The sequence below is a fragment of the Nonomuraea typhae genome (genome assembly GCF_009760925.1).
Classification (GTDB): domain Bacteria; phylum Actinomycetota; class Actinomycetes; order Streptosporangiales; family Streptosporangiaceae; genus Nonomuraea; species Nonomuraea typhae.
In genome coordinates this window covers 898,913-956,583 of record NZ_VRLV01000001.1, presented here as the reverse complement: position 1 = coordinate 956,583, position 57,671 = coordinate 898,913, and the positions used below count along the sequence as shown (strand labels likewise).

The window sequence follows — 57,671 nt, the reverse complement described above, 5'->3', positions numbered from 1 at the left end:
CGAGGCCGGACAGGCCGCCCACGGTGGTGCCGCCGAACAGCATCCGGTGCGGCAGGCGTTGCTCGCCGAGGAAGCGGGTGATCCGGACACCTCCGGCGGACTCGTCCGCCGGAGCCGCGACCGACGGACCTGCATCCGTCGCCGCCAGCACGATCGCCGCCGCGAATGCGACGGCGATTCGGGTGATTTTCCGGGATTTATGCACGCGATTCTCCTCTTCCGGGGAATGGAAACAGGATCATGAGATCGCGAATTCACGAGAATGTCCACGCGGGCGGGTGACATGTACGGAGATCAGTGCTCTGTCCAGCAGAGATGTGTTTCGGGGAATATGAACTACCTGTATTCCCCAGAGAATTCCACACCCTTTTTAGGGGATCGGATCCGCACCTTCACCAGCGTGGCGGCGGACGCGCCCGTCAATGCCCCGGCCGCCCCCAGCAACAGCACTCCGGAAACCACCGTGAGATCCGCGGGCGCCAGCCCGCCGGCCGCCTGCAGCATGCTGACCAGCACCACGCCCCCGTACCCCGCCGCCGCCAGCCCCGCCAGCCGGACGCGGGCCGCCTCGCTCCACCCGGTCATGGTGAGCACCCACGCCAGCACCGGCAGCGCCTGCACCCCATGCAGGCTCACCGCATGCGGCACCTTGAGCTGCCCGGCCGCACCGAAGATCGACAGATCGGTCGCCTCGGGCGGCAGTCCGATGGCCCGGCCGTTGGCGATGAGCAGCCCGCCGGACACCAGCGTGAGCAGGAGCGAGGCCAGCCCCGCCCGTACGGCCAGCCGCATGCTGGGCGAGCCGTCGAAGCGCCGCCAGGCGAGCACGGCGAGCACGATGATCGGCGGGATCAGGCCCAGGATCGCGACGGCGGCCAGGCACGCGGAGACGATCGTGTCGAAAGGAGTGGCGAAGTTGAGGTGGGAGGGCACCCCGCGCCAGCGCTGCAGATCGATGAGCGCGGTCTCGGCGAGGCTGGCCACGGCCAGGGTGAGCACGAGCAGCCGGCCGGTCCGCGGGCGAAGGCGCGACCGCCCGGCGATCCAGACGAGGCTGAGCAGGGTCACCCCGAAGGAGAACCCGAACAGGATCGGCTTGCGCCACGACACCGGCCCCTCCCAGGCGCCGCCGTCCACGACGTACACCACTCCGTGGAACACGCTGCTGGCCAGCAGGAGCGCGGCCACGCCGTACCCGAAACGCTGATAACCCGACATGAGGCCAGCCTGCCCGGGGCGGCCCGGACAGGCATCCGCCCCGGAGAGGCGGCCCGGCTACAACCACCGTCGTAGCCGGGCCGGTTACCCGCGCGCTAGGAGTCGTGGCAGTGCCTGCTGCCGTCGGAGTAGAGCCCCACGACCTTGTAGGTGAAGCGCTCGTAGCGGACGCGCAGGCACTGGTTCTTGCCCGCGGCCTCCTTCGCCTTGAAGGCCAGGACGCCGGCCGCTGCGCCGAACGCCTTGCAGGCGATGTGGGGGCAGAGGCCGCTGAGCGACGCCGCGGCCTCGTAGGGGGTGGTCATGCGCTTGGTGAGGGAACGGCTGAAGTAGAGGCTGCAGGTGACCCACCCGCAGTCGACGTTGACCGGCCGCAGGGCGACGGCCGCGCCCGCCGTGGCGGCTGCGCTGGGCGTGGCGGCGGCCGCCGTCGCGCCCGCCAGGAGAACGGCGGCCAGGCCGGCCTTGACCAGGGTGCTCTTCATGCGTAGTCCTTTCGGTCGGCGAGCCCGAGTCGGCTCGCACCTCAGGAGTAACCGGCTGACTACGCAAGCAGCGCCATGACCGAGGAATGCCCAGGTCAGCGAATTGTTTCAGCAACAAAGCACGGTGCGGATCAGCGATGCGAGCCGCGGATGGGCAGCGACCACACGTAGGCGAAGCCCGCTCCGGCCTGATGGTCGAAGGTGTCGCCGGCCTCGTAGGTGGCCAGCGTGTCGCTGTAGCGGGAGTTCGGCGAGTGCCGGCTGACGACGGTGCAGCCGCCCTTGTACAGCTCCATGGTCACCTCGCCGGTCACCTGCGGCTGCAGCGTGGCGACGAACCCGTCCAGGGCGCGCCGCAGGTCGGAGAACCAGTATCCGTAGTAGGCCAGCTCGGCGTACCGCTGCGCGAGCCCCTGCTTGTGGTGCAGGGTCTCGCGGTCGAAGATGATCGCCTCCAGCTCCTCATGCGCGGCCATCAGCACGGTCGCCGCGGGCGCCTCGTAGATGCCGCGGGTCTTGAAGCCCACGATCCGGCTCTCGACGATGTCGATGCGCCCCACCCCGTGGCGGGCGGCGAGGCCGGTGAGCCGGGTCACGAGGGCGGCCAGGTCCAGCTTGTCGCCGTCCAGGGTGACGGGGACCCCGCCCTCGAACCCCACCGTGACCCGCTCGGGCCGGTCGGGGGCGGTCCTGGGGTCGGCGGTGAGCTGCCAGGCGTGCCCGGGCGGCGGCTGGTTGATGTCGTCGAGCTCGCCGCACTCGATGCTGGTGCCCCAGATGTTGGTGTCGATGCTGTACGGCTTGGCCTTGCTGACCGAGACCTCGATGCCGTGCTCGTCCGCATAGGCCAGCTCCGCCTCCCGGCTGGTCAGCTCCCAGTCGATGACCGGCGCCAGCACCTTCAGGCCGGGGTCGAGCGCGGTCGCGCTGGTGAAGAAGCGCACCTGGTCGTTGCCCTTGCCGGTGGCGCCGTGGGCGACCGCCTCGGCCCCTTCGGCGTGGGCGATCTCGACCATCCGCTGGGCGATCAGGGGCCGGGAGAGCGGCGCGGCCAGCAGGTACTTGTTCTCGTAGCGCGCGTGCGCCTGCAGGGCGGGCAGGGCGAAGTCCCTGAGGTACCGGTCGGTGAGCGGTTCCATGTACACCTTCGACGCGCCGGTCGCCAGGGCCCGCTCCCGCACGGTCTCCAAGGGCTCGAGCTGGCCGATGTCCGCGCAGAAGGCGATGATCTCGGCGTCGTAGCGCTGCTTGAGCCAGTGCAGGGCCACCGAGGTGTCGAGGCCGCCTGAGTACGCCAGAACTATCTTCATCACTGCTCTCCGTTGAGCGAGGGGGCGATGCGGTCGAGGGCCTTGGCGATCGCGGCTCCGGCGGCGACGTCGCGGGCCGCGGCGAAGGTGGCTTCCTGAGCGTCGCGGAGCCGCCGCCGGGCCGCGCCGAGCCAGGCGGCGTGGGACTCTGCGGCGGAACTCAGCTCGGCGCGCACCGCCGTGACGCTTCGCGGTGAGGTGCCGCCGGGGCTGGTGTAGCCGGCCACCGCGGCCGCGGGCGCGAAGATGCGGGCGAGCACGGGCTCGTCCACGGGGTGGCCCAGCTCGCCGAGGATCTCCGCGGCGGCGGCCGTGTCCCTGAGCGTGGCGCCGCGCTTCAGCAGGGCCGCGACGAGAGCGCCGCTGACGTGGTGCGCCTCGCGGAAGGGCAGGCCGTGCGCGGTGACGAGGTGGTTGGCCAGTTCGGTGGCCGTGGAGAAGTTGTCCCAGCACAGCTGCTCGCCGCGGGCGCCGTCGAAGCGCAGCCCTCTGGTCTGCCCGGTGACGATGCGCAGCGTGGAGAGGTAGGCGTCGATGGCGTGCCAGAGATAGGGCTTGTCCTCCTGCAGGTCGCAGCTGTAGCCGAGGGTGACGCCCTTGGCCATGGTGAGGAGCTGGACGAGCGTGCCCGCGGTCCGCCCGGCGCGGCCCCTGGCCAGCTCGGCGACCACCGGGTTCTTCTTCTGGGGCATGATCGAGCTGCCCGTGGCGTAGGCGTCGGCGACCTCGACCAGGCGGTACTCGTGGCCGCTCCACATGACGATCTCCTCCGCCATGCGGGACAGGTTGTTGCCGCCGACGGCGAAGGCGGCGGCGCTCTCGATGAGGTAGTCGCGGGCGCTGGTGGCGTCCAGCGCGTGGCTGAGCACGCCACCGAAGCCGAGCAGCCGGGCGGTGAGCTCGCGGTCGAGCGGGAAGGAGGTGCCGGCCAGCGCGCAGGCGCCCAGCGGGCATTCGTCGGTGCGCTCGAACGCGCCGCGCAACCGGCGCACGTCGCGCAGGAGCATGCTGGCGTGCGCGCTCTTCCAGAACGCGACGGAGATCGGCTGGGCGGCCTGGCTGTGGGTGTAGCCGGGCAGGATCGCCAGCAGGTCCGTCTCGGGGAAGGCGAGCAGTTCGCCGATCAGGTCCAGGTTCGCCGCGACGGCGTCGAGCTGGATCCGCCGCAGGTACATGCGGGTGTCGGTGGAGACCTGGTCGTTGCGCGAGCGGGCGGTCTGCAGGTGGCCGCCGCGTTCGCGGCCGAGCTCCTCGATGACCTGCTGCTCGAGGTTGAAGTGCACGTCCTCGAGCTCGGGGCGCAGCCGCAGCTCACCCCGCTCGGCGCGGTCCCAGAGCCGTAGCAGCGAGCCGAGCACGGCCTGCGCGACCTCGCCGGTGACGATTCCCCTTGCGCCGAGCATCAGCATGTGCGCGAGGTCCTGCCAGAGGTCGGCGAAGACGAGCCGTTCGTCGACGTCGACGGTCAGCGTGTAGTCGAGAACCTCCTGAGTGATGTCCTCGGCAAAGCGTCCGCCCCATAACTTGTCTGTCACGTGCCGTTCCTTAGATCACCATATAAATGACACCAGGCGAAAAATGGCAGCCTGCCGCCGGCACACAATCCCCCACCCGGACGACGCCGCCTGAATAGTGCACCAGCCGTTCCAGGCCGGTCAATGGTTAGTTGTCCGGATAAAACCGGCCGATAGGCTGCACCGATCGCCCCTCAACCAGCGCTTACCCCACAACCCAGAATCCGACAAGCCTCCATTTAGGGGTAATTATTGACAATAACGAAAAGGTCTCGCACTCTTGTTGGCCGACAACCCGCTGTGCTCTGCTGTGGCTCGGAAATGAGGGCAGGGGGTAAGTGCGTATCGGTCCTGGTCGTTATCTGGTTCGGTGAACGAACCGGCAAATCAGCCATGAGATCCCGTGTCGATGCCGGGGTTCTCCGTCGTATTTCGGCGAGCGGATGTCACGGAAATCCAGTAAAGGACATCCGAAGTTTCGGGCGGCGGTTCGCCTATGCCCGGTGAGGCGGTTCAACGCCGCGCACGGCTCCCGCCATGGGCCCTGCGTTCCCGTCTTTCACGAGCCAGGCGTTGCTTGAGCACGGTTTGACGACCAAGGAGGCTGTGTGGACACCAAACCGGCCGATGCCACCCTGTGCGCCGCGCTCGCCGAGTCGTTGCGCACCGGCGGCGAGCGCCTCGCGATCCGGACCGGCACCACGAACCTGACCTACCGCGACCTGCACGATCAGGCACTGCGCATCGCCGCCCGCACCGCCGGCGCAGCGGCATCCGCCGACACCCGCACGAACCGCCCGGCGGCATCCGCCGACACCCGCACGGACGGTCCGGCGGCATCCGCCGACCATCAGACCGTGGTCGCGGTCATGCTGCCCAGGGGCGCGGAGCTGGTGGCCGCGCTGACCGGCGTGCTGCTGTCCGGCGCCGCTTTCCTGCCGATCGACCCGCAGCTGCCACCCGGCCGCCGGCTGCGCATGCTCGCCGCCGCCGACCTGTGCGTCACCGACTCCGCAGGCACCGCCGTGGCCGCGCGGGCGGGCGTCCCGCTGCTCCCCGAGACCGTCTCCGCGCCGTCCGTGGGAACGTTCCCGCCAGGTGAAACACCCCACGCGCCGCATGGCGAACACCTGGCCTACGTGATGTTCACCTCGGGCACCACCGGCACGCAGAAGGCCGTCGAGATCCCCCACCGCGCGCTCGCCGCCCACGCGGCGGCCGTCCGGGCGGCCTACGCGCTGCGCCCCGGGGACCGGGTCCTGCAGTTCGCCGGCGTCGGCTTCGACGTGGCCCTGGAGGAGATCTTCCCGGCCCTGCTCGCGGGGGCCGCGCTCGTGCTCACCCCCGCGACGGCCCCGTCCACGCAGGAGCTCACCGCCCTGCTGGCCACCGAGCGGGTCACCGTCGCCAACCTGCCCACGCCCTACTGGGAGCAGTGGGTGCGCGACCTCGACCAGTACGGCGGCGCCGTACCGGACAGCCTGCGCCTGCTCGTCATCGGCAGCGACATGGGCCGGGCCGCGACGCTGGCGGCCTGGCGGCGGTTCAGCCAGGTCGAGACCGTCAACGCCTACGGCCTCACCGAGACCGCGGTGACCTCGGCGACCCACCCGCTGACCGGGGCGGACGCGGCCGACCCCGGAGCCACGCTGCCCGTCGGCACGGCCGTCGCGGGCACCGAGATCGTCCTGCTCGGCACGGACCACGACCAGACCGGCGAGGACCGGGGCAGCGAGGGCCGGACGGGCGAGGGCGAGGTGTACATCGGCGGCCTGGGGCTGGCCCGCGGCTATCGCGGCGACCCGCGGCTCACGGCCGACCGTTTCGTCCCCGACCCCCGCCCGGGCCGCCGGGGAGCACGGCTGTTCCGCACCGGCGACCGCGGCGCCCTGGCCCCCGGCGGCGTGCTGCGGATCCTCGGCCGGGCCGACGACCTGGTGAAGATCCGCGGCCAGCGCGTGCACCCCCAGGAGGTCGTCCGCCACCTGGCCGCCCACCCCGAGGTGGCCGCGGCCCACGTGCGCGCCGAGACCGGAGGCGAGGGCCAGACGCTGCTGGTCGCCTACCTCGTGCCCGTGGACTCCCGCAGCGTGCCCACCGCGGGTAGGCTGCGCGAGCACCTGGCCCGCTCCCTGCCCGCCGGCCATCTGCCCGCCCGCTACGTCGTGCTCGACGCGCTCCCGCTGCTGCCCAGCGGCAAGGTCGACGCCGCCGCGCTGCCCGGCTCCCAGCTGTGGCGGCGCGCCGAGGACGTCCCGTTCCGCGCGCCGGCGGGCGCCACCGAACTCGCGCTGGCCGAGATCTGGAGCCGGGCGCTGGGCGTGGACCGGATCGGCGCGGACGACTCGTTCTTCGACCTCGGCGGGCACTCCCTGGCCGCGGTGCAGATCGCCAACCGGATCCGGGCCCGCTGGCCGGCCGAGGTCACCGTCGCCGACCTGATGGCGCATCCCACGGTCGCCGACCTGGCCGCGCTCGTGGACCGGGGCGCCCGTGGCGACGCGGACGGCCTGCCCCCGATCGAGCGGGGCGGCGACGACGACCGGGTACCGCTGACCGCGCAACAGCAGCAGGTGTGGTTCCTCGACCGGCTCTCCCCCGGCAACATCGCCTACCACGCGCAGACGACCATGCGGGTGGCCGGGGACCTCGACCTCGGCGCCCTCCAGCGCGCGGCCGACACGATCACCGCCCGCCAGTCGATCTTCCGGACCACCTTCCACGACGCCGACGGCATCCCCTACCAGCGCGTCCACGCCACGGGCCCGATGCCGATCCGCCTCGTGGACCTGTCGCACGTGCCGGAGCACGAACGGCGGGCCAGGGTCGAGGAGCTGGTCGTGCGTGAGATGACCACGCCGTTCGACCTGGGCGAGCTGCCGCTGGTGCGCTGGACGGTGGTACGGCTGGGCCGTACCACCCACGAGATCATCCTGGTGGAGCACCACTTCGTGCACGACGGCTGGTCGTTCGGGCTGCTGATGAAGGAGCTGCGCGCCGCCTACACCGCCGAGGTCACCGGGGTGCCCGCGACGCTGCCCGAGCCCGCCGTCCAGTACGCCGACTACGCGCGCTGGCAGGAGCGCGCCCTGGCCGGGGAGGGCATGCGCCGCCGGCGTGAGCACTGGGCCGCGGTCCTGGCGGACAGCCCGCCCGCGGTGACGCTGCCCACGAGCAGGCCCAGGTCGCGCCCGCAGAGTTTCGCCGGCGGCATGGTCCGCGCCGAAGTGCCCGCCAGGACCGTCGCCGCGCTGCGCGAGCTGGCCAGGAACCGGCACACGACGTTGTTCAGCGCCATGCTGGCCGGCTTCTACGCCACGCTGTGGCGCTACACGCGCCAGGACGACCTCGCGATCGGCTCCGCCTTCGGCAACCGGCAGCTCGCCGAGACCGAGGACGTCATCGGCATGTTCGTCAACGCGGTCGTCCTGCTCTGCGACGCCGGGGGCGAGCCGTCCTTCGCCGAGTTGCTGCGGCGCAGCGGCCAGACCGTGCGCGCGGCCACGGCCAACCAGGAGCTGCCCTTCCTGGAGCTGGTGCGGGCGCTCAACCCCGACCGCGACCCGGCGGCCAACCCGTACTTCCAGATCATGTTCAGCGCCAACGACGCCAGAATGCCCGACCTGGAGCTGCCGGGCTGCTCGGCGACGGTGTACGAGCGGGACAACGGCTCGGCGAAGGTCGACCTGAACGTGGTCGTCATCCCCCGCGCGGAGGCGGAACCGGGCGCCGACGGCCGCTTCGACGGCCGCGTCACGCTCCTGTGGGAGTACAACAGCGACCTGTTCGACCGGGAGTTCATCGCCGAGGTGGCGGGCACCTACCTGAACCTGCTGGCCGTCATGGCCGAGCGGCCCGACGCCCGGATCGGCGAGGCGGACCTGGTCCGGCCGGGCGTCCGCGACCGCCTGCTGGCCCTGGGCACCGGCCGCCGGACCGCGCCCGCGACGCCCTTCGCCGAGCTGTTCGCCGCCGCGGCGGCACGCGCACCGCAGGCGCCCGCGATCAGCACGACCACGCGGACGCTCAGCTACGCGGAGGTCGCCGGGCGGGCCGGGGCGGTCGCCGCGCTGCTCGACGCCACCGACGCGGAAAGGACGCCGGCCGCGAAAGACGCGCCCGCCGCACGAGCGACCACGCCGGACGCAGAAGACGCGCCGGACGCACGAGCGACCACGCCGGACGCGCGGGCCACCGCTCCGGTCGGCGTGCTGCTGCGCCGTACCCCGGAAGCGCTGATCGCGCTGCTGGGCACGGTGCTGTCGGGCCGCGGCTACCTGCCGCTCGACCCCGCCCATCCGGCCGAGCGCATCGCCTACATGCTCGAGGACTCCGGCGCCCGCACGGTCCTCGTCGAGCCCGGTACGGCGGGCCTGCTGCCGCCCGGCGACTGGACGGCGATCGACGTCACCGGCCCGGCGCCCGCGGACGGCCGGCCGTTCCGGACCGCGCACCCGGCCGCGACCGCGTGGGTCATGTACACCTCGGGCAGCACCGGCCGGCCGAAGGGCTGCCGGGTGACGCACGCCAACCTCGCCCACTTCGTGCGCTGGACGCTCGAGCAGACCCCGGAGGAGCTGCTTGCCCGCACGCTGGCCGCCACCGCGCTGACCTTCGACGTCTCGGTGCACGAGCTCCTGCCGACGCTGGCGGCGGGCGGCACGATCGTGCTGGCCGACGACGTGTTCGCGCTGCCCTCGCTGCCGGAGCGCCTGGTTCCCGCGCAGGTCAACGTCGTGCCCAGCATGCTCGCCGAGCTGCTGCGCGAGGGCGCGATCCCGGCCGGCGTGCGCGCGGTGAACCTGGCCGGCGAGGCGGGCACCGCGCCGCTGGTGCGCCTGCTGGAGGAGGCGGGCGTGCCGCTGGTGCGCAACCTGTACGGCCCGACCGAGACGACCGTCTTCGTCACCGGCGGCCCGGTCACCTCCGAGCCCGGACGCCCCTGGCCGCTCGGCGTCCCCGGCCCCGGCGTCGAGGCGTACGTCGTGGACCCGGACGGCGGCCTGCTGCCCCGCGGCGTCGAGGGTGAGCTGGCCATCGGCGGCGACGGCGTCTGCGACGGCTATCTCGGCCGCCCCCGCCTGACCGCAGAGAGGTTCGTCCCCGACCCGTACGGCGGGCGGCGCGGCGGCAGGCTCTACCTCACCGGCGACCGGGCCCGCTGGTCGCCGGACGACCGGCTCGAGTACCTCGGCCGGAGGGACCACCAGGTCAAGATCCGTGGCCTGCGCATCGAACTGGGCGAGATCGAGCAGGTCCTGGCCACGCACCCGGCGGTGGCCGCCGCCTACGTGGTGGTCCGCGGCCAGGCGCCCGCGCAGACGCTGGTCGCCTACATCCGCCCTTCGGGGAGCGAGCCGCCGGCGGGAGAGCTCGACGCGCACGCCCGGCGCCTGCTGCCCTCGGGGCTGGTGCCGTCCGCGTACGTCACGCTCGACGAGATCCCGCTGACCACCTCCGGCAAGGTCGACCGCGCCCGGCTGCCGGAACCCCCCGAGCAGGTGCCCGGCGCGTCCCGCGACGAGGCTCCGCGGTCGGAGCTGGAGCGCACGCTGAGCGGCATCTGGGCGGAGGTCCTGGACGTGCCCGAGGTCAAGCGCAACGACAACCTGTTCCTCCTGGGCGGGCACTCGCTGGCGGTGCTGCGGATCCGCCACCGGATCAAGGAGTCCACCGGGGCCGACCTGGCGGTGGCCGACCTGTTCGCGCACCCGACCGTCGCCGAGCTGGCCGGTCGCGTGGCCGCCGCCGGGGTCCCGGCGTGACCGGCCGCCCGGTCAGCACGCCGCTGACCCCGGCGCAGCTCGGTCTCTGGTTCGGCGAGCAGTGGGAACGCGCCCTGCAGCCGGACGGCGGCGCGGCGCTCTACCACATGAACCTGTCCCTGCGGATCGACGGCCCTCTCGACGCCGGGGCGCTGCACCGCGCCCTGACCGCCCTGCTCGACCGGCACCCGGTCCTGCGCGGCCACGTCGTGCCCGGCGAGCGGCCCGCGCTGGCCGACGGCGGCCCGGTCACGCCGGCGATGCCGGTGGTGGACCTGTCCGCCTCGCCGCACACCGCGCCGGAGATGGCCCGGGCCAGGCTGGCCCACGAGGTCGCCCGGCCGTTCGACCTGGCCCGCGGCCCGCTGCTGCGCGCGGTCCTGCTGCGCCTGTCCGCCGCCGGGCACGTGCTCGTGCTGGTGGTGCACCACCTGGTCTGCGACGGCCTGTCGCTGCGGGTGCTCTACCGCGACCTCGGTCTGCTGTATCAGGCGTACGCCGGAGGGTCGCGGCCGGCGCTCGCGGCGGCGGCGTCCTGGTTCGAGCGCGACACCGGCGACCCGCCCGAGCACGAGGCGGCCCTGCGCTACTGGGAGAACCTGCTGCGCGAGGCCCCCGAGGTCCTCGACCTGCCGGCCGACCGGCCCCGTCCGGAGGGCGGCGGCAGCGCGGGCAGCGCCCTGCGCCGGGAGATCCCGCCGGACCTGTGGCAGCGGCTCCTGGCCGCCTGCGCGGTCCGGCGCGTCACGCCGTACATGATCGTGCTCGCGGCGTACGCGGTGCTGCTGGCGCGGCTGACCGGGCAGCGCGACCTGGTGATCGGCTCGCCGTCGTCGGGGCGGACGTCCATGGCCGACGCCGAGACCGTGGGCATGTTCGTCACCACGGTCCCGCTGCGGCTGCGGGTGGGCGCCGCCGACACCGTGGACTCGCTGCTCGGCCAGGTGCGCGGTCTCGTGCTGGAGACGATGAGCCACGGCGCCGTCGGCTTCGAGGAGCTGGTGGACCGGCTGCGGGTGCCGCGTTCGACGGCGTACGCGCCGATCGTGCAGGCGGTGTGCGGCCTCGACCAGCTCGACGCGGCCTGTCCCGCCTTCGGGGCGGATCTGGCGGCCGAGCGGATGGCCACGCCGTGCACGAACGCCAAGTTCGAGCTGGGGCTCAGTGTGGAGGTCACCGCCGCGGGCGTGGTCGCCGACTGGGAGTACCGCACGGACCTGTTCGACGAGAGCACGGTCGCCGCGCTGGCCGGCGCCTACCAGGCGCTGCTGGCCGCCTTCGCCGGCGACGACGGCGAGGGGCTGGTGCGCGACCTGGACGCGGGCGGGCGCGGCAGCCTGCTGTACGGGCCGGTCCGGGCCGAGGGGCCGGTGCTGCCGGCCCACGTGCCGGTGCCGCGGCAGATCGCCGAACGGGCCGCGCTCAGCCCGGGCGCCATGGCGGCCAGGACCTCCCGGGGCGTCGAGGTGACCTACGCCGAGCTGGACCGCAGAGCCAGGAAGCTGGCCGCGAGCCTGCTCGCGACCGGCGCGGGACCGGACGACACCGTGCTGCTCGCCCTCCCGCGCGGGGTGGGCTGGGCGGTCGCGGTCCTCGGCACCTGGTACGCCGGGGCCGCCGTCGTCCCGCTCGACCTGACCCTGCCCGACCAGCGGCTGCGCGCGATGGTGGCCGCCGCCGACCTGCGCGTCGGGGTGGCCGAGTCGGTGCAGGCGGCCAAGGAGATCGCCGGACGGCTGGACCTGGAGGCCGGGCTCACCTGGCTGGACCTGGAGAGCGCCGACGCCGGCGGCACCGAGATGAGGGGCCTGCCGCAGGTGCCGCTCAACGCGCTGGCCTACGTGCTGTTCACCTCGGGATCGACCGGGCTGCCCAAGCCGGTGGCCGTCGGGCACGACGCGCTCGCCTTCTACGCCGGCATCTTCGCCGAACGGCTCGCCATCACCGACCGCGACGTGTTCCTGCAGTTCGCCGCGCTCACCTTCGACGTCTGCTTCGAGGAGACGGTCCCGGTGTGGTGCCTGGGCGGCGGGGTGCTGCTCCTGGAGGACAACAAGATCGCCCCGGTGGACCTCGAACAGGTCCTCGCCGCCGGCGGCGGCACGCTGGCCGACTTCACCAGCTCCTACTGGGCCGAGTGGGCCCGCGACCTCGAACGCCGCCCGCGACCGCTGCCCCCGTCGCTGCGCCTGGTGGTGATCGGCGCCGAAGCCGGCTACGTCGCCGACCTCGAACGCTGGACCGGCCCCACCGGCGTTCCGGTGGTCAACGCCTACGGCCTCACCGAGACCCTGATCACGTCCATCACCCACACCGCGGCGGTGAGCGACGGCCGGCTCGGCCCCGTCATCCCGATCGGGCTGCCGATGCGCGGCGTGCGCGCCTACGTGCTCGACGCGGACATGTGGCCGGTCGCGCCCGGCCTGGCCGGCGAGCTGTACGTCGCGGGCCCGATCCTGGCCAGGGACTACCTCGGCCTGCCCGCCGCGACCGCCCAGCGGTTCTTCCCCGACCCGTTCGGCGACGAGCCGGGCGCGCGCATGTACCGCACCGGCGACCGGGCCAAGGTGGACGCCGACGGCGTGCTGCGCTTCGTGGGCCGGGTCGACGGCCAGATCAAGGTCCGCGGCCACCGGGTCGAGCTGCGCGAGGTCGAGGTGGCCGTGGCCGCCCACCCGGACGTCGAGGAGGTGGTCTGCCGCGCGGCCCGCACCGACGGCTCGCACGAGGTGATCGCCTACGTGGTCCCGCGCCCCGGCGGCACGCTCGACCTCGCGGACCTGCGGCGCTTCCTCGTCGAGCGCATCCCCGGCTACCAGGTGCCCGCCCACCTCGTCGAGATGGCCATACTCCCGCGTACGGCGGGCGGCAAGCTGGTCCCGAGCGCGCTGCCCGAACCCGTGCGCGGGACGGCGGCGGCGGCCGCGGCGGAACCGGCCGACGCCAGGCAGGCGGCGCTGCTGCGCATCTGGCAGGAGGTGCTCGGCCGGGAGGACGTCTCGATCGACGACAACTTCTTCGCCGCCGGGGGCAACTCGATCTCCAGCATCCGGGTGGTCTCGCTGGCCAGGGCGGCGGGCATGCCGTTCACCGCGCGGGACGTCTTCGCCCGCCAGACGGTCCGCGAGCTGACCGAGGCGCTGGGGGCCACTTGGACGCCCGCCGTCCAGGCGCCGGTGACGCCCGTGCTGCCCGGGGTGTACCGGCTGCCCGAGACCACCCACATGGGGATCGAGGCGGCCGGCCGTACGCGGCTGCTGGCCGGGCTGCTGGACGCCGAGCGGGTCGAGCCCGCGGGGCCGATGCAGCGGTGGGGGCTGAACCGGCTGCGGCACCAGCCGCGGCCGGGGATGTACCGGGTGTACGAGGCGTTCGACATCAGCGGCACCGACGTGGACGTGGACATGCTGGTCCTGGCGTGGAACGCGCTGGTGGAGCACCACCCCGCGCTGCGCACCTCGCTGCACGCGCACGAGGGCGGGGAGCTCCAGGCGGTGCACCGCAACGCCGCGCTGCACGTGCGCCGGGTGCAGCTCGACGGCGCCGGCACGGGCGCGGCCATGCTGGTGGTCAAGCAGCACCTGGAGGCGCTCAGGAGCACCCCGGTCGATCCGCTGCGCCGGTGCGCGGTCGAGCTGACCGTCTTCGACGTGGGGCCGGGCGCGGCGTACCTGGTGTGGGACTACTCCTATCTCAGCCTCGACGGCTGGTCGTTCGCGGTGCTGATGGGGGATCTGTTCGACCTGCACGACGGCTTCCGCGCCGGGGCGCCGGTCACCCTGGCCGCCCGGCCGCAGCCCGGAGCGATCGCGCGCTGGTGGCAGGAGCGCGATCCGGCCGCCGCCCGCGCCTACTGGACCGAGCGGCTGGCCGGGACGCCGCGCGGCCTGCTCGGCACCGCGCTCGGCCCGGGCGGCGCCGCGCCCGCCCTCGACGCGTCCGGCGAGAGCGCGCTCCATGCCGACCAGCGGATCTGGCTGCCCGCCGAGCGCACGGCGGCGCTGAACCGGCGGGCCGCCGAGGCGGGGCTGACGCTGCACACCCTCGTCCAGGGCGCCTACGCGATCGCGCTCGGCGCCGCGCTGGACGCCAGGGACCTGGTCTTCGGCACCGTCGTCTCGGGCCGGGCCGACAGCGTGGACGGCGCCGAGGACATCGTGGGCTGCCTCAACAACCGGCTGCCCAGCCGGGTCGTCGTGGACCCCGCGGCACGCTGCCGCGACTGGCTGCGCGGGCTGCAGGACAACCACGCGCGGGCGAGCGGGTTCGAGCACGTCTCCCCGCTGGACGTGCAGCGCTGGTGCGGTGTCGGCGAGGCCGAGCGGCTCTACGACTCCGAGATCGTCGTGGAGAACTTCCCGTTCGACGGCCGGCTGCAGTCGCGCCTGGCGGGCTGGAACCCGATCGCCAACGGCGGCCCCGGCGACGAGACGCTGCGGCTGACCGTCTGGCCGGACCCCGCGCTGCTGCTGAAGGTGAGCTATTACCGCGACCTGGTGGCCGACGAGCGTGCCGTGAGCCTGCTGCGCCACGTCCGGCGGGTGCTCGACGTCCTGGCGGACGGCCTGGACCGGCCGGTCGCCGAACTGCCGGCCGTACCCGACTAGAAGGAGTGTCTCCATGACCGACAGCACCCGCTACCGCGTCGTGCGCAACGACGAGGACCAGTACTCGATCTGGGCCGTCGGCCGCGACCTGCCTCTCGGCTGGACGGAGGAGGGCACCGTCGGCGACCGCGAGACCTGCCTCGACCGGATCGAGCAGGTGTGGACCGACATGCGGCCGCGCTCGCTGCGCGAGCACCTGGCCGGCTCGTAACGAGAAGGGACGCCTCCCATGGACAGCAAGGCCACACCCGCCGCGACCAGGAAGAGTCTGTGGCGCCACCGCGACTTCACCCTGTTGTGGGCGGCTCAGACGGCCAGCCAGATCGGCTCGCAGATCACCTTCTTCGCCATCCCGGTGATCGCGCTGACCGTGCTCAACGCGTCCACGACGCAGGTCGGCCTGCTGGCGGCGGCGGAGACCCTGCCGTTCCTGCTGGTCTCGCTGCCCGCGGGCGTGTGGGTCGACCGCTGGGACCGGCGCCGCACGCTGATCTTCACCGACCTCGGGCGGATGGCGGTCCTGGCGATCCTGCCGCTGGCCTTCCTGTTCGACATGCTGAGCATTCCGCTGATGCTGGTCGTCGGCCTGCTGGTCGGGGTGCAGACGGTGTTCTTCGAGATCGCCGACCAGGCGTTCCTGCCGTCGGTGGTCGAGACCGAGGACATCCCGGCGGGCAACGCGCGGCTGGAGGTGTCCCGCTCGATCGCCTACCTCGGCGGGCCGAGCGTCGGCGGCCTGCTCCTGCAGGTGGTGCTCGCGCCGCTGGTGCTGCTGATCAACGTGGGGAGCTTCCTGCTGTCGGCCGTGCTCATCGGCCGGATCTCCTACCGCCCGGCCGCCGCGGCGAAGGCGGACGCCCCCCGGCGCAGGATGCTCACGGAGATCGGCGAGGGCCTGCGGTTCGTCTTCGGCAACCGCACGCTGCGGGCGATCGCCATGTGCACCGGATCCATGAACCTGATCGGGCTCGGCGGGGCGCTGACCGCGCTGCTGACCGTGTTCGCGCTCAACGACCTGGACCTCACCCCGGGCGCGCTCGGGCTCATCCTGACCCTGGGCAACGCGGGCGCGCTGCTCGGCGCGGTGGTGAACGGCTGGGTGATCAAGAGGCTGGGGCTGGGGCGCACGCTGATCGCCGCGGCGCTGCTGGCGACCCTGCCGATCATGCTCGTCGCGGCCGCGGGCCGGGGCGCGGGCGCGCTGCTCATCTCCATCGCGATCGGGACGATGCTGGCGGGCATCTCGGTCTACAACATCAACCAGATCAGCCTGCGGCAGGCCATCACGCCGACGGAGCTGCAGGGCCGGATGAACGCCTCGATGCGCTTCGCCGTGTGGGGGACGCTCCCGCTGGGCGCCGCCCTCGGCGGCCTGCTCGGCGACGTGTTCGGCGTCCGGCCGATGTTGTGGGTCCTCGGCTCGCTGGCCCTGCTGGTGTGCCTGCCGCTCCTGCTCACCCGCGAGATCAGGACGTTGCGTACCGGGCCTCTTCCGCAGGAGTAGACCCTCCGGCGGAGAGACCGCATTTCTCCTTGCACAACCTGCGCGAAGGAAAGGAACGACGGCGTGCGCCTTGTCTTCATGGGATATCAGACGTGGGGTCACCGGGTTCTCGACGCCCTGCTGACCGCCGGCCACGAGATCCCCCTCGTCATCACCCATCCCACCAGCGATCACGCTTACGAGACCATCTGGAACGACTCGGTGGCCGGCCTCGCCGCCGAGCACGGCATCGCGGTGCTGGAGCGCCGCTACGCCAACGACGAGGAGGTCGCCGAGCTCCTGCGTGAGCTGGCTCCCGGCCTGCTGGTCTCCTCCGACTGGCGCACCTGGGTGGCGCCGCGCATCTACGGCCTGGCCAAGCACGGCGCGATCAACATCCACGACGCGCTGCTGCCCCGCTACGGCGGCTTCGCCCCGCTCAACTGGGCCCTCATCAACGGCGAGCGCGAGGTGGGCGTCACCGTCCACTTCATGAACGAGAGCTTCGACCTCGGCGACATCGTGCTGCAGCGCCGGGTTCCCGTCGAGGACGGCGACACCGTGACCGACCTGTTCCACAAGACGATCGAGCTGTTCGCGCCCATGACGCTGGAGGCCATCGAGCTCATCGACTCCGGCCGCACCGACTGGACCAAGCAGGATCCGGCCAAGGCCACGTTCTTCCACAAGCGCTCGGCCGAGGACAGCCGGATCTTCTGGACCTGGCCGGCCGAGGACATCGTCAACCTGGTCCGGGCCCAGGCCGACCCGTACCCCAACGCGTTCGCCCACTTCGGCGGCGAGCGCATCCGGGTGTTGTCCGCATCGGTGTCGAAGCTCCGCCTGGGCGGCACGCCCGGCCGGGTCTTCCGCCCGGAGGGCGACGGCGTGGCCGTCGTCTGCGGCCCCGCCGCGCGCAGCGGCACCGAGTACGGCGTGGTGCTGAAGCGCATCCGCACCGACGACGACCGCGCACACCGCGCCGTCGACTTCTTCCGCGCGATGGGCGGCTACCTCACCAGCCATCCACACAGCTGACCCGCCCGGTCACACCTCCGGCGCGCGCTCCGTCATAGGTGCAGAACACTCACCGAGGAGCGCACACCATGAAGATCGCAGTTGCGGGAGCCACCGGACGCCTTGGCCGCCACGTCGTGGACGTCATCACCGAGCAGGGCCACGAGGCGGTGGCCATGTCCCGTGGCACCGGCGTGGACATCGTGACCGGCGCCGGCCTGGCCGAGGCGCTGGCGGGCGTGGACGTCGTCATCGACGTGGCCAGCTCGCCTTCTCCCGACGAGCAGGAGGCCACGGAGTTCTTCACCACCGCCTCGGCCAACCTGCAGAGGTACGGCGGGGCCGCCGGGGTCAAGGAGATCGTCGCGGTCTCCATCATCGGCATCGACGGCTCCACCGGCGGCTACAACGCGGCCAAGCTCGTGCACGAGCGCGAGATCCAGGCGGGCCCGGTCCCGGCCCGCGTCGTGCGGGCCGCCCAGTTCCACGAGCTGGTCGGGCAGATGCTCGAATGGGGCACCCGGGACGGCGTGGCGTACATCCCCGCGATGCGCACCCAGCCCATCGCCGCCAGGGCGGTGGCCGAGACGGTGGTGGCGGTCGCGGTGTCCGGCGCGGACGTGGCCGAGGTGGCCGGGCCGCGCGAGGAGAGCATGGTGGCGCTGGCCGAGCTGGTGGTGGCGCGGCGCGGGCTGGAGGTGAAGGTGCAGGCCGTGCGCGACCCCGGCGACGCCGAGGCGTTCGAGGGCGGCGCCCTGCTGCCGGGCCCGGGCGCCCGGCTGGCCGGTCCCGCCTTCGCCGACTGGCTCGCCTGAGCCCGGCAGCGGGTACGGCGGCGCCTATTCCGCGACCTCGTCCAGCAGGCGCGACCAGAACGCGGTCAGCTCGCCACCCCGGTAGACCCGGTGATGGATGCGGTCGTGATCACGGTAGACGGACACCTCCGTGTACGGGGCGCCGGCGTCGGTGAAGCCGGTGAACAGGTCCGTCCAGTCGTCCGGGCCCGGCGCCCACTCGGGGAAGGCCAGGCGCGCGGCGTGCCCCCGCAGCGTGCCGAGCCAGCGCTCCTCCCCCGGGGCGTCCATGCTTCACCATGACAGATGACAGGTCGTGAGCAGGTAAAACACGTGATTCGCCGGTCATCGCCCCTGGCGCCCGTACACGGCCCAGGCCCGGGCGGTGAGGGAGAAGGGGCTGGCGGGCAGACGCTCACGCAGCAGATCGCGCAGGGCGGCCCGGTGGTCGCCGGGCAGCGAGGCGACGTACCCGGGAGCGGGACCCTGCCCGCCGAGGAACGGCGTCCAGAAGTCGTCGAAGCCGGTGAACTCCATCGGCACCACGATCGGCTCCGTCCGCACGCCGGTCAGCCCGGCTCCGGCCCACAGCGCGCGCAACGGCTCCGGGCGGCACAGCGGGAACCGCGCGCCCTCGTCCAGGGCCGCGGCGGCCGGGTCGAGCGTGGCGGCGGCGTCCCAGAAGTGCCTGAGCATCGCCATGCCGTCCGCGTAGTCCCACACGTACGCCGCCACGACGCCGCCGGGCGCCGCGACCCGGGCCAGCTCCGCCGCCGCGCGTGCGGGGTCGGGCAGGAAGTTGAGCACCAGCCCGCTGACCACCGCGTCGAACCACGCGCCGGGGTACGGCAGCGCCCCCGCGTCACCGGTGCAGAAGGTCACCCGCGGGCCGGCGACCCGGGCGCGGGCGTGGGCCAGGAACCCCGCCGAAGGGTCGATGCCGGTCACCTCACGCGGATCGGCGAGCGAGAGCACGGCGGCGGTCAGGGCGCCGGTGCCGCAGCCCACGTCCAGCCAGCGCCCGCCTGCGGGCACGCCGAGCCCGGGCACGAAGACCGACGCCATCCGGCCGGCCCAGCGGCCCATGAACGCCTCGTACGCCGCGCCGGCGGCCCACACCTCGGTCATAGGGCGACGATACGCGGCCCGGCCCTGTCCCCCCGGTTGAGACTTCCGGGCCGGTGGCCGCCGGTGACGGCGGGAAAGCTTCCGGGGCCGGTTCAACGACAGCCTTGAAGACATGAGCGTTTACGACAACGAGCAGCTCAGCCCGCCCTCGTGGCGGGAGCTGCTGGGCCGGGAACACGGCGGCTCGGCGATCGTGCTGGCCGTCGGGGTGCTGGTGGGCGCGGTCAACATCTACCTGGCCTCCAGCCTGCTGCCGACGGCGGTGGCCGAGCTCGGCGGCGCCGGCTTCTACGCCTGGAACATGACGATCTACCTCGTCGCGATGGTGATCGCGACCATGCTGGTCAGCCGCGTCCTGGGGCGCTGGGGAAACGTCGTGGCGTACCTGCTGGGCTTCGCCGTGTTCCTGGCCGGTTCGCTGGTGTGCGCCGTCACCCCGTCGATGGCGGTGCTGCTGGCCGGCCGCGGCGTGCAGGGGCTGGGCGCGGGGCTGCTGTCCGGGCTCGGCTACGCCGTGGTCCGCTCGGCCCTGCCGCCCCGGCTCTGGACGCGCGGCAACGCGCTGATGTCGGCGATGTACGGCGTGGGCAACTTCGCGGGCCCGGCACTGGGTGGGCTGTTCGCCCAGTTCGGCGGGTGGCGGCTGGCCTTCGTGCTGATGGCGGTGATCGCGGCCGGGTGCGGGCTGATGGTGCCCCGGGTGCTGCCCCGCGGGGAGCGCGGCGACGGGCGGGCGCCGGTGCCGGTCGGGTCGCTGCTGCTGGTGACCGGGGCCACGCTGGCGGTCAGCGTGGCGGGGGTGCTGTCCGGCGCCGTGGCCATGGCGGCCGCGATCGGGGTGGCGCTGCTGCTGCTGATCGGGTTCGCCGCCCACGAGCGGCGCAGCGGCCTGCGGGTGTTCCCGCGCACGACCTACGCGCCCGGCTCGCCGCTGAAGTGGGTGTACCTGACGCTGGCGCTGCTGGCCTTCGGCGTGGCGGTGGAGTCGTTCGTCCCCCTGTTCGGCCAGCGCCTGGGCGGCCTGCCTCCGATCGCGGCCGGATTCCTCGGGGCCGCGATCTCGCTCGGGTGGTCGGCGACCCAGGTCGTCAGCTCCTCGGCGGTCAAGGAGGCGACGGTCCGCCGGCTGCGCGTGCTCGGGCCGCTCGTGCTGGCGGCCGGGTTCCTCGTCCTGGGGCTGCTGCAGCGGCAGGAGGCGCCGCTGTGGCTGGTCATCGTGTGGGCGCTGATGATGATCGCGGCCGGGTCCGGCGTCGGGCTGGCCTACCCGCATCTCGCGGTGGCCGCGATGGCCAGCACCCGGGACCCGGAGGAGGGACGGCGCGCCGCCGCCGCGATCGCCACGGTGACGAGCCTGTCGATCGCCTTCGGCACGGCGGTCGCCGGCGTCCTGGTCAATCTGGGCGGGACCTCGATGCTCGAGGCGGCCCGCCACACGCTGTTCGGTTTCGCCGTCATCTGCGCCATCGGCGCCCTCACCGCCCGCAGGGCCTCATGACCTTGGGAGATGTCATGTCCGATGTTTTTCCGATGCCTCGCGCCGCCGGATGCCCCTTCGATCCCGCCCCGGGGCTGAGCCGGGAGCCGGTCTCCCGGGTGCGGCTCTGGGACGGCGGCACCGCGTGGATGGTCACCGGATACGCCGACGTGCGCGCGCTGCTTTCCGATCCGCGCGTCAGCGTGGACGTCGCCCAGCCGGGCTTCCCGCACACCAACGCGGTGAGCAAGGCGCGCGACGCGCGGATGAAGACCCTGATGCAGATGGACGCCCCCGAGCACACCGTCCACCGGCGGATGCTGACCGCCGACTTCCGGATCAGGAAGATGGAGGAGCTCCGGCCCGGGATCCAGCGGATCGTCGACGACCTCGTCGACGGCATGCTGGCCGGGCCGAAGCCGGCCGACCTGTACGAGGCGCTCGCCCTTCCGGTCCCGTCGCTGGTGATCTGTGAGCTGCTCGGCGTGCCGTACGCCGACCGGGGCTTCTTCCAGCGGGTGGCGGGCGAGCTCGTCATGGACGGCGGCGACCCCGCGCGGGCGCTGGCGGCCAGCGAGGAGCTCAACGGCTACCTGGAGGAGCTGACCGAGCGCAAGAGCGCCGAGCCCGGCGACGACGTGCTCAGCAGGCTGGCCGTCGAGCAGTACCGCACCGGCGCGATGACCCGGCGCGAGATCGCCGTCATGGGCCAGCTCCTGCTCGTGGCCGGGCACGACACGACCGCCAACATGATCGCGCTGGGCACGGCCGCGCTGTTCGCCCATCCCGGCCAGCTCGCCGCGCTCAAGGACGGCGCCGACGTGGCGGGCGCGGTCGAGGAGCTGCTGCGCTACCTGTCCATCACCCACACCGAGGCGCGTCGCGTGGCGCGCGAGGACCTCGTGGTGGGCGGGCAGCTCATCCGCGCGGGTGAGGGGATCATCGCGGTGAAGAGCACGGCCAACCGGGACCCGGCGGCCTTCCCCGGCGGCCCCGGCGCCCTCGACGTGCGGCGCGACGCCCGCCACCACGTCGCCTTCGGCTACGGGGCCCACCAGTGCCTGGGCCAGCCGCTGGCCCGGGTCGAACTGCAGACCGTCTTCGGCACGCTGTTCCGCCGCGTGCCCACGCTGGCGCCGGCCGTACCCCTGGAGGAACTGAGGTTCAAGGAGCACGCGGTCTTCTACGGCGTCCGTGAACTGCCCGTCACCTGGTAGGAGGAGGAAACAGATGAAGATCACCGTTGAGCAGGGGGCCTGCGTCGGCTCCGGGCAGTGTGTGTACGCCGCCCCGGAGGTGTTCGACCAGCGCGACAGCGACGGCATCGTCGTGCTCCTGGACGACGCCCCCGACGCCCGCCTGCACGAGGACGTCGAGGACGCCGCCCGCATCTGCCCGGCGCAGGCGATCGCGCTCAGTTAGCGGCGCGCCAGGCGTACTCGAACTCGGGCAGTTCCAAGCCCTGCGGGAAGAAGCAGGTCCTGGCGTCGGTCCGGACGGCGCCGTGACGCTCGTAGAAGGCGATGGCCCGGGTGTTGGCGCTCAGCACCTCCAGGTACACCTCGCCCGCCGGGTGCTCGCGCGCCGCCCAGGCCAGGCCGTGCCGCAGCAGGGCGGCGCCGATGCCCGAGCCCGTCAGTCCCGGCCGGACGTGCAGGTTGTCGAGCAGGATGCGCCCGTCCGGCTGCGGGATGAAATAGCAGAAACCACGCAACCGTCCGTCGTCGTCGCGGGCCACGAAGAACCCCGCCCCCGGCGTGGGTACGGCCAGCCGTTCCCGCCACAACGTCAGCCGGTTCTCCAGCAGCGACTCGTTCAGGAAGGAGCCGGGCATGATGCCCGCGTAGGCCGTCCGCCAGCTCTCCGCATGGAGCTCGGCAACCGGATAGACATGATCAATCATCCCGTTCTCGATACGCATGGCCGACAGCTTGGCACGGGTCAGCGATGCGCCAGCAACGGAGTGTGGTGGTCGGTTCCGTCCGGGCCGTCCGGGTCGGCGTGCACGGTGGCGGCCCGCAGGCGGGGCAGGTCGTGGATGAGCCGGTGCTCGGCCTCCACGGCCACCGCGTGCGCCTCGACCAGGGAGACGTCGTGGCGGACCGCGATCTCCACCTCGGCGCGCAGCGCATGGCCGATCCAGCGCAGCCGTACCGACCCCACACGCCGCACGCCGGGCACGGCCGCCAGGATGCGCTCGGCCTGCGCGACCAGGGCGGGGTCGACCGCGTCCATCAGCCGGTGGTAGATCTCCCTGGCGGCGTCGCGCAGCACGAAGCAGATGGCCGCGGTGATGAGCAGGCCGACGAGCGGGTCGGCCAGCGGGAAGCCGAGTGCGGCGCCGCCCGCCCCCAGCAGTACGGCCAGCGAGGTGAACCCGTCGGTCCTGGCGTGCAGGCCGTCGGCGACCAGCGCCGCCGAGCCGATCTCCCTGCCGACCTTGATGCGGTAGCGGGCCACCCACTCGTTGCCCAGGAACCCCACGACGCCCGCCGCCGCGACCAGGCCCAGGGCCTGCACGTTCTCGGGGTCGACGAGCCGCTTGACCGCCTCGTAGCCGGCCAGCCCCGCCGAGGCGGCGATCAGGGCCACGATGACGATCCCGGCCAGGTCCTCGGCGCGGCCGTACCCGTAGGTGAAGCGGCGGGTGGCGGCACGGCGGCCGAGCGAGAACGCGATGGCCAGCGGGACGGCGGTCAGGGCGTCGGCGAAGTTGTGCAGCGTGTCGCCCAGCAGGGCCACGGACCCGGACAGGCCGACGATGACCGCCTGGACCAGCGCGGTGACCATGAGGACCCCGAAGGAGACGGCCAGCACGCGCATGCCCCGGGAACTGGACTCCAGCGCGGCGTCGGTCTTGTCCGCGCTGTCGTGGCTGTGCGGGACGACGAGGTGGCCCACCTTGGCCAGCGACCGCCGGACGCGGCCGTGATCACTGTCATGGATGTGGCCGTGGGCGTGGCCATGCCCGTGTCCGTGCTCATGCCCCTGGGAACCCGGCATGACGTCCCTCTCACTTGCCTTTGAGCCGTTTGCCTGGATTATATGTAGTCATGTATGCACGCGACAACGGATCAGGTGCGAGTCACCCGCAGGAGCAACCGACGGGCCCGCAGGTCGAGACGGCCGTGGCCGCGTTCCGCATGCTCAGCGACGCCACCCGGCTCCGCCTGATGTGGCTGTTGTCGGCCGGCGAGTACGACGTCACCTCCCTGGCCGCCGCCGTCGGCGTCGCCCGGCCCTCGGTCTCGCAGCACCTGGCCAAGCTCCGCATGGCCGGGCTCGCGCACACCCGCCGCGACGGCCGCCGGATCCTCTACCGCGCCCGCGACGCCCACGTCCGCGCGCTGATCCAGGAAGCCCTCTTCCACGCCGACCACGAGGTCTCCGGCATCCCCCGCCACGACTAGATCGGTCGGCGCGGCCGGATCGAGACAAACACGGGTGCCTCGTCCCGCGGCGGTTTAGAGTGGACGATGCCTGCCGGGATGAGCGCCGCGTGGACCCGGCGGCGCCCGCCGTACGCGTCACCGAGTTCAGCCAGACCCTCGCGAACGAGAAGGAACGAAAACGACGGCACGGGCGTGCAGGTTCGCGGCACCGAGTTCCCGGAACAGGCGAGACGGCCAGGCGTGCGCTGGATCGTTCCCGTCAGAGCACTACTTAATCACATAGTAGCAACACCAAGATCTACTACGATTAATAGTTGACTGAACTGCCGATCCGGAAGGGGCGTCCTGTGCTGGCCGACGTTCTGGAACTGAGTGATGCCACGGTGAGCAGCGGACTCCTCGTGCAGCTCCCCCTGGCCCGCCGCGCGCTGGCCAGGCTGTGGTACGACCGGCGCTTCGGCGTCAACACCGCCGACTTCGCCACGCTCACCGACCTCGGCCTGGAGCACCCGGAACGCGTCTACTACTCACCCGCGCACTGGGGCACGCTCCGCCGGGCACTGCCCGCCCGGGACGTCGGCGAGCACGACGTCTTCCTCGACCTGGGCGCCGGAAAGGGCCGCATGATGCTGGAGGCGGCCAGCGGGTACGCGTTCAAGCGGGTGATCGGCGTCGAACTCTCACCGGAACTCACCGAGGTCACCCGGCGCAACCTGACCGCCACCAGGCTCCGCCTGCGCGCCCGTGACGTGGAGGTGGTGCAGTCGGACGTCCTGGACTACGACATCCCCGACGACGTCAGCGTGGTCTTCCTCAACAACCCGTTCAGGGGGGAGATCTTCGCCTCGGCCATGGAACGCCTCCTCGATTCGGCCGGCCGTGCCCCCCGCCCGATCACCATGATCTACTTCAACCCCGTCGAGGAGCCCCACCTCCTGCAGACCGGGCGCTTCAAGCACGTGCGGACGGTGGTTCCCCGGTGGCGGAAGGTCGAGGGCATCTACGGCACGACCCGCGTGTACACGGTCACCTAGCATCACCCAGCCCCCACCCACCGCCCTGCGGCGACCTGACACTTCACCCGCGCCTCCCCGGCGTGGCCCGACCACGCCCGGCCGCGCCCATTCACCGGCTGCCGTGAGGACGGCGATCTAACCGGCTGCGACTCCGGCCATGATCACCCCGACCAGCCGTGCGACGGCCGCCTCCGAGGGCATGGCCGCGGCGGCCGACAGGGCGTGGAGGCAGTAGCGCGCGAGCTCGTCGGCGGGCACGTCGGCCCGGAACTCCCCGCTCCCCCTGCCCTCGTCGAGCAGCCCGCGGACGAGGGCGGTCAGGTGCTGCTGGGCCTCGACCGGGTGCCCGCCGTGGTGCAGCAGCACGCCCAGGTCGGGGCCGTGTTCGCCGCGCTGTTGCAGGATGCGCGCATAGGCGATCAGCACCGACTCCAGCCGCCGGCCTGCCCGGCCCGGCCGGTTCGCGATCTCGGCCAGTTGCCGGAGATGCGCAGAGACCTGCCGCTCATGCCAGGCGGCGAGGACCGACTCCACGTCGGCGAAGTACTTGTACACCGTGGCCCGGCCGATGGCCGCCCGCTCGGCGATCTGGGCCATCGTGACGGCCATCAGCCCCCGCTCGGCCACCAGCGCCCAGGCGGCATCCAGGATCGCGTCACGAACGGCGGCCCGATGCGTCTCGATGGTCTCGTTCCAGAGTTTGGGCACCGGCTAAGCATACGTCACGACAGGGTCGTGACAGATGTCTCGCGCCGTGACATATTGTCTCGCAAAAAGGAGAACATCATGTCGTCCCAGACACCGCCACGAGCCCCGAGGTGGGTGAAGGTTTCCGCGATCGCCGTGGCCATCCTGGTCCTGGCGTTCCTCATCGCCCAGGTCTTCGGCATCGGCGGCCCCCACGGCCCCGGCCGCCACGCCTCCCTCCCCCAGCCGCCGAACACACCCCCACCCCCAGCGCCGGCACTGGCTTCCACTCCCGCCGCCACCTCGTGACCGGCCCCTGCGTCCGCCCGAGTCCCGCTCCCCGTCTCCACCTCGTGACCGGCCCCTGCGTCCGCCCGAGTCCCGCTCCCCGTCTCCACCTCGTGACCGGCCCCTGCGTCCGCCCGAGTCCCGCTCCCCGTCTCCACCCCAGCCCCTACATCCACCCCACTCCCCGCCTCCGCCCCGGCCCCGGCATCCACCTCGGCCCCTACATCCACCTCCCTCCCCGCGTCCGCCCCTGCCCCGGCCTCTGCATCCACCCCGGTCCCGCCTCCCGCCTCCGCGCCGACCCAGTCACCGCCTCCCCCGGTCCCGCCTCCCGCCTCCCGCGTCCACCCCGACCCCAGCCACCGCCTCCGCCCCCGGTCCCGCCTCCCGCATCCGCCCGAGTCCCGGCGCCAGATCTGCTCTCAGCCTCGACCTCCACCCAGGCCGTCGGCTCCATCCCGGCCCCGGCCTCGGTCCCGGCACCGGCACCGGCCCCGGCACCCACATCGGCACCGTCGGTGTGGGTGCCGGTGCCGGTCGTCGTCATGGGGCCGTACGCGTGATCCCGACCGGCCAGCGCCGCCCCACCCCGACCGCCCACCACCACGGAGCCCCGCCCGCGATGTCACCCAGCCTGCGCAAACTCATCCTGACCACGCACATCACCACCTCCGTCGGGTGGCTCGGCGCGGTCCTCGCCTACCTGGCCCTCGACCTCACCGCCACCCTCAGCACGGACACCCCGGCCGTCCGCAGCGCGTACACGGCCATGGACGTGCTGGTCCGGTTCGCGATCGTGCCGCTGGCCGTGGCCTCCCTGGCCGTCGGGCTGGTCAACGCCCTGGGCACGCCGTGGGGGCTGGTGCGGCACTACTGGGTGGTGGTGAAGTTCGTGCTCACCGCCGCCGCCACCGTTGTCCTGGTGGTCGAGAGCCGGACGGTGAGCTCCCTGGCCGAGGCAGGGCTGACCAGTGCCGACCCCCGCCTCCTGCCGACGACACTGCCCCACTCGATCGGAGGCACGGCGGTGCTGGTGATCGCGACGGTTCTCTCCGTGTACAAGCCGCGCGGCCTGACGAGGTACGGCTGGCGGCGCCGTACCCGGCCAGAGCGTCTACGATCGCAGATAGTACCCTGAGACGGGAGGGCGATCATGACACGCGGCCTGGGTGGACTGGAGACGGCGATCATGGATCTCCTGTGGTCCTACCATCGGCCGGCGTCGGTGCGGAACGTGCTGGAGGACCTGCGGCGCGACCGGGACCTCGCCTACACGACCGTCATGACCGTGATGGACAAGCTGTACAAGAAGGGCTTCCTGAAGCGCCGCCCCCAGGGCAAGGCGTACGTCTACGAGCCGCTGCTGACCAAGGAGGCATTCACCGCCCAGCAGATGCGCGAGACGTTAGCCGGCAGCGGCAACCAGGCGGCGACGCTGGTGCACTTTCTGGAGCGGCTCAGTCCCGAGGAGGCCGCGGCGCTTGAGACCGCGCTCCGGGTGTTCCCCCTGCGGAGGCCACATTCATGATCGCGGCCATTCTTGCGGTCTACACGTTGCTCGCCACGACGCTTCTGCCCCGGCTGCTGGCCAGGGCGCACTGGTCGGACCGTGCGCCGCGGCTGGCGATCTCGCTGTGGCTGGCGGCGTGCGCGTCCGCGATCGCCTCGGCCGCCCTCGCGTCGGTCGCGACCGCGGTCCCCGCCGACACCCTCGGCCACGAGCTCGCCGGCCTCATCGAAGCCTGCTTCGCCATGCTGGAGGAGGGCTTCGACGCCGCGTCGATCCCCGCCGGCTCGTGGCCGGCGCTCGCCGCGAGCTCGCTGATCATGGCCAGGGCGGGCTTCTGCACGGCGGCGGTGCTGTTCACGGCGTGGCGCGAGCGCCGCCGGCACGCGGGGATGCTGCGCCTGCTCGGCCGCTACAACGGCGAGCTCGGCGCGACCGTCCTGGAGTACGGCGAGCCGCTCGCCTACTGCCTGCCGGGCCGCCGGCCGGAGACCGTCGTCACCACGGCCGCGCTGGGCACCCTGTCCCCGGAGTGCCTGGCCGCCGTCCTCGCCCACGAGCGGGCGCACATCGCGGGGCGGCATCACCTGGTGCTGGCTCTGGCCGACGGCCTGAGCCGGGCGTTTCCCCGGCTGCCGCTGTTCACCGGGGCCCGGGACGAGGTGGTGCGGCTGGTCGAGCTGCGGGCCGACGACGTGGCCGCCCGCCGCCATCCGCGGGTGCACATCGCGGCCGCCCTGGTGAGCCTGGCCACCGGCCGCGCCCCGGCCTTCGCGCTCGGCGCCGCCGGGGAGACGGCCCTCGCCCGGGTACGCCGTATGCTCCAGCCGGCCGTACCGCTGTGCGGGTACGAGAGGGCCACGGGCCTGGCGGCGGTCGCGCTGCTCGTGGCCGGTCCCGCGGCGATCGCCCTCGCGCCCGGGCTGAGCGCGCTCGTCGCCCACCACTGCCACAGCCTCTCGGTACTGGGCTGACCCGACCGGCCCGGGCCCTGCGCGGTCAGGGGAAGATCGGGCCGATCGTGGCCACGCCCGGCATGGTCTTGAGCCGCTTGATCAGGTCGTCCGAAGGCTGGGCGGAGGCTAGTTTGATCTTGAAGGATTCGCGGATCTCGTCCGGGTGGGTCCGTCCCGAGGTGAAGACCGGGCTCTGGTTGTCGTCCTCGAGCGTCGCCCTGGCGTGGTTGACGAAGAAGAAGCGCTGGACCCGGGGCGAATCGTCGAGAAGCCGGCCGATGGCGCGCTTCTCGGCCTCGCTGGCCGCCCCTCGTCCCTTGCACGAGGCGGCGGGCAGCACGTCCGACTGCCTGCGCGGGCAGAGCATGAGGTTGATCTCGGCCCTGCCCGCCCAGAAGTCGACCGTGGTCCGGGTGGCGCTGGCGACGCCGGGGAACTCGCCCATGACCTTGGCCACGGCCCCGGCGGTGCTGACGTCCTTCAGGGTGATCTCGAACCACTGCGGCCCGTCCAGCTCGCCGGCCACCATCTCCTCGGGCAGCTTGGCCAGCCTGCTCCAGCGATAGGCGTCCTGGCTGGAGACGAACCTCATGGAGGTGACGTACGCCTTGTCCTTGAGGACGTCCTCGATCGACGTCCGCGTGAAGTCCGCGCCGACGTTGAGCGCGCAGGTCTTCTGGGGGCTGCCCTTGCCGCAGAGGATCACCCAGATCCGGCTCTGCTGGGGCAGCGCCCCCTCCGGTACGGCGGCCAGCTTGACCGGCGCCCGGGGCAGCAGCTGGTAGGCGGCGAACAGGACCGCCAGCAGCACCGCGGCGGCGGCGATCGTGATGAGGATGCCGGCTCTGCGGCCGGGGACGTTCGAGGAAGGTAACGCCACAAGCGCACTGTCAATGATCTATCCGGCGGAGTCAACGCCTCTCCCGATACTGACGGTTGAGAAAGCATGCTACCGTCAGCATCGTGACCGATCCTGAGTTTCCCATCCTCGGAACCGAACCTCTCGTCGTGGAACTGGCCAACACCCTCTACGGCGACGAGGACTTCTTCCGGCACGCGGAGTGGATCGACGCCTGGTTCGCCCTGCTCGTTCCCGGGCACGGCCGGATGGGACATCACGCCGGCCGCGTCCGCGCCCTGCGCGACGGCATCCGCTGCCTGCTGTCGGCGGCCGCCGCCGGAGAGGCGCCCGCCCCCGACGCCGTCGAACTGGTCAACACCTTCGCCGCGGCCGCCCCCGCCTACCTGCGCCTCATCTGGCCCGCCGGCCAGGCACCCGCCGCCCGCTGGATCGACACCACCGGCGGCAGCACCGCCGCGCTCGGCCGCCTCGCCACCTGCTGCGTCGAGCTGCTGGCGGGACCGGACGCGGCCAGCCTGCGGCGCTGCGAGGGCCCGGGCTGCTCGCTGCTGTTCGTCAAGAACCATTCACGCCGCCGCTGGTGCCACCCCTCCTGCGGCCACCGGGACCGGCAGGCCAGGTACTACCGCCGCCACCTCACCACCGGAGGAAGCTGATGTTCACATGGCGCCCGCTGCGCGAGGGGGACTTCCCGCTGCTGGCGGAATGGCTCCGGCAGCGCACGTGGCCCGCTGGTGGAACCACGAGACCTCCGCGGAGGCGGTGGCCCGCGACTTCGGCGGCGTGATCAGGGGCGAGGAGCCGTCCGAGGACCTGCTGGTCTCCCGGTACGGCCGGCCGCTGGGCCTGTTCCAGCGCTCGCGCCTGGCGGACTACCCGGACTACCGGGCCGAGCTGGCGGCCATCGCCGAGGTCCCGGACGGCGCCCTGACGATCGACTACCTGATCGGCGATCCGCAGCAGGTGGGCAGGGGCATCGGCGCGGAGATGATCCGCCGCTTCGTCGAGCGCACCTGGGCCGAGCACCCGTCCGCCACCTGCATCGTGGTCCCCGTGGTCGCGGCCAACACGGCGTCGTGGCGCGCCCTGGAGAAGGCCGGGCTGCGCCGGGTCGGCGAGGGCGACCTGGAACCCGACAACCCGATCGACGCCCCCGCCCACTACGTTTACCGCACCGACCGTCCCACGGAGGCGCCATGACGCTCGCGGACACCGCCAAGGCGATCATCGACGAAGCCGTCGGCACCGCCGGCGAGCCGGGAACGCCGTGGGCCGCCCCGGTCTTCTCCGCCCACGCGGGCTACCGGGACTTCCTGTGGATCTCGGCCCCCGAGGCGGCGCGCTCCCGCAACCTCGCCGTACGTCCCGAGGCCGGCATCGTGATCTTCGACTCCGGGGTACGGCCCGGCGAAGGGCAGGCGGTGTACATGGCGGCCGAGGCCGGCGAGGAGACCGACCTGGCGAGCCGGCTGCGGCACTACCCGGGCGATCCGGCGCGGGGCACACCTGCCGTGACTCACCGCGTCATATGCCTGCCAGACATGTAAGCATGCACCAAACCCGGAAAGTGTGACCAGGTCAGCGAACTACGACATATATCTCCTAGACCTATTATGCTGACCGCATGGCACACGACGATCACCTGCCAGACCTGACCCCCACCGCGTGGGCGATTCTCGGCTTCCTGTCGTTGAAGGCGCAGTCCGGGTACGAGATCCTGCGGGCCGCCAAACGGTCGATGGAGGCGTTCTGGGGCATCAGCAACGGCCAGCTCTACCCCCAGCTGCGCCACCTGGCCGAGCAGGGCCTCATCCGGCCCGACGGTGAGGCGGAGGGGCCGCGCTCGCGTCAGCGGTGGGAGATCACCGACGCCGGCCGCGCCGCGCTGCGCGCCTGGCTGGAGTCGCTGTCCTCCCCCGTCCAGATCAGGGACGAGAACCTGGTCAAGCTCTTCTTCGCCGGCGCCGCCAGCCCGGACCTCGTCGGCCGCCTCCTCGAGGAACGCAAGAAGATCTTCTCCCAGTTCGAGAAGGTGATCGACGCGGTGCTGCCGGGCGACCAGCTGCCCGAGGCCGAGCAGGCCGCCTCGCTGGGTGCGCCGGAACTGCTGTTCCGCTACGGCAAGCACTTCACGAAGTCGACCATGCGCTGGATCGACCAGGAGGAGTCCCGCGTGCTCGAGTCCTTGCGCAAAAAGGACGAGGACGAGGAGCGTTCCTAGCTATGGTCGACCTCTTCGCTCCCCTCAGCCTGGCCTTCACCGCCTGGCTCGCCGCGATCGTGGCCAGGCGGGCCCTGGGCATCCCGGTCGGCTGGCCGCGCACGATCGTCGTCGGCATGCTCGTGACCAGCGCCATCGGGTCGGCCGTCACCTCCTTCTCCCAGTTCGCCGGCATCGTCGCCGACGACGGGATCACGGTCTCGATGCCGGCCACGGTCCTCGTCCTGAGCCTGGTGGTCGCGTGGGTGTTCGTCCTCGGCCTCACCGCCCTCGTGATGATGGAGGTGGTCGTCCCCACGGGCACGCTCCCGTCCCCGCTCGACCTGCTGAGAGGCTGGAAGGCCCGCCGCCGCCGCACCCGCCGCTACGCGCAGATCATGAAGATCGTGGTACGGCACGGCCTCGGCGGCTACCTGCGCGGCAGGCGCAGAACCGACCCCTACCAGGGCGCCGGCAAGATCGCCCGGTCGCTGCGGGCGGCGCTCAACGAGGGCGGCGTCACGTTCGTCAAGCTCGGCCAGATGCTCTCCACCCGGCGCGACCTGATCCCCGAGCAGTTCGCCGACCAGCTCGCGACCCTGCAGACCAGCGCCGAGCCCGAGCCGTGGCCCGAGATCGAGAAGGCCATCCGGACGGCCCTCGGCAAGCCGCTGGAGCAGGTGTTCGCCGTCGTGGACCCCGAGCCGATGGCGGCCGCCTCCGTCGCCCAGGTGCACGCCGCCACGCTGCTCGACGGCCGCGAGGTCGTGCTCAAGGTGCAGCGGCCGCGGGCCCGCGCGCAGGTCGCCGCCGACATGGAGATCATCCTGAGGCTCAGCCGCCGGCTGGAGCGCAGCACCCCGTGGGGCCGCTCGCTGCGGGTGTTCACGCTGGCCAAGGGGTTCGCGGCAGCGCTGGACGAGGAACTCGACTACACGGTCGAACTCGACAACCTGCGCAGCGTGGCGGCCACGCTCGACAGCGGCATCGCCGTACCCGAGGTCGTCGAGGAGCACTCCGGCGGCACGCTGCTGGTCATGACCCGGCTGCGGGGCACGCCCGTCGGCGCCGCCGGCGCCGTGCTGGCCGGGCTGAGCGTGGAGCGGCGCAAGGAGATGGCCCACCGGCTGCTCAGCGAGGTGCTGCGGCAGCAGGTCCGCACCGGGATCTTCCATGCCGACCTGCATCCGGGCAACGTCCTGGTCGACGCGGACGGCGGGCTCGGCCTGCTCGACTTCGGCTCCGTGGGCCGGCTCGACGACTCCACCAGGACCGCGCTCGGCATGTTGCTGCTGGCCGTGGACCGCGACGACGCGATCGCCGCGACCGACGCCCTGATCGAGCTGCTCGACCGGCCGCCCGGGCTGGCCGAGCGGGAGCTGGAGCGGCAGGTCGGCCAGCTCATGGTGCGCTATCGGACCGGGTACGGCCGCGGCGGGTCGACGGGCATGTTCGGCAGCCTGCTCAAGGTGGTGCACGACTACGGCTTCGCCGTACCGCCGCAGATCGCCGGCGCCTTCAGGGCGCTGGCCGCGCTCGACGGGACCCTCGCGCTGATCAGCCCGGACCTCGACATGTTCGGCGCGGCCCGCGAGCAGGGCCGCGCCCTCATGCGCGAGGCGGTCGAGCCGGGGGCGGTCCGGGCGAACCTGGAGGAACGACTGGCCGGCTACCTGCCGGTCCTCCAGCGGCTGCCGCGGCGGATCAACCACCTCGTCGAGGACCTGGAGCACGGCAGGCTCTCCGTCAACGTGCGGCCCCTGGCCGACGACGGCGACCGGCGATTCCTGACCGGGCTGGTGCAGCAGCTCGTCATCGCCGTGCTGGCCGGCAGCGCGACCCTGGGCTCGATCATCCTCATCGTGGCCGACGTCGGGCCGATGATCACGCCGAACATCCGGCTGCTGCCGGTCATCGGCGGCGTCCTGCTGCTGATCGGGTTCCTGCTGGCGCTGCGCTCGCTGGCCCTGGTCTTCCATCCGCGATCCGGCTGATCGCGGCGGGTCAGCCCGCCGCCCGCTCGACCTCCTCCAGCATGCGCCGCCGGTCGTCCGGCGTGATCATCCGCCCGCCGAGCACGACGGAGTGGACACGCCGGACGTTGCCGATGTCGGCCAGCGGGTCGCCGTCCAGCACCACCAGGTCGGCCAGCTTGCCCTCCTCGACGGTGCCGAGGTCGCCGAGCGTGCCCAGGAAGCGGGCGGCGTTGCGGGTGGCCGCCTGCAGGACCCGCATGGGCGGGATGCCCGCCTCGGCCATCAGCTCCATCTCCCGGTGCAGCCCGAAGCCGGGGACGGTGAGCGGGCTCGTGTCCGAGCCGGCGAGCAGGGGCACGCCCGCCTGGTCCATGACCTTGACGATCTCCAGCCGCCGCTGGAACAGCAGCCGCCGCTCCGCCCCTTCCTGGGCCTGCCTGCCGCCGGCGAACATGGTCTGGGTGATGTGCTCCCACATGGCGGGCCGGTCCCGCGGCAGGTACTTCAGGTCCGGGTCGCGCACCGAGATGATCGCCGGCTGGTCGACCGCCTCGTGCACGACCAGCGTCGGCGTGAAGTACGCGTCGTCGCCGATCAGGCTCTGGAAGACGCGGTCGGCCTTGTAGGGGTCGACGGTGTTGGCGCCCAGCCAGTCGGTCTCGTAGATCTCCCGCAGCCAGCTGGTGTAGTGGTCGGGCCCCTCCGTCTTGAGGTCGGCCTGGGCCTGCAGCAGCGCCGCGTCGTTGCGCGACAGCGCGGCGAACAGCGCGTGCACGTGCTCGAAGCTGCGCTGTCCCGCCGCGACGGCCTCGGCGATCGGGACCGCGTCGGGGATGTGCCCCGCGTACGGCAGGCCGGCCTTGCCCGCCTCGTCGGCGATGGCGAAGTACGACTCCCTGCTGAGCCGGGAGTACACCTTGATGAAGTCGGCGCCCTCCTTGGCGGCCAGCCGTACCTGGGCCCGGGCCTGCCCGGCGTCGGCGACCTCGACCCAGAAGGGAGCGGGCATCTGCGTCCACAACGTGGGCGACCCATCGATGATCTTGCTGCCGATCGTCATCCGCGGACCCTGCATCAGCCCGCTGCCGATCTTGCGCCGCCACTCGTGGTGGAAGGGCAGCCCCGCCATCTCCCGGACGGTGGTCACCCCGGCGGCCAGGTACAGCTTGAGCACGTCCCCCGGCATGTCCTCCAGGTGGACGTGCATGTCGGCCAGGCCGGGGATGACGTGCTTGCCGGTCAGGTCCACGACGTCCGCGTCTTCGGGGATGGGGACGCCGGCTCCTATGGCGGTGATCCGGCCGTCCCTGATGAGGATGGTCTGCCCGGGCTTCGGGGCGGCGCCGGTCGCGTCGATGACGGTGACATGGGTCAAGGCATAGTTCATGCCTGGCACGATGCTCGGGGGCGCTGACCGGCCGCCTACCACGCGCTGACGGTGACCGGTCAGCCCTGACGTTTCACGGGGATACGTCGTCGGAACGAGGACGGCGGAACCGACAAGGCGAGGCGGCACCATGACCACCCCATCCGAGCCAGAGCTGAGCACGATCATGAGCGAGCGGCGCCAGCTGATCAACCTGGCGTACCGGCTCCTGGGCTCGCTGGCCGACGCCGAGGACGCCGTGCAGGAGACGTACGCCCGCTGGTACGCCATGCCGCCCGCCGCACGGGCCGGCATCGGCTCCCCCGGCGCCTGGCTGACCCGAGTCGCCGGCCGGATCTGCCTGGACCTGCTCGGCTCGGCCCGCGCCCGGCGCGAACGCTACGTGGGCGAATGGATCCCGGAACCGCTGCCCGACCCCGCGGACGATCCGGCCGATCGGGTCACTCTCGACGAGTCGGTCAGCATGGCCTTCCTCGTCGTGCTGGAGTCGATGACCCCGGCCGAGCGGGTGGCGTTCATCCTGCACGACGTCTTCCGCTACCCCTTCGCCGAAGTGGCCGAGATCGTCGGCCGGACCCCGGCGGCCTGCCGCCAGCTCGCCTCCTCGGCGCGGCGCCGCATCGGCGCCGCGCACGTCCCCGCGGCCCCGCCGCCCCGGCAGGCGGGCCTCGTCAGGGACTTCAAGAAGGCTTGGGAGGCGAAGGACGTCCAGGCCCTCGTCGTCCTCCTCGACCCGGACGTCACGGCGGTCGCCGACGGCGGCGGCCTGGTCCCCGCGCGGCTCGACCCGGTCCACGGGGACGACCTGGTCGCGCGCTACATGGTGAGCATCGCCTCCAGGACGGCCGGCCTGACGCTCCTGGAGCGCAGCGTCAACGGCCGGCCCGGGCTGGCGGCCGAGCATGAGGGCGCCATCGTGCTGGTGATGGCCTTCGACGTCGAAGACGACCGGATCAAGCGCATCTGGGCCGTCCGGAACCCGGAGAAGCTCCGCCCCTGGACGCTCAGCTGACCTTGAGGGCCACGCGCCGGCCGCGCCTCCTTCACGTAGCGCGGCTGGGCGGTGGCGATGTCCTTCCAGGCCGGCGGCGTCTCGTGCGGCTGCCCGCTCCGCCGGCCCACCGTGTGCAGGATGAGGACGTCCATGCCCATGAAGGTGCCGCGCCCGCGCCTGACCTTGCGGTTCATCCGGGCGTTCATCCTGTGCTGCATCCAGCGTGAGAACGCCCCGGGTCCCTGCTTGCCGCCGGCCATGAGTTCCTCCAGTCGCTTCGTCCCCGGTCCCCGGGGGCGTGACTCCATCACAGCGGGACGGACTTGCAAGGACGCCGCGAATGGGACACCGTGGGACAGCTAGATCGGGGTTGAACAGGGGTTACCCGCCGAAGAGAGTTTCTTCCGCGGCGGGACGGAAAGCGGAGGAAACGGTGGTCGCACCACACGGCACGGCGAAAACGGACCCCCAGGACGACCTGGCCACTCGCCTGCGCCTGATCCAGGAGCTGTCCGGCCTCGGCGTACGCGCACTCGCCCGCGACACGGGCCTCAGCTCGTCGTCGTTGTCGCGCTACCTCAGCGGCCAGTCGGTGCCGCCCTGGCCCGCGGTGATCGCGCTGTGCCGCCTGGTCAAGCGCGACCCGCGTCCCCTGCGCCCCATCTGGGAGCGGGCCTCGAACCCCCTGCCGGCGCCGCCGAAGACCAGCCGCCAGGTCATCCCGCCGTCCCCGCCCGCCTCGGCCCCCCGCCCGCCGCGCAACGACCTGCCCCGCGACGTGCCCGACTTCACCGGCCGCGAGGCCGCGCTCGCCACCGTGCTCGCCGCGGTGGAGACCAGCCGGGTGGTGGCCGTGGACGGCATGGCGGGCGTCGGCAAGACCTGCCTGGCGGTGCACGCCGCCCACGAGCTGACGGCCGCCTACCCTGACGCCCAGCTCTACCTGGACCTGCACGGCTTCACCGACGGGCGGCCGCCGCTCGGCCCCGACCCCGCGCTGCGGACCCTGCTCGCCGCGCTCGACGTCCCCTCGGAGAAGATCCCGCAGGAGGGCGGCATCGAGCCGCTGGCCGCGTGCTGGCGGGCGGAGCTGGCCACCCGCCGGGCCGTCGTGGTGCTCGACAACGTCGCCGACGCCGAGCAGGTCCGCCCGCTGCTGCCCGGCGCCGGCCCGTCCGTCGCCCTGATCACCAGCCGCAACCGGCTGCTGGGCCTGGAGGAGGTGCCGCCGGTCTCGCTGGACGTCCTGTCCCCGGAGGAGAGCGCGCAGCTGCTGGCCCGCGCCAGCGGCGACCCCACCGGGCCCGACGGCCGGCTGGCCCGCGACCCGGAGGCCGCGGCCGAGGTCCTGCGCCTGTGCGGCCATCTGCCGCTGGCGCTCCGGCTGGCCGCCGCCCGCCTGCGGCACCGGCCGGGCTGGACCGTGGGCATCCTGGTCGAGCGGATGGCCGAGGGCGCCAGCGAGTTCGACACCGCCTTCGCCATGTCCGTGCGGCAGCTGGACCGGGCCCAGCGGCGGTTGTTCCGGCTGCTGGGGCTGCTGTCGGGCTCGTCGTTCGACGAGTACGTGGTGGCGGCGCTGGCCGGGGTGCCGCTGCGCGACGCCCGGGCGTACCTGGAGGACCTGCTCGACGCCCACCTCGTCCAGCAGCCGGCCGCCGGTCGCTACACCCTGCACGACCTGGTCCATCAGCACGCCCGCCGTACCACGGTCGAGCAGGACTCGCCGGCCGAGCGGGAGCAGGCGCTGAGCCGGGTGCTCGACTACTACGTGCACGCGGCGGCCGCCGCCGACGCCGCGATGCCGTTCCTGTCGCCCAGCCGGGCCGTCTCCGCGGGCCCGCCGCCCGCCGAGCTGCCGGTGTTCACCAGCAAGTACTCGGCGCTGCTGTGGTTCGCCTCCGAGTACACGAACCTCATGGGGATCTTCGAGGCGGCGGTGGCCACCGGAGCCGACGCGCACGTGTGCGAGCTGCCGCGCTTCATGCGGGCGTTCTTCGCGCGCCGCTGCGGCACGACCCATCTCAACGTCCTGTTCGAGCGCTCCCTGGCCGCCGCGCGGCGCCTGGGCGATCCGGTGAACCTGGCCGAGGCGCACAGCGACCTGGGCTTCGCCCGCTACAACGCCGGGCGGATGGCCGAGGCCGGCGCCGAGTACGCGGCCGCCGTGCCCCTGGTGTCCCAGACCGGAGACGCCAGGTCGGCGGCGGAGCTGACCATGCGCCGCGGCTACCTGCGCTGGGACGAGGGGTACGTCGAGGAGCCGCTCGGCCTCTTCCGGGAGGCCGGGCAGCTCTACGCCGACGCGGGCTATCACCTGGGTACGGCATATGCCACCGCCTACGAGGCGTGGGCCACGCTGCAACTGGGCAACCGCGAGCAGGCGGCGCTCCTGGCCCGCCGGGCGCTGGACATCCAGGACTCCGACCCCGCGGGCGCCCCCACGCTGACGGCCCGGATCACCCTCGGCGTGGCGATCGCCCGCGAGCAGCCCGAGGAGGCCGTCGAGCACCTGAACCAGGCGCTGGCCCTGGCCCGCGAGGACGGCCACAGGCACAACGAGGCATGGTGCCTGAACTGCCTGGGTGTCGCGCTGCGCCAGATGGGCCGCTACGAGGAGGCGCTGGACAGCCACCGGCAGGCGTTCGCGCTGATGGACGAGCTGTTCGTGGAGCACTGGAAGATCCACTTCCTCAACGGCTACGCCGAGACCTGCCGCCTGGCGGGCCTGCCCGAGGAGGCGCTGCGGCTGCACCGGGAGACGCTGGAGCTGGCGCCGAAGCTGGGCAACCGGCACGCGGAGGCGCAGGCCCACGAGGGGATCGCCGCCGTGCTCGACGAGAGCGACCCGGCCGCGGCCACCGGGCACCGCGAGGCGGGCCAGGCCATCCTGCGCGAACTCGAGCCGCTGACCTGATCACACCGGCCGGGCGGGGCCCGGCGCGCGGCGGGGCCCGGCGCGGCCGGAAGTAGGATTTCCTGCGATGGGAGGTGACGCGGTGCGACGGATCGTGTTCGTCGGGCTGGGCGACGTCGAGGTCGTGCGCCGCGTCCTGTCCGACCTCCTGCTCGCCCCGGAGCTGCGCGGCGAGCTGGAGATCGTCCTGCACGACGCCGACCCCGGGCTGCTCGCGACCGCCGAGGCGCTGGTCAAGTCGCTCGACGCCGAGGCGGACGGGCGGGCCTCGATCGTCGCCGCCCCCGACCGCCGGCGCGCTCTGGACGGCGCCGCGTTCGTGGTCGCCAACGTCGACGTGGGCGGGTTCGAGGCGACGCTGAAGGACTTCGAGATCCCCCACCGCTACGGCCTGCGCCAGACGATCGGCGACACCATCGGCGTCGGCGGCATCTTCCGCGGCCTGCGCAGCATCCCGGTCTTCGTCGAGCTGGGCCGCGAGATGGCCCGGCGCTGCCCGGAGGCGTGGCTGCTGAGCGTCAGCGACCCGATGGCGATGACGGGGCTGGCGGTCCAGCTCGGCACGGACTTCACCCGCTTCGCCGGATCGTGCCACGCGGTCTGCGACACCCACATCTACCTGGCCGACCTGGTGGGCCGGGAGCTGGAGGAGGTCGCGTTCCGTACGGCCGGCCTCAACCACCAGTCGTTCGTCCTGCGCTTCGAGGCCGGGGGCCGGTCGCTCTACCCCGACCTCGACGAGGCCCTGGCCGGCGACGACGAGCACGTGCGCGTGGAGATCTACCGGCGTTTCGGCTATTTCCCGACCCAGTCGAGCGAGCACGCCGCCGAGTACTTCCCGTGGTTCATGCGTCACCAGGGCGAGACCAGCCGGCTGAACGTCCAGGCGGAGGAGTATCTCCGGCGCAGCGGCCAGAGCCTGCACCGCTACGAGGAGACCCGGCGCGCGCTGTCGGCGGGCCGTTCCCTGCTGGTCAGGTGGCAGCATCAGGAGCCCGCCTCGGTGGCGCTGCTGGCGATGCTGACCGGCCGCCCCAAGGAGGTCTACGTCAACGTCGCCAACGACGGGCTCATCGCCAACCTGCCGCGCGAGGCGTGCGTGGAGGTGCCCGCCCGCGTCGACGCCTCGGGCATCCACCCGGAGCGCGTCGGCGAGCTGCCGATCCAGCTCGTCGCGCTCAACCGCACCTTCCTCAACGTCGTCGAGCTGACCGTGCGCGCGGTGCTCGCCGGTGAGCGCAGGCACGTGCTGCACGCGGCCATGGTCGATCCCAACACCGCGGCCACGCTGCCGCTGCCGGCGATCGAGGCCATGTGCGGCGAGCTGATCGCCGCCCATGGCGACCTGCTGCCGGAGGGGATCCGCCGGTGACCGAGTCGATGCCCACCGAGGTGCGGCGGGAGCGCATGCTCGGGCTGCTGGTGGAGCAGGAGTTCGCCCGGGTGGCCGAACTGGCCGACGCCTTCGGGGTCTCGACGGTGACCGTGCGGGCCGACCTCGACGCGCTGGAGGAGCAGGGCAAGGTGCGCCGGGTGCGGGGCGGCGCGGTGGCGGCGGGGCCGGTGGCGCCCGCCGGTGAGCCGTCCTTCGAGCTGTCGCTCGGCACCGCCGCCGTGGAGAAGGCGCGCATCGCCAAGGTCGCCGCCGCGATGGTGCGCTCGGGCGAGAGCGTGCTCATGGGCGCGGGCAGCACGACCGCCTACGTCGCCAGGGAACTCGTCGCCCGGCACGACCTGACCGACGTCACCGTCTTCACCAACGGCCTGCGCACCGCCCTGGAGCTGGAGCCCGCGCTGCCGCGCTTCGCCGTCGTGGTGACCGGCGGCAGCCTGCGCCGCGCCCAGCACTCGCTGGTCGATCCGCTGGGCGGCAAGCTGCTGGAGGGCATCAGGGCCGCCACCGTCTTCCTCGGCTGCGGCGGCGTGCACCCGGACGCCGGGTTCACCAACGTCAACCTGCCGGACGCCGAGATGAAGCAGCGCATGCTGCGGGCCGCCGCCCGGCGGATCGTGGTGGCCGACTCGGCCAAGCTGGGCGTCGTCGAGATGGCGCCGATCTGCGAGCTGGCCGGCGCCGACCTGCTCATCACCGGTGAGCAGGCCGACCCCGAGGTCCTCAAGGCGCTGCGGGAGCGCGGGCTAGAGATCCAGCTGGCGTAGCGGCTCGGGCAGCAGGTCCCAGTGCGCCTTGGTCAGGTCGTCGGCCATGCGCCAGATGTCGTCCAGGGTCAGGGTGGCCGAGGTGTTCGGATCGACCATGAGCGCCTGCCGTACGTGCTCGGGCCTGCCCTCCAGCGCGGCGCGGACGGTGAGCTCGCCGACGCTGACGTAGGCGCGGTTGAGCGCCGCGCACTGCGGCGGCAGCGCGCCGACGCGCGTGGGCCGCACGCCGGTCGCGTCGGCCACGCACGGCACCTCGACCACGCAGCCGGCGGGGAGGTTGGTGATCAGGCCGTCGTTGACCACGTTGCCGTAGATCACACGCGGGGTGCCGGTGACCATGCTGTGGATGATCTGGGGTGCGTACTCGTTCGTGCCCTCGGCCTCGAGCCGGCGGCCCTGCCGTACGGCCTCGCGGGTGCGCCGGTACTCGCGCAGGTTCTCCTCGCTGACGCGCACGTACTCGTCCACGGGGATGCGCAGCCGGGCGATCTCGCTGTCGTGGCGCAGCAGCCAGGGCAGGTATTCGGCGGAGTGCTCGCTGGTCTCGGTCGGGTAGTAGCCGAACCGGCGGAACATGTCCACGCGCACCCGGCGCCGCAGCTCGGGGTCGCCGGTGTCGAGCCGGTCGTAGAGGTTCTCGCCGTCGCGTTCGAAGCGCAGCACCCACGCCTGGTGGTTGACGCCCGCCGCGAGATAGGAGACCTCCGGGTACGGCACGCGGACGAGGTCGGCGAGGCCCCGCATGGTCCAGTAGACCGAGTGGCAGAGGCCCACGACGTTCCTGACCTTGCCGGACAGGTACCAGACGTTCATGGCCATGGGGTTGGTGTAGTTCAGCAGCCAGGCGTCGGGGCAGACCGCCGCCATGTCCGCGGCCAGCGCGTCGAGGACGGGGAAGGTGCGCAGCGCGCGGAAGACGCCGCCGGCGCCGATGGTGTCGGCGATCGTCTGGCGCAGGCCGTAGCGGGCGGGGATCTCGAAGTCGGCGAGCGTGGCCCGGTGGCCGCCGACCTGGATCATGTTGATGACGAAGTCGGCTCCGTCCAGCGCGGCCTTGCGCTCGGGCGAGGCGGTGAGGTTCGTGACGCCGAGCTTCCGGGCGACGGCTTCGGCGACCTCCAGGCGTTCCGGGTCGATGTCGTGCAGAGCGATGCGGGCCTGGCGCAGCTCCGGGTAGGCCATCAGGTCGGTGAGCAGGCCCTGCGTGAAGACGACGCTGCCCGCGCCGATGAAAGCGATCTTCATGAGGTGGCTTCCTCCCAGGTGGCCTGTGCCGCCGTGCCCCCTGCGGCTCGGGTGGACAACGTTCCCGCCCGGACGGCGACCTCCAGGCTGCGCCGTACGTCGAGGCCCTTCGCGCGGGCGGCCAGGAAGCCGGCGTTGAAGCTGTCGCCGGCGCCCACCGCGTCCACGACCGCGGCCGGGACGGCGGGGACCCGCACGAGCTCGCCGTCGGCGTAGGCCAGGGCGCCGTCGGCGCCGCACTTGATGACCGGGGTGGTGCCGCGGGCGGCCAGTTCGCGGGCGGCGCGTCCGAGGTCGGTGTGGCCGGTGAGGTGCCGCGCCTCGCGGTCGTTCGGCAGGAAGTAGTCGGTGACCGCGAGCACGTCGTCCAGGCCCTTCCACGCGCCGGAGGGGTCGTCGTTGGTGTCGAGCGAGGTGGTGGCGTCGGTGCTCTGGAAGTAGGCGGCGAGGCCGTCGGCCAGGCGGGGGTGCAGGAAGTACGACGAGACGTGCACGTGAGCCGAGCGGACGGTGACACCCGTGGTGATGTCGGCACCGGTCAGCCGGTCCAGGCAGCCGGGCGCGGTGAGGATGGCCCGGTCGTCGCCGTCGGTGAGCACCACGGTGAGGGCGGTGTCGGCGCCCGGCTCCACCACGCATCCCGAGACGTCGACGTTGCGCTGGGTCAGCTCGCCCAGGACGAACCAGCCGGCCGCGTCGTCGCCCACCCGGCCGGTGAACGCGGTGCGCAGGCCCAGCCGGGCGGCGCCGCAGGCGGTGATCGCGCCGGAGCCGCCGAGGGTGAGCCGCCCCGCCTCGACGAGCTGCTCGCGCTGGCCGAAGGCGGGCGCTCTGGGCGCGCCGGCCACGATCACGTCGGGATTGGCGTCACCGACGACGAGAAGGTCGAAGTCCATGCCCTGGACCCTCGCAGCGCCTTCGATAACTTGTCAAGACTTTCGTTTCTACGGCCTATTGACAAGGTTTCGAAAGTAGCCATGATGGGCTGCAACGCGTTTCCGCCTGGAGGTCCAATGACGTCGACGCTGGTACGGCGGGCGCCCGCCAAGCATCTCCCGCCACCTGTCCGCAAGCGCGGCGACGGCCGGCTCGCCCTGATCTTCCTGACACCCGTGCTGATCGGGTTCGGCCTGTTCTACGTGTATCCCGCGGCCCGGGGCGCCTGGGTGTCGCTGACCGACTGGAACATGCTGTCCGAGCCGTCGTTCGTCGGGCTGGACAACTACGAGCGGCTGATCGGGGACCCGCTGTTCTGGAACGCGCTGAAGGTCACCGGGCTCTACGTGGTCATGACCGTGACCGTGCAGCTGGGCCTCGGGCTGCTGCTCGCGGCGCTGCTGCACCGGCTGACCCGGTCGCTGGTGCTCCGGACGCTGCTACTGGTCCCCTGGCTGGTGCCGGGCGTCACCACGGCGCTGCTGTGGATGTGGCTGCTGGACGCCAACCTCGGCTTCGTCAACCACCTGCTCACCGGCGTGGGGCTGGGCAACCAGGGCTTCCTGACCTCGCCGGACCTCGCGCTGCCGAGCGTCTCGGTCATCAACTCCTGGAGCGGCACCGGGTACACCGCGCTGCTGCTGTACGCCGGGATGCTGCTGATCCCCAAGCACGTCTACGAGGCCAGCGCGCTCGACGGCGCCGGGGAGATCCGGCTGTTCTTCCAGATCACGCTGCCGCTGCTGCGGCCGATCCTGGCCTTCGTGCTGGTGGTGTCGCTGATCTCGGCCGTGCAGGTGTTCGACACGGTCGCGGTGGGCACCAAACCGGCCGGCGGGCCGGTCAACGCGACGCGGGTGATCTACCTCTACATCTACCAGCGGGCGTTCACGAACTTCCAGATGGGCTACGCCTCGGCCATGGCGCTGAGCCTGGTGCTCATCCTCGGCGTCCTGACCTTCGTCCAGATGCGGCTGCTGCGCGCCTCGACGTCGGACCTCGCGTGAAGCGGGCCCTGGGCTGGGCGTGCCTGATCGCCGCGGTGATCGTCTCGTTGTTCCCGCTGTACTGGATGGTCCGCACGGCGATCACGCCCGGGCGGGAGTTGCCGATGGACAACGCCTCCCTTTTCCCGACAAATCCGACTTTGTTGAATTTTGAGAGGGTGCTGGGGCTGGTCAGCCCGGAGGAGGCGCGGGCGGCCGGCGGATCCGGGGCGGAGCTGGACTTCTTCCGCTATCTGGGGAACTCCATGGTCTACACCGGCCTCGTCACGGTCTGCCAGACCCTGTTCTGCGCCATGGCCGGCTACGCCTTCGCCCGGCTGCGCTTCCCCGGCCGCGACGCGTTGTTCGGCCTGTTCGTCGGCGCGCTGATGGTGCCGCCGATCTTCACGCTGCTGCCCAACTTCGTGCTGGTCAAGGACCTCGGCCTGATCGACAGCCTGGCGGGCCTGGCCGGGCCCACGCTGCTGATGACGCCGTTCGCGGTGTTCTTCCTGCGCCAGTTCTTCCTCGGCTTCCCGCGCGAGGTCGAGCAGGCCGCGCTGATCGACGGGGCGTCCAAGTGGGCGATCTTCTGGCGGGTCGTGCTCCCGATGACCAAGGGCCCGCTGTTCACGCTGGCGCTCACCACCGCCGTCTGGACCTGGAACGACTACCTGTGGCCGCTGCTGGTCACGCCCGGCGAGGAGGGCCGGGTGCTGACGGCCGCCCTCGGCGTCTTCCTCAAACAGTCGCCGAACACCCACCCGGACTGGACCGGCCTCATGGCGGGCTCGGTGCTGTCGGTGATCCCCGTGCTGCTGCTCGTCGCCTTCTTCGGCCGCCGCCTGGTGGATTCGATCCAGTTCACCGGAATGAAGGGATAAATCATGAAGAGAGGGCTTTTGGTGCTTCTGCTGCTCGCCGCCGGATGCGGCAGCGGCGGGCAGAGCTCGGGTGGCGTCACCCTCACCTACGGCCTCTGGGACGACCTCCAGCAGCCCGCCTACCAGAAGTGCGCGGACGCCTTCACCAAGGCCAACCCCGGGATCACCGTCAAGATCTCGCAGCACGCCTGGGACCAGTACTGGCAGAACCTCACCACCCAGATGGTCGCCGGCGGCGCCCCCGACGTCATCACCATGCAGGCGTCGTACTACCCGCAGTTCGCCGCCAACGGCCAGCTCATGGACCTTCAGCCGCTGGCCGAGGCCGACAAGGTGGACCTGTCGATCTACCGGCCGGGCCTCGCCGAGGCGTGGGTGAAGGACGGCCGGCGGTACGGCCTGCCCAAGGACTGGGACACGATGGCCGTCGTCTACAACAGGGAACTGGCCGAGAAGGCCGGCGTCGACCTGTCGGACCTGACCTGGAACCCGGCCGACGGGGGCACGTTCGAGAAGGCCATCGCCCGGCTGACCGTGGACAAGAACGGCAAACGCGGCGACGAACCGGGCTTCGACAAGACCGAGGTCGCGGTCCACGGCATCGTCCCCGAGCTCAACGACGGCTCCCAGGGGCAGAACTCCTGGGGCAACCTGGCCGTCTCCAACGGGTTCTCCTTCATCGACAAGAACCCGTTCGGCACCAGGTACTTCTACGACAGCCCGAAGCTGGCCGAGACCGCGGCCTGGTTCCGGCGGCTGATCGAGAAGGGGTATGCGCCGCCGTACGACAAGACCAGCTCGCTCGGGGTGGACGCGGTCCTGGACGCCGGCAAGGGCGCGCTCGGGATGACCGGCTCGTGGATGATCACCACCTATCTGGGGTCCAAGGAGCAGAAGTTCGCCTTCGCGCCGCTGCCGAAGGGGCCGCAGGGCCGCAAGACCGCGTTCAACGGCCTGGCCGACACGATCTACTCCGGCACCAAGCACAAGGACGCCGCCTGGAAGTGGGTGAAGTTCCTCGGCTCGCCCGCCTGCCAGGACATCGTCGCCGAGAGCGCGGTCGTCTTCCCCGCGATCACCCCGTCGGCCGCCAAGGCGCTCAAGGCCCACGAGGCCGCGGGGCGCGACGTCAAGCTCTTCGTCGAGCAGGCCGACGACCCGGACGCCCTCTACCTGCTGCCGGTCAGCGACCACGCCGACCAGATCAACGAGATCGTCTCCACCGCGCTCGAGGAGGTATGGCTCGGCGAGAAGCCCGCCGCCGACGCCCTCACCACCGCCAACACCCAGGTCAACGCCCTCTTCGGAACGGGCTGACGACGGCGAGGGACCTCGATTTCCCGCGCGTGCCCGGCGAAGATCCCTTCATGGCGTACGGCACGGCACGGGCGGCACGTGAGGCCGCATGAAGATCTCGCACCCGACGTCGTCGGTCCTCCGGCTGATCCTCGCCGCGGCGATCGGCGGCGTCACGGGCGTGACCATCGGCCTCGCCACGCAGGCGCCGCCCCTCGGCCTGCTGGCCGGCATCGCGACCGCGGAGGCCACGTTCGTCACCGCGGGCTGGATCGTGCTGTGGCCGATGGACGCGGCCGCCACCCGGGCCAACACCCAGCGCGAGGACTTCCAGCCGTTCCTGGAGGAGCTCGTCATCGTCACCTCCGCGCTCGGCTGCCTGGTCGCGATCGGCATCCTGCTCGTGGTCGGCCGCGACGACCCGGGCCACGCCGCGGCCGCCACCGCCCTGGGCGGGGTCTTCATGGCCTGGGCCGCCCTGCACCTCATGTACTGCGCCCGCTACGCCTACCTCTACTACCGGGCGCCCGCGGGCGGCATCGACTTCAACTCCCCCGACCCTCCGGCGTACCGCGACTTCCTGTACTTCAGCTACAACCTCGGGATGACCTACCAGGTCTCCGACACCGGCGTGTCCAGCCGCGCCATCCGCGCCGTCGTCCTGCGGCACTGCCTGCTGTCCTACGTCTTCGGCACCAGCATCCTCGCCACGACCATCAACCTGGTCGCCGATCTGGTGACCGGCTGACCGGCCTCTTGACGATATGCAGGTATTTACCTGCATAATGGAGACGTGACGCCCGAACCCACCCAGATGGACCTGGTCTTCAAAGCGCTGGCCGACTCCACGCGGCGCCTGCTGCTCGACCGCCTGCGGGAGACCAACGGCCAGACGCTGAGCGAGCTGTGCGAACGCCTGGGCATGGCCCGCCAGTCGGCGACACAACATCTCGACATCCTGCAGCGCGCCAGCCTGGTCACCGTCGTCCGGCGGGGCCGGGAACGCCTGCACTACCTCAACCCCGTGCCCATCCACGAGATCGAGCAGCGCTGGATCGCGGCCTTCGACCGACCCCGCCTGCAGATGCTGGCGGCCATCAAGAACGAGGCAGAGGAGCAAGCCATGAGCACCACCACCATCCCGGCCTACGTGTACGTCACCTACATCCGCGCGAGCGCGGAGCAGGTGTGGCAGGCCCTGACCGACGCCGACCTCACCGCCCGCTACTGGGGGCACGCCAACGTCTCCGACTGGCAGCCCGGCTCACCCTGGGAGCACCGGCGCACCGACGGCTCGGACGCCGCCGACGTCGTCGGCGAGGTGCTGGCGACGGAGCCGCCGAAGCGGCTGGTCATCACGTTCGAGGACAGCCCGGAGGAGGTGGGCAGGCGTGACCCGTCGGTCGTCACCTTCCTGCTCGAACCGCACCAGGACATCGTCCGCCTCACCGTGACCCACGAGAACCTGCCGAACCAGGACATGTACCGCGGCATCGCACACGGCTGGCCCGCCGTACTGGCGAACCTGAAGTCGCTGCTGGAGACCGGGGACGTCCTGCCGCAGTCACCGTGGGACGTGCCCGCCTGACCCGCCCGCCGCCTCCGCGGATTGTCGGTCCCGCCGGACAGAATTCGGAGGGTGAGCAATGAGTATGCCTGGCTTCATGACGAGTTCGGTGACGGCGCCGGTGACACCTGGCTCTGCGTCACCTTCGCCCGGGGGCTCAGCCCGGAGGAAGCCCTGGGCCGGAGCGGCGTCGTCCCGGGAAACGTGGCGGGCGAGTTCGGTGTCGCCGCCTACGAGGCCGACGGCGGGACGGTCCTCGCCGACTACGGATGGGGCACGTCGCTGACGGAGACGCAGAAAAGGTTGTCGCAGGACACGACGACGGCCCTCGTCTTCTTCACCGTCAAGAGCGATGACGTCGCCCTCTTCGCCGACGGCGAGCGGATCGTCAGGTTCTCCCCGTACGCCTACACCTACCGCGACGGAGAAGTGCCCCAGCACCTGATCGCCTACCTGAAGGAGCTGGGCCTGGATCGCGACGATCGCACCGAGGACCCTGTGCCCAAGGCGCTCGCCCTGGCCGCCCGCGCCACCGGGGTGCGGTTCACCCCGGCGCACTTCGTCCGGGAGCCGCTGGGCGGCTCGAGCGATCATCTTCAATGACGGCGAGGTAGACCGCGCGGACGGCCAGCGCGCGTTCGATCTTGTCGATGATGGGCGCGAAGAACTGCTGGCGATGGTCGCCGTCGCTCATCGAGGTGACCACGAAGTACATGGCCCCGAACCCGGCGAACAACGTCGCGATGCGCAGCAACGCCACCGGCAGCAGGGGGATGAGGGGCGAGGGCACGGGCTTGGCGCCGATCCACTGCTCGGCCGTCTCCGGGGTGACCATGAGGATGCCGAGCACGAGGAAGAAGGTAAACAGGGCCACCCCCAGGACGGCCGCCTGCACGAGCTGGCGGATGGCCAGCATCAGCAGCAGGTTGCGGACCTGGCGGCCGGTGAGCGGGACCGCGGCCAGCGTGCCGTCGCGGGTCAGCTCGTCGATCGGCGCGCCGGCCAGCGGCGTGCCCCGGCAGGCCGACCGCAGGCGCGACGGGCTGAAGTCCTGCTCGACGCGGCCGATCTCCTCGCGCAGGCGGGAGGCGGCGGCGAGCACCGCGACCACGGCGAACAGGACCACGACGAGCGTGAGCCGCCACCAGTCGAGCCGGTTGACGGCCTGCCAGAGCTCGCCGGTGAAGAACAGGAACAACGTGACGAACAGCAGCGCGGGCAGCGCCCGGCCGACCAGGTGGACGCTGTTGCGCAGGTCGGCGAGGGTGCGCCGGAGCGCCCGGCCGAGCAGCGCGCCGAGTCCGTAGGTGGTGCCCAGCATGGTCAGGACGAAGACGCCGGCGAAGAACACCACGAACCCGAGCACGCCGATGAGCCGCCCGCCGGGCGGTGGCGTGATGGCGCCGTCCACGGCCACCTGCAGCAGCGGCACGGTGAAGGGCATCAGCCCGAAGAGGACGAGGACCACGACGGTGGCCCCCGGCGAGAAGCGCACGCGCCGCCGGGCCGAGACCGACCCCACCAGGCGTACGGCTGCCGCCACCACGATCACCCAGCCGAGCAGGATCCACCACCCGGAGCCGATGGTCCTGACCGGCACCAGCCACAGCAGCGACACCAGCGCGAAGAACGCCAGGGACGGCACCATCCGGGGCAGCACGTGGCCGGCGAAGGCGTAGCCCTCGATCATCGTGGGCACGCCGTGGCGGACGAACCAGCGCTCGGTCTGGGCTTGCTGCGGTGACACCGGCACAGGATAGCCGCCGGCGGCCGAACACGTAGGATGACCTGGTCGTTCTCGGCGGAAAGGGCATGGCGCGCACGGTGTCCCACAACCTGTTCTCCTTCGGCACGCTTCTCGACGAACGGGTGCAGAAGGCGTTGTTCGGCCGGGCCGTACCCGTCTCTCCGGCGTCCCTGACGGGCTACACGACCAGGCCGCTGACGATCACGGACCCGTCGGTGATCGCCACGAGCGGGCTCGACGTGCACCTGACCCTGGCGCGGAAGATCGGCGCCGAGGTCGAGGGCGGCGTGCTGCGCCTCACCGGCGAGGACCTCGCCGCGGCCGACGCCTACGAGGTCGACGACTACGTGCGGCGGCGGGTGCTGCTGGCCTCCGGCGAGAGCGCCTGGGCCTACGTGGACGCGCGGCCGCTGCGCCCGGCCGCGCGCATCGTGATCATGGGTGACAGCATCGCCTACGGCCGCTCCGATCCGGGCGGCGGGTGGGCGGGCCGGCTGGCCGCCGCGCACATCGCGGCGGACGAGGCCGAGCACCGCGTCTTCCACCTGGCCGTTCCCGGCAGCACGCTGGCCGACGTCAGCGCGCAGGCGCCCGCGGTCCTGGCGCCGCGCCTGCCGGACACCGTCCTGGTGGCGGCGGGCGTCAACGACTCGGCCCGGCAGGAGGACGGCTGGGCGGGCCATCTCGGCGCGCTGGCCGCCACGGTCCTGTCACGCAACGCGCGGCTCGTCGTCCTGGGGCCGGCGTGGCTCGACGAGACGCGCACGCGGGACTACGAGGGGCTGCGATTCACCGAGGAGCGGGCGCTGGCCCTGCGCGCGGGCGTGCGGAGCTGGTGCGCGGAGCATCACGTCGACTTCCTCGACATGTGGGAGCCGCTGCGCGACCGGCCCGAGCTCCTCGTGGACGGCCTGCACCCGGGCCCCGGCGGGCACCGGGTGCTCTACGACCACCTCATCGGTACGGGTGGTGGGCCGGGAACCTCTCCGCACCGCCCGGGATGAGCCCTTCGGTCGTCTCCGGTGAGAGCCCGGCGCCCGCCTCAGCCGGCCCGGGTGAAGTCGGCGGTCCAGTTGGTCTCCCAGGTTCGCTCGCCGTCCACCGAGAACGCCTGCTCCCAGCGGCAGTGGTCCGGGCCTGCCTTGAGCCACAGGAAGCGACAGCGGACGGGGGTGCCCTCGTGCCGGTCGTCGCAGAAGAACGCGCCGCGGTCGCCGTCGAAGCGCCCCACGGTCGGCGGCAGCCCGAGCACGGGGTCCGTGCCGCTCACCCAGTAGATCGACCAGAGGCCGGTGGCGGGGTCGAACAGGCGGACGGTCAGCCCGGAGATCCCCTTCGTGGGGAAGGTGACCTCGTCCACGCTGGCGTTGCCGCCGAGATGCCGGGTGGCGACCGTGTAGCCGGGGAACTCCTCCCAGTCGTCGCTGCCGGCCAGGCGCTTGGTGAGCTTGCGCTGGCGTGAATGCCAGGCGCCCTCGAAGAAGTCGAAGTCGTTCATGCGGCGAACCTAGACGGCTCTCACTGTCATCTCCTGTCAGGGACGGGCCGACGGGCAGGCGGACGGCAGTGATCGGGCGGCCCCGGCGGCGGGGAGCACGGCCGAGAGCAGGGCGGTCACCAGGCAGGCGGCGGTCCCGGCCAGGAAGGGCGCCAGGGGGAACGACCACGGGGTGCCTTCGGCGACCCGGTTCAGGGCGAGCCACAGTCCGCCCGAGGTCACGGCGGTGACGACGCCGGCCAGCAGGGCGCCGATGGTCACCACGAGGGCCGCCTCCGCGGCGACCATGCGCAGGACCTGGCCGGGGGTGGCGCCGGCGGCGCGGAGGAGGGCCAGTTCGCGGGAGCGCCGGCGGGTGGACATGACCAGCGTGTTCGCCACGGCCACCCCGGTGTACAGCACGGCCACGCCGCCTACCGCGAGCAGCGCCAGCCGTGCCTGCTGGGCGCGGCCGGCCTCGCCGGCGGCGGACCACTGCGCGAACGGCAGGACGGTCACGGGGAGGTCGTGCAGCAGGCCGGCGGGCAGGTCGCCGCGGACGTAGGCGGCGGCGGGGAGGGCGGTGCCCGCGTGCCTGGCGGTGACGACGGCGCCGCCTCCGGAGCCGCCCAGCCCGGTGACGGCCACCACGCGCAGCGTCACGGGGCGGCCGTCGGCCAGCAGGACGCGTACCTCGTCCCCCACGGCGCGGCCCAGGGTCTCGTCCACGACGATCGAGGAGTCGTCCAGGTCGGCAGGGCGGCCGGCGAGCACGGGCAGGGTGAGCAGGTCGGCGCGGTTGACGGCGCGGGCGTCGAAGGGGATCGGCTGGGGGGACGGGCCGTAGAGGACGCCCGCCTCGGGCACCGCGTAGAGCGTGGTGGTGGCGACGGTCAGCGCGTCGAGGTCCGCGAGCCTGCCGGTGACCTCGCGGTTGAGGCCGGGGGCGCCCTTCGGAAGGACGACCGAGGTGGCGGCGGCGTACTCGTGGCGCTCGGCCCGGGAGGCGGCGGCGCCGGCTGCTTCGGCCGTGCCCCACAGGGTGCTCATCAGGCCCACGGTCAAAAGGACGGGGGCGGTGACCGCGGCGGCCCGCCGTACGGAGGCCAGGGTGTTGGCGCGGACGAGCAGGCCCCCGGGGACCAGGACGCGCGTGAGCGGGCGGATGACCGGCGGGGACAGCAGCGCTAGCGCGACGATGAGGGCGGGGCCCGTGTAGCGGGCCAGTTCGGCGCCGTAGGGGCCGGGCAGGGCGAAGGTCAGGGCCAGCGCGCCGGCCGCGACGGCCAGCGCCGCCACCCCGCCCGCCCAGCGGAACGGGGTCATCGCCCGCTCGTCCGCCTCGGCGTCGCGCAGCGCCTCGATCGGGCGGATGCGGCCCGCGCGTACGGCTGCCGCCCCCGAGCCCCCGATCGCCAGCGCGACGCCCGCGCCGAACGCCACGAGCAGCACGAGCGGGGCGGCGAGCGAGGGCGCGACGGTGAACCACTCGGGCGCGGCGCCCGCGGCGGCCAGCAGCCGTGCCAGCGCCGGGGCGGCGAGCAGGGCCAGGGCGCAGCCCGCGGCGGCGGCGGCCACGCCCGTCCGGGCGGCCTCGCCCAGCACCGTGCGGGTGACCTGCGCGGGGGTGGCGCCGGCCAGGCGCAGGAGAGCCAGTTCCCTGCGGCGCTGCGTGACCGAGAAGGCGAAGGTCGCGGCCACGACGAACACCGACACGAACGCGGCCACCGCCGTGGCCAGGCCCATGACCGTGGTCAGCCCCGCCAGGGCCGCGGCGTCGCGCCGGGCGCGCGGGTCGGCCAGCGCGCGGTCGTCGCCGGTCAGGACCCTGAGCCCGGCCGGGACCGTGCGCGGCGGCTCGGTCAGGATCACCGCGTCGGCGCGCGGCGCCAGCCGGGCGGCCTCGGCATCGGAGAAGAACACGGCCGACTCGAACTCGGCCTGCCCGGTGGCGCCGGACACGGTGTAGGCGCGGGTGCCGGCCGCCGTCCGTACGCCGACGCGCCGGCCGGGCGTGCCGCCGGGGACGACGATCTCGCCGTCGCGGGGGGCGCGGCCGGCGGTCAGGCGGTATCCCGAGAACGCCGCCGCGCTCCAGGGGCGGCCGATCTGCTCGGCGGGGCCGTCCTCGAGCTGGGCGTAGAAGGTGCGGTCGGGGACGCCGCCGGCGTAGTCGACGTGACCGGGTTCGGCCAGGTCCGCGGCCGTCACGACGACGGCGGGGGCGGCGGCGTAGCGGCCGGGGGCGGCCTGGCCTCCGGTGATCGCGGCCGTGAGGACGAGCCCGGTGGTGGCGAAGAGCAGGGCGCCGAGGGCCAGCGCGACGAAGGGTCCGATCTTCATGTCCGGCAAGCCTGCCGGGAGCCGGCCGTACGTCCCAGAGTTCTCGTCACCACTTGGAGCATGACTTCCTCATAAGGCGGACATTTCATGTCAGCGGAGGTTCCCCCGTGCGGGGGAAGCGCGCCGCCGCCCTCCGGCACGACCCTGGGTGGTGTCGGAAGGGAGGGCGCATGGGTGCGTCGTTGCGGGTCCGGGTGGCGGTCTACCTGCTGTTGTGCGGGCTGGTGCCGTGGGCGGGGGTGAAGACGGTCTGGACGCTCGGGGGCGACGCCCTGGGCGTGGCCGGCGAGACCTGGCTGAGGGGGGTCGAGGCCGACGGGGGCGCCGTCTATCGGGCGCTGGCAGCCGTGGGCGTGGATCTGACCGTGCTGGCGGCGCTGCTCGGGGTGTTCCTCGGCCTCGGGCTGGTGCAGCGGTGGGGGATGGTGTTCCCGCGATGGACGCCCCTTCTCGCCGGGCGTCGGGTGCCCGCGTGGCTGCCGCTGGTCCCGGCCTGGGGGGTGGGGGCGGTCCTGGGGTTGTACGGGGTGGTGCTGCTGGTCATGGTGGTGCTCGGTCTTCTCGGGGTGACGCCGCGGTTCGCGCCGACGGCCCCCTTCACCGGCAGCGCGGACATCACCTGGATGGTCTTGTTCGGGGGTCTGGCCTTCGGCGGGCTCGGGGGCGCGCTGGTCGTGGGTGCTTGGTCCTATATGCGCCGCTTGTGAGCTCTGGTACGGCGGCGCGATGCGGACGGGCTGATTTACCGTGGTCAAGGCCCCTGACCGGAGGCGGCCATCGCTCTAGGCAACCCGTCGATGCCGTCATACATTCCAGGCTGTTCGTCCGGCTCTGAACAACAGCCGTCCCGGTAGTCGCCCTGGAGAGGTCGTCATGACCCCTGGTTTACGCGCGCCCAAATTCCGGAAATTATGCCTTTTACGTATCGCGACCGTTCTGGCATTACTCGGCACGGCGTTGATGGTCAGCACCCGTCCCGCCGATTCCGCGCCGATTCCCGGACAGGCGGTGAAAACGGCCGACCTGGCCTGTGCGGCGGCGGCGCTGCCCGCCACCTCGGCCGTCGTCGCCACCCCCACCGCGACGGCCACGCTGAACCAGGACGCGGCGAGCGTGGCCGTCGGCGAGAAGGCGGTGACGACGGCCACGACGATCACCGGGACCTCACTCTGCGCGGACAGCCTGCCCCCGCTGGACCAGGGCATGACCAACGTCACGGCCGGTCCGCGCCGGGGCTACCGGTTCCTGCCGCACATGACGTTCGGCGCGGACCTGAAGATCAGCCTGCCGTACGACCCGGCGCTGATCCCGGCGGGTCTCGGCGAGGAGGACGTCCGCGCGTTCTACTACGACGAGGCGGCGCGCCGCTGGACGGCGCTGGAGCGGGAGAAGCTGGACACGGCGGCCCGCCGCGTCGGCAGCGTGTCCGACCACTTCACCGACATGATCGCGGCCACGGTGACGGTGCCCGACCACCCGGGCACCCTGTCGTACGACCCGACGACGATGAAGGGCATCAAGGCGGCCGACCCGGCCGAGGGGATGAACCTCGTCGAGCCGCCGGCCGGTGACAGCCACGGCGACGCCAAGCTGAGCTACCCGATCGTGCTGCCGCAGGGCCGCCACGGCATGCAGCCCTCGCTCACCATCGGCTACTCCTCCGCCCAGGGCAACGGCTGGCTGGGCGTCGGATGGGACCTGGACACGCCCGCCGTCACGATCGACACCCGCTGGGGCGTGCCCCGCTACGACGACGAGGACGAGACCGAGACCTACGTCTTCGGCGGCGAGCAGCTCACCCCGGTCGCGCACCGCGGCGCGTTACAGCCGCGGACCGCGGAGAAGGTCTTCCACACCCGCGTCGAAAGCGCCTTCCGCACGATCGTCCGGCATGGAAGCAGCCCGGACACCTACTCCTGGGAGATCACCGAGAAGGACGGCACCCGCTCCTTCTACGGCGCCGACGCGGCCAGCCGCCTGACCGACGCCGCCGGCAACGTCTTCCGCTGGGCGCTGAGCGAGGTCCGCGACCTGTACGGCAACGCCGTCCGCTACACCTACCAGACGGTCACCGACGCCGGTGTCGCCGGCGGCACCGTCCCCGGGAAGCAGCTCTACCCCCGCGAGATCAACTACACCGGGTCGGGCAGCGCGGCCGGGCCGTACACGGTGCGGTTCGTGCGCGACAGCGAGCTGCCCGGCTACACCCGCCGCGCCGATGTGGGCATCGACGCCAAGGGCGGCTTCAAGATGGTCACCGCCGAGCTGCTCAAGCGCATCGAGATCAGGTTCGAGGGCGCCGCCGTGCGCAGCTACGACCTGGACTACACGGAAGGCGCCTTCCGCAAGAGCTTGCTGCGCTCGGTCACCCAGCGCGGCGCGGACGGCACCGCCTTCCACACCCACACCTTCGGCTACTACGACGAGGTCCGCGACGGCGGCGGCGGGTACGAGGGCTTCGCCGCCGGCACGAACTGGAGCGTCGGCAGCGACGGCGTGACCGCGGGACTGCTCGATCACGGCCAGGCCAGCGCCATGTCCGGCGCGCTGAGCACCAGCGTCGGCGGCCACCTGTACGTGGGCTTCAACCCCACCGCGCCCACCAAGCAGTTCAGCGCGGGCGGCAAGGTCGGCTTCCAGCACAGCCGCACCGACGGCAAGCTCGCCATGGTCGACCTCAACGGCGACAACCTGCCGGACAAGGTGTTCAAGAAGGGCAACGGCATCTCCTTCCGGCTGAACGATTCCGGGCCGGACGGATCCACCGATTTCCGGGCACCCGCCGGCGTGCCGACCCTGCCGGACCTCACCAAGGAGACCTCCAGCACCTTCTCCTTCGGCGGCGAGGTGTACTTCGTCGCCAACGTCTTCACCAACAGGGCCGAGACGTTCACCACCAACTCGGTGTACTTCAGCGACGTCAACGGCGACGGCCTGATGGACCTGGTGACCGGCGGCAGCGTCCGGTTCAACCACCTCGACGGCGACGGCATCCCGACCTTCACCGCCAACAGCGGCGACACCCCGGTGCCCATCGGCTCCGGCGCGGTCGACGGCACCGGGATCGTCGAGGACTTCGCGGCGGTCCGCGAGCAGCAGATCGACAACAACCCCCTGGCCGACACCCTCCGGCGCTGGGTGGCGCCGTTCGCGGGCAAGGTCCGGGTCACGGGCGACGTGGCGCTGATCGAGGACACGAGCCCGGCCCGCCAGGAGTACGGCACGGCCGACGGCGTCCGCGTGGCCATCCAGCACAACGGCGGCGAGCTGTGGTCCAGCGACATCGGGGCGGCCGACCACGCCCCCAAGACCCCGGCGGGCGTGGCCGAGATCACCGTCGCCAAGGGCGACCGCCTCTACTTCCGCGTGCAGTCACGCTTCGACGGCGCCTTCGACGAGGTGTCGTGGGATCCGGCGATCGACTACCTCGACGTGACCCCGGCCACCGACGTCAACAACCTGAACGTCTACGGCTACCGGGCGGCGCAGGACTTCGTGCTGGCCGGGCGGCGCGGCGTCCAGGTGCAGGCGCCGCTGGACGGGAAGGTCAAGCTCACCGGTGACCTGCGCAAACTGGGCGCCACCACCGACGACGTCGAGCTGCTGGTGTTCCGCAACGGCAGCCAGATCTCCAGCCAGAGCCTGGCCGCCGCGGACACCGGCGCCATCCCCGTCAACCTGGACATCCCGGTCGCCAAGCAGGACGCCATCCTGCTGCGGGTCAAGGTGGACTCCGCCATCGACCTGCGGCAGCTGGAGTGGACGCCGAAGCTGTTCTACACCGAGGCGCCCGGCGCCGGGCCGATCACGGACGAGAACGGCGACCCGCTGGTCCAGCTGCGCCCGCCGTACGACATCGACATGTACCCGGTCAACGGGCTCACCGCCCCGCAGCAGGCGTGGACGGCCCCAGCGACCGAAACCATCACCATAAATCCGCAGACAACGGGCAGCGTCCCCGGCTCCGTCACCTTCACCGTGAAGCGGCGCGGCGAACGCCTGGCCAAGCAGACGGTCAACGTCGGCGCGAGCGCCTCCCTGAGCGCG

At 72.4% G+C, this 57,671-nt stretch carries 50 protein-coding genes (2 of these 50 running past the window's edge); 33 read left to right on the top strand and 17 right to left on the bottom strand.

Translation table 11 applies throughout. The features are described 5' to 3' along the window. From FVE25_RS04510 to argH, 5 genes are all read right to left on the bottom strand, one after another. Window positions 1-205, bottom strand: the 5' end (the start) of a protein-coding gene (locus FVE25_RS04510) for an esterase-like activity of phytase family protein (RefSeq protein WP_246266607.1). The gene continues 962 nt to the left of window position 1, outside the view; 205 of the gene's 1,167 nt are visible here — the first part of the coding sequence; it begins with the start codon at window positions 203-205; its stop codon lies off the left edge, out of view. Window positions 206-336: 131 nt separating this feature from the next. Next, window positions 337-1,218 carry a hypothetical protein gene (locus FVE25_RS04505; RefSeq protein WP_157245067.1) on the bottom strand — a complete coding sequence of 294 codons (882 nt, stop codon included), beginning with the start codon at window positions 1,216-1,218 and terminating at the stop codon, window positions 337-339. Window positions 1,219-1,313: 95 nt separating this feature from the next. After that, window positions 1,314-1,703 carry a hypothetical protein gene (locus FVE25_RS53710; RefSeq protein WP_181019440.1) on the bottom strand — a complete coding sequence of 130 codons (390 nt, stop codon included), beginning with the start codon at window positions 1,701-1,703 and terminating at the stop codon, window positions 1,314-1,316. Window positions 1,704-1,834: 131 nt separating this feature from the next. After that, complete coding sequence (locus tag FVE25_RS04490) at window positions 1,835-3,013, bottom strand: argininosuccinate synthase (RefSeq protein ID WP_157245064.1); 1,179 nt, start codon at window positions 3,011-3,013, stop codon at window positions 1,835-1,837. After that, complete coding sequence (gene argH / locus FVE25_RS04485; RefSeq protein WP_157245063.1) at window positions 3,013-4,548, bottom strand: argininosuccinate lyase; 1,536 nt, start codon at window positions 4,546-4,548, stop codon at window positions 3,013-3,015. Before argH ends, FVE25_RS04490 begins: the two co-directional genes overlap by 1 nt. A gap of 587 nt (window positions 4,549-5,135) precedes the next feature. On the opposite strand from argH, the gene FVE25_RS04480 reads away from it, so the two are divergent. The 6 genes from FVE25_RS04480 (at window position 5,136) to FVE25_RS04455 (ending at window position 18,214) form a co-directional block, all read left to right on the top strand. Next, window positions 5,136-10,292 carry a non-ribosomal peptide synthetase gene (locus FVE25_RS04480; RefSeq protein ID WP_157245062.1) on the top strand — a complete coding sequence of 1,719 codons (5,157 nt, stop codon included), beginning with the start codon at window positions 5,136-5,138 and terminating at the stop codon, window positions 10,290-10,292. Then, window positions 10,289-14,899: a non-ribosomal peptide synthetase gene (locus FVE25_RS04475; RefSeq protein ID WP_157245061.1), complete on the top strand. Its 4,611-nt coding sequence runs from the start codon at window positions 10,289-10,291 to the stop codon at window positions 14,897-14,899. The genes FVE25_RS04480 and FVE25_RS04475 overlap by 4 nt, the downstream gene beginning before the upstream one ends. 13 nt (window positions 14,900-14,912) lie before the next feature. Further along, complete coding sequence (locus tag FVE25_RS04470; protein ID WP_157245060.1) at window positions 14,913-15,110, top strand: MbtH family protein; 198 nt, start codon at window positions 14,913-14,915, stop codon at window positions 15,108-15,110. A gap of 18 nt (window positions 15,111-15,128) precedes the next feature. Next, window positions 15,129-16,403: an MFS transporter gene (locus tag FVE25_RS04465; protein ID WP_157245059.1), complete on the top strand. Its 1,275-nt coding sequence runs from the start codon at window positions 15,129-15,131 to the stop codon at window positions 16,401-16,403. 63 nt (window positions 16,404-16,466) lie between these two features. Next, complete coding sequence (locus tag FVE25_RS04460; protein ID WP_157245058.1) at window positions 16,467-17,420, top strand: methionyl-tRNA formyltransferase; 954 nt, start codon at window positions 16,467-16,469, stop codon at window positions 17,418-17,420. 68 nt (window positions 17,421-17,488) lie between these two features. Continuing rightward, window positions 17,489-18,214, top strand: a complete 726-nt coding sequence (locus tag FVE25_RS04455) for an SDR family oxidoreductase (RefSeq protein WP_157245057.1) — start codon at window positions 17,489-17,491, stop codon at window positions 18,212-18,214. 24 nt (window positions 18,215-18,238) lie between these two features. Here FVE25_RS04455 and FVE25_RS04450 read toward each other — a convergent pair whose 3' ends face one another. Continuing rightward, window positions 18,239-18,484, bottom strand: a complete 246-nt coding sequence (locus tag FVE25_RS04450) for a hypothetical protein (RefSeq protein WP_157245056.1) — start codon at window positions 18,482-18,484, stop codon at window positions 18,239-18,241. Between the two features lie 54 nt (window positions 18,485-18,538). After that, a complete protein-coding gene (locus FVE25_RS04445) occupies window positions 18,539-19,321 on the bottom strand; it encodes a class I SAM-dependent methyltransferase (RefSeq protein WP_219825299.1) in 783 nt (260 codons plus the stop codon). A gap of 112 nt (window positions 19,322-19,433) precedes the next feature. Between FVE25_RS04445 and FVE25_RS04440 the strand changes: the two genes are divergently transcribed. From FVE25_RS04440 to FVE25_RS04430, 3 genes are read left to right on the top strand one after another with little or no spacing between them, the layout of a single operon-like run. Beyond that, window positions 19,434-20,819 carry an MFS transporter gene (locus tag FVE25_RS04440; RefSeq protein ID WP_157245055.1) on the top strand — a complete coding sequence of 462 codons (1,386 nt, stop codon included), beginning with the start codon at window positions 19,434-19,436 and terminating at the stop codon, window positions 20,817-20,819. Between the two features lie 14 nt (window positions 20,820-20,833). Next, a complete protein-coding gene (locus FVE25_RS04435; RefSeq protein ID WP_246266606.1) occupies window positions 20,834-22,015 on the top strand; it encodes a cytochrome P450 in 1,182 nt (393 codons plus the stop codon). Between the two features lie 13 nt (window positions 22,016-22,028). Next, window positions 22,029-22,220 (top strand): ferredoxin, encoded by a 192-nt coding sequence (locus FVE25_RS04430; RefSeq protein WP_157245053.1) that lies wholly within the window; start codon window positions 22,029-22,031, stop codon window positions 22,218-22,220. On the opposite strand, the gene FVE25_RS04425 is transcribed toward FVE25_RS04430, so the two are convergent. Further along, window positions 22,213-22,719 (bottom strand): GNAT family N-acetyltransferase, encoded by a 507-nt coding sequence (locus FVE25_RS04425; protein ID WP_157245052.1) that lies wholly within the window; start codon window positions 22,717-22,719, stop codon window positions 22,213-22,215. The genes FVE25_RS04430 and FVE25_RS04425 overlap by 8 nt on opposite strands. 20 nt (window positions 22,720-22,739) lie before the next feature. After that, a complete protein-coding gene (locus FVE25_RS04420) occupies window positions 22,740-23,801 on the bottom strand; it encodes a cation diffusion facilitator family transporter (protein WP_157245051.1) in 1,062 nt (353 codons plus the stop codon). Window positions 23,802-23,851: 50 nt separating this feature from the next. Between FVE25_RS04420 and FVE25_RS04415 the strand changes: the two genes are divergently transcribed. Next, a complete protein-coding gene (locus tag FVE25_RS04415; RefSeq protein WP_157245050.1) occupies window positions 23,852-24,208 on the top strand; it encodes an ArsR/SmtB family transcription factor in 357 nt (118 codons plus the stop codon). A 296-nt stretch (window positions 24,209-24,504) separates the two neighbouring features. Next, entirely contained in the window at window positions 24,505-25,224 is a 720-nt protein-coding gene (locus tag FVE25_RS04410; protein WP_157245049.1) for a methyltransferase domain-containing protein, read from the top strand. A 117-nt stretch (window positions 25,225-25,341) separates the two neighbouring features. Here FVE25_RS04410 and FVE25_RS04405 read toward each other — a convergent pair whose 3' ends face one another. Further along, a complete protein-coding gene (locus tag FVE25_RS04405) occupies window positions 25,342-25,914 on the bottom strand; it encodes a TetR/AcrR family transcriptional regulator (protein ID WP_157245048.1) in 573 nt (190 codons plus the stop codon). 78 nt (window positions 25,915-25,992) lie between these two features. Between FVE25_RS04405 and FVE25_RS04400 the strand changes: the two genes are divergently transcribed. The 4 genes from FVE25_RS04400 (at window position 25,993) to FVE25_RS04385 (ending at window position 28,662) form a co-directional block, all read left to right on the top strand. Further along, window positions 25,993-26,202 (top strand): hypothetical protein, encoded by a 210-nt coding sequence (locus tag FVE25_RS04400; RefSeq protein WP_157245047.1) that lies wholly within the window; start codon window positions 25,993-25,995, stop codon window positions 26,200-26,202. A 538-nt stretch (window positions 26,203-26,740) separates the two neighbouring features. Next, the gene (locus FVE25_RS04395) at window positions 26,741-27,319 is read left to right on the top strand and encodes a hypothetical protein (RefSeq protein ID WP_219825298.1); all 579 of its coding nucleotides are present in this window, start codon (window positions 26,741-26,743) and stop codon (window positions 27,317-27,319) included. A 15-nt stretch (window positions 27,320-27,334) separates the two neighbouring features. Beyond that, window positions 27,335-27,709: a BlaI/MecI/CopY family transcriptional regulator gene (locus FVE25_RS04390; protein WP_157245046.1), complete on the top strand. Its 375-nt coding sequence runs from the start codon at window positions 27,335-27,337 to the stop codon at window positions 27,707-27,709. Further along, the gene (locus tag FVE25_RS04385; protein ID WP_157245045.1) at window positions 27,706-28,662 is read left to right on the top strand and encodes a M56 family metallopeptidase; all 957 of its coding nucleotides are present in this window, start codon (window positions 27,706-27,708) and stop codon (window positions 28,660-28,662) included. Before FVE25_RS04390 ends, FVE25_RS04385 begins: the two co-directional genes overlap by 4 nt. Window positions 28,663-28,687: 25 nt before the next feature. On the opposite strand, the gene FVE25_RS04380 is transcribed toward FVE25_RS04385, so the two are convergent. After that, on the bottom strand, window positions 28,688-29,524 hold the full coding sequence (locus tag FVE25_RS04380) for a permease-like cell division protein FtsX (protein WP_157245044.1): 837 nt from the start codon (window positions 29,522-29,524) through the stop codon (window positions 28,688-28,690). Window positions 29,525-29,607: 83 nt separating this feature from the next. Between FVE25_RS04380 and FVE25_RS04375 the strand changes: the two genes are divergently transcribed. From FVE25_RS04375 to FVE25_RS04355, 5 genes are all read left to right on the top strand, one after another. Beyond that, window positions 29,608-30,162: a CGNR zinc finger domain-containing protein gene (locus FVE25_RS04375; protein ID WP_181019439.1), complete on the top strand. Its 555-nt coding sequence runs from the start codon at window positions 29,608-29,610 to the stop codon at window positions 30,160-30,162. Window positions 30,163-30,211: 49 nt separating this feature from the next. Beyond that, on the top strand, window positions 30,212-30,706 hold the full coding sequence (locus FVE25_RS04370; RefSeq protein WP_219825297.1) for a GNAT family N-acetyltransferase: 495 nt from the start codon (window positions 30,212-30,214) through the stop codon (window positions 30,704-30,706). Continuing rightward, a complete protein-coding gene (locus tag FVE25_RS04365) occupies window positions 30,703-31,053 on the top strand; it encodes a pyridoxamine 5'-phosphate oxidase family protein (protein ID WP_157245042.1) in 351 nt (116 codons plus the stop codon). Before FVE25_RS04370 ends, FVE25_RS04365 begins: the two co-directional genes overlap by 4 nt. A gap of 77 nt (window positions 31,054-31,130) precedes the next feature. Continuing rightward, window positions 31,131-31,727, top strand: a complete 597-nt coding sequence (locus FVE25_RS04360; protein ID WP_157245041.1) for a PadR family transcriptional regulator — start codon at window positions 31,131-31,133, stop codon at window positions 31,725-31,727. A 2-nt stretch (window positions 31,728-31,729) separates the two neighbouring features. Then, on the top strand, window positions 31,730-33,700 hold the full coding sequence (locus tag FVE25_RS04355) for an ABC1 kinase family protein (protein ID WP_157245040.1): 1,971 nt from the start codon (window positions 31,730-31,732) through the stop codon (window positions 33,698-33,700). 10 nt (window positions 33,701-33,710) lie between these two features. Here the strand turns inward: FVE25_RS04355 and FVE25_RS04350 are convergent, their stop codons facing one another. Then, window positions 33,711-35,069: an amidohydrolase family protein gene (locus FVE25_RS04350; protein WP_157245039.1), complete on the bottom strand. Its 1,359-nt coding sequence runs from the start codon at window positions 35,067-35,069 to the stop codon at window positions 33,711-33,713. 130 nt (window positions 35,070-35,199) lie between these two features. On the opposite strand from FVE25_RS04350, the gene sigJ reads away from it, so the two are divergent. From sigJ to FVE25_RS04325, 4 genes are all read left to right on the top strand, one after another. Further along, a complete protein-coding gene (sigJ, locus tag FVE25_RS04345; RefSeq protein WP_157245038.1) occupies window positions 35,200-36,081 on the top strand; it encodes an RNA polymerase sigma factor SigJ in 882 nt (293 codons plus the stop codon). A gap of 415 nt (window positions 36,082-36,496) precedes the next feature. Next, a complete protein-coding gene (locus FVE25_RS04335; protein WP_246266605.1) occupies window positions 36,497-38,980 on the top strand; it encodes a tetratricopeptide repeat protein in 2,484 nt (827 codons plus the stop codon). Window positions 38,981-39,062: 82 nt separating this feature from the next. Continuing rightward, window positions 39,063-40,352: a family 4 glycosyl hydrolase gene (locus tag FVE25_RS04330; protein WP_219825296.1), complete on the top strand. Its 1,290-nt coding sequence runs from the start codon at window positions 39,063-39,065 to the stop codon at window positions 40,350-40,352. After that, window positions 40,349-41,140, top strand: coding sequence for a DeoR/GlpR family DNA-binding transcription regulator (locus FVE25_RS04325; RefSeq protein WP_157245035.1), 792 nt, complete (start codon window positions 40,349-40,351; stop codon window positions 41,138-41,140). Before FVE25_RS04330 ends, FVE25_RS04325 begins: the two co-directional genes overlap by 4 nt. Here FVE25_RS04325 and melA read toward each other — a convergent pair. Both melA and FVE25_RS04315 read right to left on the bottom strand, forming a co-directional pair. After that, the gene (gene melA, locus FVE25_RS04320) at window positions 41,120-42,388 is read right to left on the bottom strand and encodes an alpha-glucosidase/alpha-galactosidase (RefSeq protein WP_157245034.1); all 1,269 of its coding nucleotides are present in this window, start codon (window positions 42,386-42,388) and stop codon (window positions 41,120-41,122) included. The genes FVE25_RS04325 and melA overlap by 21 nt on opposite strands. Further along, window positions 42,385-43,284: a carbohydrate kinase family protein gene (locus tag FVE25_RS04315; protein WP_157245033.1), complete on the bottom strand. Its 900-nt coding sequence runs from the start codon at window positions 43,282-43,284 to the stop codon at window positions 42,385-42,387. Before FVE25_RS04315 ends, melA begins: the two co-directional genes overlap by 4 nt. Before the next feature lie 117 nt (window positions 43,285-43,401). On the opposite strand from FVE25_RS04315, the gene FVE25_RS04310 reads away from it, so the two are divergent. The 6 genes from FVE25_RS04310 to FVE25_RS04285 all read left to right on the top strand — a co-directional run bounded on the left by FVE25_RS04310 (window position 43,402) and on the right by FVE25_RS04285 (window position 48,660). Then, entirely contained in the window at window positions 43,402-44,331 is a 930-nt protein-coding gene (locus FVE25_RS04310) for a carbohydrate ABC transporter permease (RefSeq protein ID WP_157245032.1), read from the top strand. Further along, window positions 44,328-45,194 (top strand): carbohydrate ABC transporter permease, encoded by an 867-nt coding sequence (locus FVE25_RS04305; RefSeq protein ID WP_219825295.1) that lies wholly within the window; start codon window positions 44,328-44,330, stop codon window positions 45,192-45,194. The genes FVE25_RS04310 and FVE25_RS04305 overlap by 4 nt, the downstream gene beginning before the upstream one ends. A gap of 3 nt (window positions 45,195-45,197) precedes the next feature. Then, a complete protein-coding gene (locus tag FVE25_RS04300) occupies window positions 45,198-46,511 on the top strand; it encodes an ABC transporter substrate-binding protein (RefSeq protein WP_157245031.1) in 1,314 nt (437 codons plus the stop codon). An 88-nt stretch (window positions 46,512-46,599) separates the two neighbouring features. Next, the gene (locus FVE25_RS04295; protein ID WP_157245030.1) at window positions 46,600-47,238 is read left to right on the top strand and encodes a DUF1345 domain-containing protein; all 639 of its coding nucleotides are present in this window, start codon (window positions 46,600-46,602) and stop codon (window positions 47,236-47,238) included. A 45-nt stretch (window positions 47,239-47,283) separates the two neighbouring features. Next, on the top strand, window positions 47,284-48,078 hold the full coding sequence (locus FVE25_RS04290) for an ArsR/SmtB family transcription factor (RefSeq protein WP_246266603.1): 795 nt from the start codon (window positions 47,284-47,286) through the stop codon (window positions 48,076-48,078). A 51-nt stretch (window positions 48,079-48,129) separates the two neighbouring features. Next, the gene (locus FVE25_RS04285; protein WP_157245029.1) at window positions 48,130-48,660 is read left to right on the top strand and encodes a DUF6461 domain-containing protein; all 531 of its coding nucleotides are present in this window, start codon (window positions 48,130-48,132) and stop codon (window positions 48,658-48,660) included. On the opposite strand, the gene FVE25_RS04280 is transcribed toward FVE25_RS04285, so the two are convergent. Further along, window positions 48,602-49,804, bottom strand: a complete 1,203-nt coding sequence (locus tag FVE25_RS04280; protein WP_157245028.1) for a hypothetical protein — start codon at window positions 49,802-49,804, stop codon at window positions 48,602-48,604. The two genes, FVE25_RS04285 and FVE25_RS04280, sit on opposite strands and share 59 nt — an antisense overlap. A 65-nt stretch (window positions 49,805-49,869) precedes the next feature. Here FVE25_RS04280 and FVE25_RS04275 point away from each other — a divergent pair, with 65 nt between their 5' ends. Then, window positions 49,870-50,808: a GDSL-type esterase/lipase family protein gene (locus tag FVE25_RS04275; RefSeq protein WP_157245027.1), complete on the top strand. Its 939-nt coding sequence runs from the start codon at window positions 49,870-49,872 to the stop codon at window positions 50,806-50,808. Window positions 50,809-50,846: 38 nt separating this feature from the next. Here the strand turns inward: FVE25_RS04275 and FVE25_RS04270 are convergent, their stop codons facing one another. Together FVE25_RS04270 and FVE25_RS04265 are read right to left on the bottom strand one after the other, a co-directional pair. Beyond that, on the bottom strand, window positions 50,847-51,302 hold the full coding sequence (locus FVE25_RS04270) for a hypothetical protein (RefSeq protein WP_157245026.1): 456 nt from the start codon (window positions 51,300-51,302) through the stop codon (window positions 50,847-50,849). A gap of 36 nt (window positions 51,303-51,338) precedes the next feature. Further along, a complete protein-coding gene (locus tag FVE25_RS04265; protein ID WP_157245025.1) occupies window positions 51,339-53,624 on the bottom strand; it encodes an ABC transporter permease in 2,286 nt (761 codons plus the stop codon). Window positions 53,625-53,794: 170 nt separating this feature from the next. Here FVE25_RS04265 and FVE25_RS04260 point away from each other — a divergent pair, with 170 nt between their 5' ends. Then, window positions 53,795-54,331: a hypothetical protein gene (locus FVE25_RS04260; RefSeq protein WP_157245024.1), complete on the top strand. Its 537-nt coding sequence runs from the start codon at window positions 53,795-53,797 to the stop codon at window positions 54,329-54,331. Window positions 54,332-54,632: 301 nt separating this feature from the next. After that, a protein-coding gene (locus FVE25_RS04255; RefSeq protein WP_181019438.1) for a SpvB/TcaC N-terminal domain-containing protein crosses the window boundary here: on the top strand, window positions 54,633-57,671 show its beginning. 5,538 nt of this gene lie beyond the right edge of the window; the window shows 3,039 of its 8,577 coding nt (coding positions 1-3,039); its start codon is at window positions 54,633-54,635; its stop codon lies off the right edge, out of view.

Coding starts and splice junctions, on each gene's coding strand:
- FVE25_RS04425 (WP_157245052.1), bottom strand. CDS start 22,719: ATGCGTATCGAGAACGGGATGATTGATCATGTCTATCCGGTTGCCGAG.
- FVE25_RS04450 (WP_157245056.1), bottom strand. CDS start 18,484: ATGGACGCCCCGGGGGAGGAGCGCTGGCTCGGCACGCTGCGGGGGCAC.
- FVE25_RS04310 (WP_157245032.1), top strand. CDS start 43,402: ATGACGTCGACGCTGGTACGGCGGGCGCCCGCCAAGCATCTCCCGCCA.
- FVE25_RS04295 (WP_157245030.1), top strand. CDS start 46,600: ATGAAGATCTCGCACCCGACGTCGTCGGTCCTCCGGCTGATCCTCGCC.
- FVE25_RS04505 (WP_157245067.1), bottom strand. CDS start 1,218: ATGTCGGGTTATCAGCGTTTCGGGTACGGCGTGGCCGCGCTCCTGCTG.
- FVE25_RS04415 (WP_157245050.1), top strand. CDS start 23,852: ATGTATGCACGCGACAACGGATCAGGTGCGAGTCACCCGCAGGAGCAA.
- FVE25_RS04400 (WP_157245047.1), top strand. CDS start 25,993: ATGTCGTCCCAGACACCGCCACGAGCCCCGAGGTGGGTGAAGGTTTCC.
- FVE25_RS04445 (WP_219825299.1), bottom strand. CDS start 19,321: ATGACCGAGGTGTGGGCCGCCGGCGCGGCGTACGAGGCGTTCATGGGC.
- FVE25_RS04370 (WP_219825297.1), top strand. CDS start 30,212: ATGGCTCCGGCAGCGCACGTGGCCCGCTGGTGGAACCACGAGACCTCC.
- FVE25_RS04435 (WP_246266606.1), top strand. CDS start 20,834: ATGTCCGATGTTTTTCCGATGCCTCGCGCCGCCGGATGCCCCTTCGAT.
- FVE25_RS04275 (WP_157245027.1), top strand. CDS start 49,870: ATGGCGCGCACGGTGTCCCACAACCTGTTCTCCTTCGGCACGCTTCTC.
- FVE25_RS04360 (WP_157245041.1), top strand. CDS start 31,131: ATGGCACACGACGATCACCTGCCAGACCTGACCCCCACCGCGTGGGCG.
- FVE25_RS53710 (WP_181019440.1), bottom strand. CDS start 1,703: ATGAAGAGCACCCTGGTCAAGGCCGGCCTGGCCGCCGTTCTCCTGGCG.
- FVE25_RS04465 (WP_157245059.1), top strand. CDS start 15,129: ATGGACAGCAAGGCCACACCCGCCGCGACCAGGAAGAGTCTGTGGCGC.
- FVE25_RS04440 (WP_157245055.1), top strand. CDS start 19,434: ATGAGCGTTTACGACAACGAGCAGCTCAGCCCGCCCTCGTGGCGGGAG.
- FVE25_RS04315 (WP_157245033.1), bottom strand. CDS start 43,284: ATGGACTTCGACCTTCTCGTCGTCGGTGACGCCAATCCCGACGTGATC.
- FVE25_RS04385 (WP_157245045.1), top strand. CDS start 27,706: ATGATCGCGGCCATTCTTGCGGTCTACACGTTGCTCGCCACGACGCTT.
- FVE25_RS04420 (WP_157245051.1), bottom strand. CDS start 23,801: ATGCCGGGTTCCCAGGGGCATGAGCACGGACACGGGCATGGCCACGCC.
- sigJ (WP_157245038.1), top strand. CDS start 35,200: ATGACCACCCCATCCGAGCCAGAGCTGAGCACGATCATGAGCGAGCGG.
- FVE25_RS04350 (WP_157245039.1), bottom strand. CDS start 35,069: ATGAACTATGCCTTGACCCATGTCACCGTCATCGACGCGACCGGCGCC.
- FVE25_RS04490 (WP_157245064.1), bottom strand. CDS start 3,013: ATGAAGATAGTTCTGGCGTACTCAGGCGGCCTCGACACCTCGGTGGCC.
- FVE25_RS04470 (WP_157245060.1), top strand. CDS start 14,913: ATGACCGACAGCACCCGCTACCGCGTCGTGCGCAACGACGAGGACCAG.
- FVE25_RS04300 (WP_157245031.1), top strand. CDS start 45,198: ATGAAGAGAGGGCTTTTGGTGCTTCTGCTGCTCGCCGCCGGATGCGGC.
- FVE25_RS04390 (WP_157245046.1), top strand. CDS start 27,335: ATGACACGCGGCCTGGGTGGACTGGAGACGGCGATCATGGATCTCCTG.
- FVE25_RS04270 (WP_157245026.1), bottom strand. CDS start 51,302: ATGAACGACTTCGACTTCTTCGAGGGCGCCTGGCATTCACGCCAGCGC.
- melA (WP_157245034.1), bottom strand. CDS start 42,388: ATGAAGATCGCTTTCATCGGCGCGGGCAGCGTCGTCTTCACGCAGGGC.
- FVE25_RS04430 (WP_157245053.1), top strand. CDS start 22,029: ATGAAGATCACCGTTGAGCAGGGGGCCTGCGTCGGCTCCGGGCAGTGT.
- FVE25_RS04355 (WP_157245040.1), top strand. CDS start 31,730: ATGGTCGACCTCTTCGCTCCCCTCAGCCTGGCCTTCACCGCCTGGCTC.
- FVE25_RS04265 (WP_157245025.1), bottom strand. CDS start 53,624: ATGAAGATCGGACCCTTCGTCGCGCTGGCCCTCGGCGCCCTGCTCTTC.
- FVE25_RS04260 (WP_157245024.1), top strand. CDS start 53,795: ATGGGTGCGTCGTTGCGGGTCCGGGTGGCGGTCTACCTGCTGTTGTGC.
- FVE25_RS04365 (WP_157245042.1), top strand. CDS start 30,703: ATGACGCTCGCGGACACCGCCAAGGCGATCATCGACGAAGCCGTCGGC.
- FVE25_RS04455 (WP_157245057.1), top strand. CDS start 17,489: ATGAAGATCGCAGTTGCGGGAGCCACCGGACGCCTTGGCCGCCACGTC.